52 protein-coding genes and 1 pseudogene (2 of these 53 only partly in view) are annotated in these 57,671 nt (G+C 43.3%); 21 read left to right on the top strand and 32 right to left on the bottom strand.

Annotated elements, in window-relative coordinates:
- From BLQ60_RS08170 to BLQ60_RS08160, 3 genes are all read right to left on the bottom strand, one after another.
- Positions 1-407 carry the start of a diaminobutyrate--2-oxoglutarate transaminase gene (locus tag BLQ60_RS08170; RefSeq protein ID WP_092618591.1) on the bottom strand. 970 nt of this gene lie to the left of the window's left edge, so 407 of the gene's 1,377 nt are visible here — the first part of the coding sequence; it begins with the start codon at positions 405-407; its stop codon lies beyond the left edge, outside the window.
- A 359-nt stretch (positions 408-766) separates the two neighbouring features.
- Positions 767-967 (bottom strand): hypothetical protein, encoded by a 201-nt coding sequence (locus BLQ60_RS08165; protein ID WP_092618588.1) that lies wholly within the window; start codon positions 965-967, stop codon positions 767-769.
- Between the two features lie 148 nt (positions 968-1,115).
- Positions 1,116-2,138 (bottom strand): DUF4424 family protein, encoded by a 1,023-nt coding sequence (locus BLQ60_RS08160; RefSeq protein WP_378235207.1) that lies wholly within the window; start codon positions 2,136-2,138, stop codon positions 1,116-1,118.
- A gap of 334 nt (positions 2,139-2,472) precedes the next feature.
- Here BLQ60_RS08160 and ahcY point away from each other — a divergent pair, with 334 nt between their 5' ends.
- From ahcY to BLQ60_RS08130, 6 genes are all read left to right on the top strand, one after another.
- The gene (ahcY, locus tag BLQ60_RS08155; protein ID WP_092618585.1) at positions 2,473-3,855 is read left to right on the top strand and encodes an adenosylhomocysteinase; all 1,383 of its coding nucleotides are present in this window, start codon (positions 2,473-2,475) and stop codon (positions 3,853-3,855) included.
- 73 nt (positions 3,856-3,928) lie between these two features.
- The gene (gene metF, locus BLQ60_RS08150) at positions 3,929-4,765 is read left to right on the top strand and encodes a methylenetetrahydrofolate reductase [NAD(P)H] (protein ID WP_092618582.1); all 837 of its coding nucleotides are present in this window, start codon (positions 3,929-3,931) and stop codon (positions 4,763-4,765) included.
- A gap of 88 nt (positions 4,766-4,853) precedes the next feature.
- Complete coding sequence (locus BLQ60_RS08145) at positions 4,854-5,570, top strand: 16S rRNA (uracil(1498)-N(3))-methyltransferase (RefSeq protein WP_092618579.1); 717 nt, start codon at positions 4,854-4,856, stop codon at positions 5,568-5,570.
- Positions 5,571-5,764: 194 nt separating this feature from the next.
- Complete coding sequence (locus BLQ60_RS08140; protein ID WP_092618576.1) at positions 5,765-8,656, top strand: putative bifunctional diguanylate cyclase/phosphodiesterase; 2,892 nt, start codon at positions 5,765-5,767, stop codon at positions 8,654-8,656.
- Positions 8,657-8,918: 262 nt separating this feature from the next.
- Positions 8,919-11,198 (top strand): NADP-dependent malic enzyme, encoded by a 2,280-nt coding sequence (locus tag BLQ60_RS08135; RefSeq protein ID WP_092618573.1) that lies wholly within the window; start codon positions 8,919-8,921, stop codon positions 11,196-11,198.
- 186 nt (positions 11,199-11,384) lie between these two features.
- The gene (locus tag BLQ60_RS08130; protein WP_092618570.1) at positions 11,385-12,596 is read left to right on the top strand and encodes a multifunctional CCA addition/repair protein; all 1,212 of its coding nucleotides are present in this window, start codon (positions 11,385-11,387) and stop codon (positions 12,594-12,596) included.
- Positions 12,597-12,663: 67 nt separating this feature from the next.
- Here the strand turns inward: BLQ60_RS08130 and BLQ60_RS08125 are convergent, their stop codons facing one another.
- Together BLQ60_RS08125 and BLQ60_RS08120 are read right to left on the bottom strand one after the other, a co-directional pair.
- The gene (locus tag BLQ60_RS08125) at positions 12,664-13,479 is read right to left on the bottom strand and encodes an SDR family oxidoreductase (RefSeq protein ID WP_244515994.1); all 816 of its coding nucleotides are present in this window, start codon (positions 13,477-13,479) and stop codon (positions 12,664-12,666) included.
- Positions 13,480-13,608: 129 nt separating this feature from the next.
- Positions 13,609-14,319 (bottom strand): hypothetical protein, encoded by a 711-nt coding sequence (locus BLQ60_RS08120; RefSeq protein ID WP_092618567.1) that lies wholly within the window; start codon positions 14,317-14,319, stop codon positions 13,609-13,611.
- A gap of 362 nt (positions 14,320-14,681) precedes the next feature.
- Here BLQ60_RS08120 and BLQ60_RS08115 point away from each other — a divergent pair, with 362 nt between their 5' ends.
- On the top strand, positions 14,682-17,603 hold the full coding sequence (locus tag BLQ60_RS08115) for a valine--tRNA ligase (protein WP_092618564.1): 2,922 nt from the start codon (positions 14,682-14,684) through the stop codon (positions 17,601-17,603).
- A gap of 119 nt (positions 17,604-17,722) precedes the next feature.
- On the opposite strand, the gene BLQ60_RS08110 is transcribed toward BLQ60_RS08115, so the two are convergent.
- The 9 genes from BLQ60_RS08110 to madL all read right to left on the bottom strand — a co-directional run bounded on the left by BLQ60_RS08110 (position 17,723) and on the right by madL (position 25,032).
- A complete protein-coding gene (locus BLQ60_RS08110; protein WP_092618561.1) occupies positions 17,723-18,640 on the bottom strand; it encodes an acyltransferase domain-containing protein in 918 nt (305 codons plus the stop codon).
- Complete coding sequence (mdcB, locus tag BLQ60_RS08105; RefSeq protein WP_092618558.1) at positions 18,618-19,526, bottom strand: triphosphoribosyl-dephospho-CoA synthase MdcB; 909 nt, start codon at positions 19,524-19,526, stop codon at positions 18,618-18,620. Before mdcB ends, BLQ60_RS08110 begins: the two co-directional genes overlap by 23 nt.
- Positions 19,504-20,184, bottom strand: a complete 681-nt coding sequence (mdcG, locus tag BLQ60_RS08100; protein WP_092618555.1) for a malonate decarboxylase holo-[acyl-carrier-protein] synthase — start codon at positions 20,182-20,184, stop codon at positions 19,504-19,506. The genes mdcB and mdcG overlap by 23 nt, the downstream gene beginning before the upstream one ends.
- Positions 20,185-20,256: 72 nt before the next feature.
- Positions 20,257-20,973 carry a biotin-independent malonate decarboxylase subunit gamma gene (mdcE, locus tag BLQ60_RS08095; RefSeq protein ID WP_092618552.1) on the bottom strand — a complete coding sequence of 239 codons (717 nt, stop codon included), beginning with the start codon at positions 20,971-20,973 and terminating at the stop codon, positions 20,257-20,259.
- A gap of 4 nt (positions 20,974-20,977) precedes the next feature.
- On the bottom strand, positions 20,978-21,865 hold the full coding sequence (locus tag BLQ60_RS08090; protein WP_092618549.1) for a biotin-independent malonate decarboxylase subunit beta: 888 nt from the start codon (positions 21,863-21,865) through the stop codon (positions 20,978-20,980).
- Positions 21,866-21,868: 3 nt separating this feature from the next.
- The gene (gene mdcC / locus BLQ60_RS08085; RefSeq protein WP_092618546.1) at positions 21,869-22,177 is read right to left on the bottom strand and encodes a malonate decarboxylase acyl carrier protein; all 309 of its coding nucleotides are present in this window, start codon (positions 22,175-22,177) and stop codon (positions 21,869-21,871) included.
- A 5-nt stretch (positions 22,178-22,182) separates the two neighbouring features.
- Positions 22,183-23,838 carry a malonate decarboxylase subunit alpha gene (gene mdcA / locus BLQ60_RS08080; protein ID WP_092618543.1) on the bottom strand — a complete coding sequence of 552 codons (1,656 nt, stop codon included), beginning with the start codon at positions 23,836-23,838 and terminating at the stop codon, positions 22,183-22,185.
- Positions 23,839-23,859: 21 nt separating this feature from the next.
- On the bottom strand, positions 23,860-24,621 hold the full coding sequence (gene madM / locus BLQ60_RS08075; protein ID WP_092618540.1) for a malonate transporter subunit MadM: 762 nt from the start codon (positions 24,619-24,621) through the stop codon (positions 23,860-23,862).
- A 12-nt stretch (positions 24,622-24,633) separates the two neighbouring features.
- The gene (gene madL / locus BLQ60_RS08070) at positions 24,634-25,032 is read right to left on the bottom strand and encodes a malonate transporter subunit MadL (RefSeq protein ID WP_092618536.1); all 399 of its coding nucleotides are present in this window, start codon (positions 25,030-25,032) and stop codon (positions 24,634-24,636) included.
- Between the two features lie 138 nt (positions 25,033-25,170).
- On the opposite strand from madL, the gene BLQ60_RS08065 reads away from it, so the two are divergent.
- A complete protein-coding gene (locus BLQ60_RS08065) occupies positions 25,171-25,842 on the top strand; it encodes a GntR family transcriptional regulator (RefSeq protein ID WP_092618533.1) in 672 nt (223 codons plus the stop codon).
- Between the two features lie 128 nt (positions 25,843-25,970).
- Positions 25,971-26,138, top strand: a pseudogene (locus tag BLQ60_RS08060) (hypothetical protein); the annotation flags it as partial.
- Positions 26,139-26,216: 78 nt separating this feature from the next.
- On the opposite strand, the gene BLQ60_RS08055 reads toward BLQ60_RS08060, so the two are convergent.
- Together BLQ60_RS08055 and BLQ60_RS08050 are read right to left on the bottom strand one after the other, a co-directional pair.
- Positions 26,217-26,903 carry a hypothetical protein gene (locus BLQ60_RS08055; RefSeq protein ID WP_092618530.1) on the bottom strand — a complete coding sequence of 229 codons (687 nt, stop codon included), beginning with the start codon at positions 26,901-26,903 and terminating at the stop codon, positions 26,217-26,219.
- Positions 26,904-26,913: 10 nt separating this feature from the next.
- Complete coding sequence (locus BLQ60_RS08050) at positions 26,914-27,516, bottom strand: TetR/AcrR family transcriptional regulator (RefSeq protein WP_092618527.1); 603 nt, start codon at positions 27,514-27,516, stop codon at positions 26,914-26,916.
- A gap of 192 nt (positions 27,517-27,708) precedes the next feature.
- On the opposite strand from BLQ60_RS08050, the gene nfsB reads away from it, so the two are divergent.
- The 4 genes from nfsB (at position 27,709) to dapC (ending at position 34,099) form a co-directional block, all read left to right on the top strand.
- On the top strand, positions 27,709-28,359 hold the full coding sequence (nfsB, locus tag BLQ60_RS08045) for an oxygen-insensitive NAD(P)H nitroreductase (protein WP_092618524.1): 651 nt from the start codon (positions 27,709-27,711) through the stop codon (positions 28,357-28,359).
- 259 nt (positions 28,360-28,618) lie between these two features.
- Positions 28,619-29,827, top strand: coding sequence for a formate-dependent phosphoribosylglycinamide formyltransferase (gene purT, locus BLQ60_RS08040; protein WP_092618521.1), 1,209 nt, complete (start codon positions 28,619-28,621; stop codon positions 29,825-29,827).
- A gap of 390 nt (positions 29,828-30,217) precedes the next feature.
- The gene (gene glnD / locus BLQ60_RS08035; RefSeq protein WP_092618518.1) at positions 30,218-32,872 is read left to right on the top strand and encodes a [protein-PII] uridylyltransferase; all 2,655 of its coding nucleotides are present in this window, start codon (positions 30,218-30,220) and stop codon (positions 32,870-32,872) included.
- A 57-nt stretch (positions 32,873-32,929) separates the two neighbouring features.
- Positions 32,930-34,099, top strand: coding sequence for a succinyldiaminopimelate transaminase (gene dapC / locus BLQ60_RS08030; RefSeq protein WP_092618515.1), 1,170 nt, complete (start codon positions 32,930-32,932; stop codon positions 34,097-34,099).
- A 154-nt stretch (positions 34,100-34,253) separates the two neighbouring features.
- Here dapC and BLQ60_RS08025 read toward each other — a convergent pair whose 3' ends face one another.
- The gene (locus BLQ60_RS08025) at positions 34,254-34,448 is read right to left on the bottom strand and encodes a heavy-metal-associated domain-containing protein (RefSeq protein WP_092618512.1); all 195 of its coding nucleotides are present in this window, start codon (positions 34,446-34,448) and stop codon (positions 34,254-34,256) included.
- A gap of 186 nt (positions 34,449-34,634) precedes the next feature.
- Here BLQ60_RS08025 and BLQ60_RS08020 point away from each other — a divergent pair, with 186 nt between their 5' ends.
- The 3 genes from BLQ60_RS08020 to BLQ60_RS08010 all read left to right on the top strand — a co-directional run bounded on the left by BLQ60_RS08020 (position 34,635) and on the right by BLQ60_RS08010 (position 39,985).
- On the top strand, positions 34,635-37,220 hold the full coding sequence (locus BLQ60_RS08020) for a heavy metal translocating P-type ATPase (protein WP_092618509.1): 2,586 nt from the start codon (positions 34,635-34,637) through the stop codon (positions 37,218-37,220).
- Positions 37,221-37,374: 154 nt separating this feature from the next.
- Positions 37,375-37,764, top strand: a complete 390-nt coding sequence (cueR, locus tag BLQ60_RS08015; protein ID WP_092618505.1) for a Cu(I)-responsive transcriptional regulator — start codon at positions 37,375-37,377, stop codon at positions 37,762-37,764.
- Between the two features lie 523 nt (positions 37,765-38,287).
- Entirely contained in the window at positions 38,288-39,985 is a 1,698-nt protein-coding gene (locus BLQ60_RS08010) for a tannase/feruloyl esterase family alpha/beta hydrolase (protein ID WP_378235212.1), read from the top strand.
- Between the two features lie 122 nt (positions 39,986-40,107).
- Here the strand turns inward: BLQ60_RS08010 and BLQ60_RS08005 are convergent, their stop codons facing one another.
- The 12 genes from BLQ60_RS08005 to BLQ60_RS07950 form a co-directional block, all read right to left on the bottom strand.
- Positions 40,108-41,091 (bottom strand): ion transporter, encoded by a 984-nt coding sequence (locus BLQ60_RS08005; protein ID WP_092618499.1) that lies wholly within the window; start codon positions 41,089-41,091, stop codon positions 40,108-40,110.
- A gap of 176 nt (positions 41,092-41,267) precedes the next feature.
- A complete protein-coding gene (locus tag BLQ60_RS08000; RefSeq protein WP_092618496.1) occupies positions 41,268-41,855 on the bottom strand; it encodes a hypothetical protein in 588 nt (195 codons plus the stop codon).
- Positions 41,856-42,008: 153 nt separating this feature from the next.
- A complete protein-coding gene (locus BLQ60_RS07995) occupies positions 42,009-42,596 on the bottom strand; it encodes a HupE/UreJ family protein (RefSeq protein ID WP_092618493.1) in 588 nt (195 codons plus the stop codon).
- An 11-nt stretch (positions 42,597-42,607) separates the two neighbouring features.
- Positions 42,608-43,222 (bottom strand): urease accessory protein UreG, encoded by a 615-nt coding sequence (gene ureG, locus BLQ60_RS07990; protein ID WP_092618490.1) that lies wholly within the window; start codon positions 43,220-43,222, stop codon positions 42,608-42,610.
- Positions 43,223-43,318: 96 nt separating this feature from the next.
- Entirely contained in the window at positions 43,319-43,981 is a 663-nt protein-coding gene (locus tag BLQ60_RS07985; protein WP_092618487.1) for an urease accessory protein UreF, read from the bottom strand.
- A complete protein-coding gene (gene ureE / locus BLQ60_RS07980; protein ID WP_092618484.1) occupies positions 43,971-44,462 on the bottom strand; it encodes an urease accessory protein UreE in 492 nt (163 codons plus the stop codon). The genes BLQ60_RS07985 and ureE overlap by 11 nt, the downstream gene beginning before the upstream one ends.
- A 74-nt stretch (positions 44,463-44,536) precedes the next feature.
- Positions 44,537-44,938 (bottom strand): endonuclease domain-containing protein, encoded by a 402-nt coding sequence (locus BLQ60_RS07975; RefSeq protein WP_092618481.1) that lies wholly within the window; start codon positions 44,936-44,938, stop codon positions 44,537-44,539.
- Between the two features lie 178 nt (positions 44,939-45,116).
- Complete coding sequence (gene ureC, locus BLQ60_RS07970; protein ID WP_092618478.1) at positions 45,117-46,829, bottom strand: urease subunit alpha; 1,713 nt, start codon at positions 46,827-46,829, stop codon at positions 45,117-45,119.
- A 92-nt stretch (positions 46,830-46,921) separates the two neighbouring features.
- Positions 46,922-47,236, bottom strand: a complete 315-nt coding sequence (locus tag BLQ60_RS07965; RefSeq protein WP_092618475.1) for an urease subunit beta — start codon at positions 47,234-47,236, stop codon at positions 46,922-46,924.
- A gap of 13 nt (positions 47,237-47,249) precedes the next feature.
- On the bottom strand, positions 47,250-47,552 hold the full coding sequence (ureA, locus tag BLQ60_RS07960) for an urease subunit gamma (RefSeq protein WP_092618472.1): 303 nt from the start codon (positions 47,550-47,552) through the stop codon (positions 47,250-47,252).
- 20 nt (positions 47,553-47,572) lie between these two features.
- Positions 47,573-48,448 (bottom strand): urease accessory protein UreD, encoded by an 876-nt coding sequence (locus BLQ60_RS07955; RefSeq protein WP_092618470.1) that lies wholly within the window; start codon positions 48,446-48,448, stop codon positions 47,573-47,575.
- Between the two features lie 143 nt (positions 48,449-48,591).
- Positions 48,592-49,161: a DUF3465 domain-containing protein gene (locus tag BLQ60_RS07950; RefSeq protein WP_092618467.1), complete on the bottom strand. Its 570-nt coding sequence runs from the start codon at positions 49,159-49,161 to the stop codon at positions 48,592-48,594.
- A gap of 194 nt (positions 49,162-49,355) precedes the next feature.
- Between BLQ60_RS07950 and BLQ60_RS07945 the strand changes: the two genes are divergently transcribed.
- Positions 49,356-49,853, top strand: a complete 498-nt coding sequence (locus BLQ60_RS07945; protein ID WP_092618464.1) for a copper resistance protein NlpE — start codon at positions 49,356-49,358, stop codon at positions 49,851-49,853.
- 110 nt (positions 49,854-49,963) lie between these two features.
- The gene (locus BLQ60_RS07940; protein WP_092618461.1) at positions 49,964-50,761 is read left to right on the top strand and encodes a DUF2071 domain-containing protein; all 798 of its coding nucleotides are present in this window, start codon (positions 49,964-49,966) and stop codon (positions 50,759-50,761) included.
- Between the two features lie 219 nt (positions 50,762-50,980).
- Here BLQ60_RS07940 and BLQ60_RS07935 read toward each other — a convergent pair whose 3' ends face one another.
- Positions 50,981-52,579, bottom strand: a complete 1,599-nt coding sequence (locus BLQ60_RS07935) for an isocitrate lyase (protein ID WP_092618458.1) — start codon at positions 52,577-52,579, stop codon at positions 50,981-50,983.
- Positions 52,580-53,043: 464 nt separating this feature from the next.
- Between BLQ60_RS07935 and BLQ60_RS07930 the strand changes: the two genes are divergently transcribed.
- The 3 genes from BLQ60_RS07930 (at position 53,044) to puuE (ending at position 56,716) form a co-directional block, all read left to right on the top strand.
- Positions 53,044-54,045, top strand: a complete 1,002-nt coding sequence (locus BLQ60_RS07930) for a LysR family transcriptional regulator (RefSeq protein ID WP_092618455.1) — start codon at positions 53,044-53,046, stop codon at positions 54,043-54,045.
- 228 nt (positions 54,046-54,273) lie between these two features.
- Entirely contained in the window at positions 54,274-55,587 is a 1,314-nt protein-coding gene (gene paeA / locus BLQ60_RS07925; protein WP_092618452.1) for a polyamine export protein PaeA, read from the top strand.
- A gap of 232 nt (positions 55,588-55,819) precedes the next feature.
- Positions 55,820-56,716, top strand: a complete 897-nt coding sequence (gene puuE / locus BLQ60_RS07920; RefSeq protein ID WP_244516005.1) for an allantoinase PuuE — start codon at positions 55,820-55,822, stop codon at positions 56,714-56,716.
- Between the two features lie 82 nt (positions 56,717-56,798).
- On the opposite strand, the gene BLQ60_RS07915 is transcribed toward puuE, so the two are convergent.
- Together BLQ60_RS07915 and alc are read right to left on the bottom strand one after the other, a co-directional pair.
- Positions 56,799-57,344, bottom strand: coding sequence for an ureidoglycolate lyase (locus BLQ60_RS07915; RefSeq protein WP_244515993.1), 546 nt, complete (start codon positions 57,342-57,344; stop codon positions 56,799-56,801).
- 117 nt (positions 57,345-57,461) lie between these two features.
- Positions 57,462-57,671 carry the 3' portion of an allantoicase gene (alc, locus tag BLQ60_RS07910; protein WP_092618446.1) on the bottom strand. The gene runs 792 nt beyond the window's last position, so 210 of the gene's 1,002 nt are visible here — the last part of the coding sequence; its start codon lies beyond the right edge, outside the window; the stop codon is at positions 57,462-57,464.

Here is a 57,671-nt window from a genome sequence, read left to right as displayed (position 1 = left end):
AGTTTAATTGCTGCTTCAGTCGCATCAGCCCCTGTAGGACCACAGAACTGTAGGCAATATTCTTCCTGACCACCTGGCATATGCGCAAGCAATGCTTCGGTAAAAGCATCTTTTAGTGGGGTAGTTAAATCAAGCGTGTGCAACGGCAAACCGCTTGCAACGGTGTCTTGAATACTTTGGATGACCGCAGGATGGTTATGACCTAAGGCCAAAGTCCCTGCACCAGCTAGACAGTCGAGGTACTCATTGCCCTCAACATCAGTGACCCAACAGCCTTTTGCTTTCGCAATTGCCAAAGGTAATTTTCTCGGATAACTACGAACATTGGATTCCATCTGACTTTGGCGAGTCAAATAATATTCATTAGTTTTGGCAGGTGTTTGTGGATCGTTTGCAGATACGCTCATATCGGATTACCATCTCAGATAAGGGTGTAAGAAATATAAGTTATTATTCAACAACTTATTCCAAGTAGCTAGTTTAGGATTCGTCAACAGTGACGTGCTGTCCTAGGTCGCCGATCATACCGATTTTTTTTGGAAAAAAAACAGTTTTTTGATCATGTCTGCATAAAAAATGAAGTCTTAACATTTTCTGCATGGCGATTGCACAGTCTAACAATGATTAGCTAAAAATAAATGACAATATGAAAAAATAAACAAAAAAGTGCGACACGGCGCTAGACTAAAATTTCTCAAGCAACTAAACACGTTAAATCATTTACGCATTGCGTGCTCATGAAAAAATCAGCTCAAATTTATTGCGACTACATATACGCCCAAAGCACATCCTCATCATCAGTTTTTAATAAGAATGTGTGCGCATTATCGCTTTTGACCACGACACGATCATTGATGACGAGCAACACTTTGAGCAAAGTCCCCTGATCATAATGTATATCTTGTGCACCGTCCTTTGACATGGTCAAATCATCCTTAAGTACAATTAATTCACACGCATGTTGCATGATCGAACTCCTTAAGCTGACTGAAGAAAATTGATGTTTCATGTTAAAATTCAATCTGCTGAAAAACGACTTCACTGCGTGCGCAATTTGAGGGAGTTTCGTGAAGAAAAACGAAAATGAACGCAAAAAGATCACCAAGAGTCACAAATCATTGCGCAACTTTACGTTGAATAAAAATCAGATCGAGATCTTGTTTGGGTTTAAAGTTTTTCTCAGTGATTTTAAATTGTGTCGCAGAGATTTTTTTGACCTCAGCACCCGACCAGCATAAAGACAGCATTTCATCAGGATCACGTTCAATGGTGACGTTAAAAGTATCAATCGATTTTGCCCAGTTTGCGCCCGTTTTCAAGATATAAGAAAGCCCCGAATAGACGCCGTAACTATCACCACGATCGATGACTTTTTGAATATTCTTGTCGACACAATGCGCTTTGGCAATCTCCTCACCTAAGCCGAGCGATCCACCAACCAATGGCTGATATTGATGGGAAATTTTCGTAATCGTATTCGCCTTGAAGGTCTGCTGCCAACTATAAATAATCTGCGACTGCCAACGCACCGTATCTTCATCTTGAATCGCCAACAATTGTTTGACTTTGGGATGGGTACAGTTGGCAATTTTTTGATTGACTAGAACCTCATCATTGATATTTTCAGTCTGCCACGGCTGCATCAACTCCTTATCGGTCAGTCCGCAACTTTTAAGTTCAGCCGTAACGTCACCTTGAAAATCACCATCGTTGACATATTGCGCTGTGGTACTCGGCAAAAAAGCACGCACATGGATGTGTGGTTGGATCTTTTTCCCGTCAGCCACTACAGTAAAACTATTCACCATCCCTACAACATCGGCATAATCCGTTTCGATATAGTTTTGCACTTTGGGCAGTGGAAATAAGATATTTTCAGTGAGATTGCGCTTGCTCAAATTTTTAAATTGATAATCAACTTTGATTTTCTTTTTGCTCAAATACAGATCTTCTCGTTGCATTTGAATGTTATTGTTTTGAATATATTGAATCCCACCTGTTCCGATATAGCCCACGCTGTCATTGGCATAAACAGGCATGGTGAACAGTGGCACAGTGAAAAATGGTATGCTAAAAAGTGTACCAACAAATGCCACAGCCAACGGCTGTTTTACTAAGCGACGATTCTTCCTGATCATTTTTCCCTTCCTATTTATATTCCTAGTTTTAATCTGCATCAGATGATGTTGCAATCGAATGCATCACAATTTGAGTTTAACCAATCCACTGGTCACAGTTTGCAATTTCTTGTGAAATTTAACGATTTCCATTGGCTTTAAAAACGATTCTCAGTACAATATTGCCTAGTCGAGGGATGCTGCGACTTTCTTAGAGTTGAATACAATGATTCGCTTTAAGATCGCTAGGCTCGACCTTCACATGCTCGCTTTTTCTCAATCTCGCGCATCTGAAAATAATCAATAACGGCATCCGCGAACAGAATGATCATCACCAAAATATTAGGAGATCCTGATGAACGCGGTTAATCCTGCATTTACAGATTATAAAGTTGCCGACATTTCACTTGCTGATTACGGTCGTAAAGAAATCAAACTTGCTGAAGCAGAAATGCCTGCCCTGATGGGGTTGCGTAAACGCTACTCAGCGGCGAAACCACTTGCTGGTGCAAAAATCCTTGGTTGTATTCATATGACCATTCAAACTGCGGTTTTGATCGAAACTTTGGTCGAGCTCGGCGCAGAAGTACGTTGGACGTCATGTAACATTTTCTCTACCCAAGATCATGCAGCAGCGGCAATTGCAGCATCTGGCGTACCTGTATTTGCGTGGAAAGGCGAAACCGAAGAAGAATATGTTTGGTGCTTAGAACAACAAATCAATGCCAATGGTACGCCTTGGGATGCCAACATGATTTTGGATGATGGCGGTGACTTAACGGCGCTTGTTCATGAAAAATATCCAGCTGTCTTGGCAAAAATTCACGGTATTACCGAAGAAACCACCACAGGTGTGCAACGTCTTTTAGAAATGTGGAAAGATGGTTCACTGAAAGTACCTGCAATCAACGTCAATGATTCAGTCACTAAATCTAAAAATGACAACAAATACGGTTGTCGTCACTCGCTGAACGATGCGATTAAACGTGGTACAGATATGTTGTTATCTGGTCGTCGTGCATTGGTGATCGGTTACGGTGACGTAGGCAAAGGCTCTGCCCAATCACTTCGTCAAGAAGGTATGATTGTCCGTGTCACTGAGGTTGACCCAATCTGTGCAATGCAGGCATGCATGGATGGTTATGAAGTGGTTGCACCATACAAAAACGGCGTGCAAACAGGTAAAAAAGAAGACATCAACATTGACCTTCTTCAAAATACTGACCTTATCGTGACTACAACAGGTAACTACCACGTATGCGACGCTGCAATGTTAGATACATTAAAAGCGGGTGCAGTGGTGTGTAACATTGGTCATTTTGATACTGAAATCGACACCAACTACTTACGTGGTTATAAATGGATTGAAGTGAAGCCACAAGTGCACCAAGTCTATCGCTCTGAAAACGAAAATGATTACCTCGTGCTCCTTTCTGAAGGTCGTCTGGTGAACTTGGGTAATGCAACTGGTCACCCATCACGTGTGATGGACGGTTCGTTTGCCAACCAAGTTTTGGGTCAAATGCACTTGTTCGCTGAAAAATTTGCTGATCTTGCGGAAGATCAAAAGCAAGCGTCGATTCGTGTCGAACTTCTACCGAAAAAATTAGATGAAGAAGTGGCTGCAGCAATGGTTGCAGGTTTTGGTGGCGTCTTGACGACTTTAACGCAGGAACAAGCAGACTACTTAGGTGTGGCTGTTGAAGGTCCATTCAAATCGGATGCATATAAATACTAATCGGATTTCCCTCACCCCATCCCTCTCTCTGAGGGAGAGGGTGAGTTCAGTATTTATAAATTAGGATATCAACATGTCAAAACGTACACCGATTTCTTTTGAATTCTTCCCAACCAAAACCGATGCGGGCGCTGAAAAACTCAGAATCGTGCATCAAGAGTTACAACTATTAAACCCAGAATTCTTTTCCATTACCTATGGGGCTGGTGGCTCGACCCGCGAACGCACGTTAGCAGCAATTGCTGATTTCAATGGCAAAGGCACACCCGTTGCCCCGCACTTATCATGTATCGGCGATGACAAAGCACGTATTGCCGAGCTACTTGAGATTTATAAATCGCAAGGCATTGATCGTATTGTGGCACTGCGTGGCGACTTACCTTCTGGTCAAGTTGGATTGGGTGAGCTACCGTATGCGCAAGATTTGGTGCGTTTTATTCGGGAGCATTCTGGTGACCATTTCCATATCGAAGTGGCAGCCTATCCTGAGATGCACCCGCAAGCGGATAACTTTGACAATGATGTGAAACGCTTCGTGGAAAAAGTCAATGCTGGCGCAGATGCGGCAATTACCCAATTATTTTTTAACCCTGATGCGTATTTCTATTTTCGTGATAGCGTTGAGAAAGCAGGTGTCAATATTCCGATTGCACCAGGGATCATGCCGATTACCAATGCCAGCAGTCTGATTCGTTTCGCAGACAGTACGGGTGCGGATATTCCACGCTGGATTCGCAAACAGTTGGCGGCTTATGGTGATGATAGCAAGAGCATTCAAGCCTTTGGTCATGAGGTGGTATTCAAGCTCTGTGAGCGCCTGATCTCAGGTGGTGCACCTAGTCTGCATTTTTACAGCATGAACCACACCGAGCCTACCCGCCAATTGGTGGTCGATCTGGGTCTAAACTAAGACCGAACTCGTGAAAAATGAATGATTGAATCATGCCACAGCGCTGATTGAATCATTCAAACAATACATCGCATCGTTGAGAGTGAATATGAACCGTTTCTATATGGATCACCCGCTTGCAGTTGGTGAACAAGTGCAATTATCCGAAACGGTTTTTCACCACTGGGTGCGTGTGCTACGTGCGAAGGTGACGGATCAAGCAATACTTTTTAACGGTTTGGGCGGTGAGTATTTAGTTGAACTTACCCAAATTGAGAAAAAATCAGCAAGCATCCAAGTGCTTGAGTTCAATCCTGAAAATCGCAATCTCTCAGTCAAAGTCACGCTCGGACAAGTGATGAGCAAAGGCGATCGCATGGATTATGCCATTCAAAAAGCCACAGAGCTTGGTGTCTCGGAAATCCAACTGCTCACCAGTGAACGCTGTGAAATGCGCCTTAAATATGAACGTGACCAAAAGAAAATCGAGCACTGGCAAGGTGTTGCCATCGCCGCCTGCGAACAATGTGGCTTAAATATCGTGCCAAAAACTCTTGCACCGTTAGCGCTAACTGAGTGGATTGAAAGCATTGACAGCGAGCTTAAACTCATCATGACCCTTGCCGATGAGCCATTGCAGTTTAGCACCCAAGCACCTGAGTCTATAGCCCTTTTAGTCGGCCCTGAAGGTGGTTTGAGTCAAACTGAGATTGATTTTGCACAACAACAGCAGTTTCAGCCATGGACGATCGGAAAACGTGTTTTGCGCACAGAAACAGCACCAATCGTGGCATTAAGTGTCATAAACCAACTTTATTGTAAATAATGTACAAAATTTCAAAAAAAACTTGCTTTTAGCACACTGAGATTGTAAGTTTATGGGGTAAATTTTAATGACTCTGCAACGCCATTTTTTAGCGTTAGTTACTGAAAAACCACTATTTTTTAATATGTCTAAATATTTAATGATTGCTGCCTTACTCGCATGAGTATTCGCCATTTCAGGAATGTAATGTAAAAATGGACAGAAGGCAAAGACGTCGAAATTTTGAGCTTCCACAAAATGCCGAACAATTAAAAGGCTATCGGGCATTATATTATTATCGTGCTTTTCAATATCTGTTCCTTGCGTTTACCCTGCTGATTTTTACCATCAATTTAATTATTAATTTTGATAGCTTTTCTGTCACCACGACGCTGTGGGGATTTTTAACTACGATTACCATTTTAGTGTCCTTATTAATTAACCAATCACTATTATTAGAGCCACCATCCAAACCTCGTACCGTACCGACTTATCTATCGATCAGTGCATTATTAAATGGAATTTTATTTGCGATTTGTGTGACTTTCATCAGTAATCATTTAGAATTTAATGCAGATCATACGCATATTGAGATGTTGACTTTAGTTTTGTCAACCGTATTAATTCTACATGTGGCATCACTGGTATTGCTTACTCATTATTATTATGTATTTTTAGCGTTTTTTGTCCCAAGTTTGATTTCTCTGCTCAGCCTGAACGAAATTACCATTACACAGCAGTTTACCGTCATTGATTTCGCCAGCTTTGCACTATACGGTATCTGTTTAGTTATTCTTGGCTTGATGGTTTATCGTCGTCGCTCGGACTATTATGTACTGGTGGTCAATAATCAGCGCTTGGATACCGACAACACTTTAAAAACCACTGAAATTGATCTGCTCAATACTGAGCTCAGCGCCGAAAAGCAGATGGCGATCAACATTCGTGAGGAACTCGAAACCAATAATGTGTTACTCGAACAAAAAGTAAAACAACGGACTTCCGATATTGAAAGTATCCACGCCAAACTTGAGCGTTCCCATCAGAATTTAGAGATGGCGCATGAAACTGCTGGGATTGCCTCTTGGGATTGGGATATTGCCCATCGTCAAATCGAAACCAGTAATTTCCCGCAGATTTTTGGTTATAATATCAAGAATATGACTCATTATCTAACGCATCTCAATGACTTCATTCATGGTGAGGATATTGATCATGTCAAAACGCAAATGCGCCGTCATTTGCGTGGCTTAGATGAGCGTTATGAAGCGACTTTCCGTGTCTACCATCCGACTGAACGCTGGATTTGGGTACATGATTTGGGGAGCGTCACACAGCGTGATCCTGTGACCAAAAAACCACTACGCATGGTCGGTATCCGCCGTAATATTAATAATGAAAAGAAAGCTGAAGAGAGTTTAAAACTTTCCGCCAGTGTATTTAAAAAAGCAGCACAAGGTATTTTTGTATTAGATGACAAGTTAAACTATGTCGATGTCAATCCTTATTATTTAAATCTCATTGAATCGACCGAGGATCAGATTATTGGGCGCCACGTCTTCGATATTTTAAAAAGCTCAAATATTGATTCCCAGCGTTTAAATTTAACGATTTTAAGACAACTTATGAGCACTGGGGAGTTTGAAGGTGAAATCGTCGAGGAACTTCAATCAGGTCGAGAAATTCCACTGTGGATGCATATTAATGGCATTCGCGATAATCACGATAAAATCACACAATATATTGGAATCGTCACCGATTTAACGGAACGTAAGGCCTCAGAAAAACGATTATCCTATCTAGAAACCTATGATACTTTGACGGATTTACCAAACCGTACTTATTTTAACAATCTAATTCATAGCTATTTAACAGAGTCTCCAAAGTTACTCAATCGCTTTGCGGTGATTCGTATTAATCTCGATCGTTTCCGTTATCATAATGAATATCTCAGCCATCATGGTGGCGACGAATTATTGAAGAAAGTTGCCAATCGTTTGCGTCGAAATAACCCTGATGCCGTGGTGATTGCTCGCTTAAATGCTGATGATTTTGCGATGATTTTGGAAATTAAGGAAGATATTGAAGAAATCAAAGACAGTTGTAAAAAAGTATTAGAGTCATTTGAAGCACCTTTTCATATTCAAAACAAAGAGTTGATGCTGAATGTCTCGATCGGTGTTGCGCTCTATCCTGAGCACGGTCGGCAGATGGATAGTTTAAACAACTATGCCGAACAAGCCTTACTCGAGGCGAAACGTATCGGTGGTAATACACTGCGCATTTATCATAATGAAAATCGCCTTTCGACTGCTGCCCGTATCAATCTCGAAGCTGAGATTCGCCGAGCGATCACGCATCAAGAATTATCCGTTTATTACCAACCAAAAATTAATGCACATTCGCAAACCGTTCACGGCTTTGAAGCCTTGGTGCGCTGGAATCATCCAGAGCGTGGCGTGATTCCGCCAGCGCAATTTATCCCACTGGCTGAAGAAACCAGCTTGATCACCGACATTGGGCGCATCGTGCTCGAGCAAACCTGCTCGCAAATCAAGGCTTGGGAAAATATGGGCTTTGCCGATATTTGTGTCTCAGTCAATATCGTTGTGCAGCAAATCCAACGTGGACATCTGGTGACGGAGGTTGATGAAATCATTAAAAAAAGTGGAATTCAATCGCATCAATTAGAGCTTGAAATTACCGAAACATCGCTGATGGAAAATATCTCCGAAGTGCGTGAAGTGCTTTCAGATTTCCACAAACGCAATATTAAAATTGCCTTGGATGATTTTGGTACGGGTTATTCATCGCTTGCTTATCTTGGTATGTATAGCTTTGATATTATTAAGATTGATCGGAGCTTTGTCAGTAAGATTGGTCAAGCCAATCAAGATGCTATCGTGCGGGCGATTATTGCGATGGCAAAAGCCATGGACAAACAAGTGGTGGCTGAAGGGGTACAAACCCAAGCACAATATGACTTTTTAACCGCCGAAGGTTGTGACTTTTTGCAAGGCTTTTTGATTGCCAAACCGATGCCGTCAGACTTAGCGACCGAGTTTTTAGAAATTAAACGACTCGATCAAAACGCACACCGAATATAAATTAAGCGCACGTTCTAGCGCTGTCTGATAGCGATCAATCCTTAGCAAAGGGATCGTGGTCAACGAGATAAAATACTGTGTTACAGCACGATGTTACATGAATGTTAGACAAGTGTATCCATAAAAATATTGAGCGCTTATGTCTATTGTCTGTCATGAGATAATGCTATAGTAATGACCGTAAATTATTCAGCACACTGAAATCGAGAAAGATGGGAAGATGCGGTATTTTCCCAAATAGGTAAACTGTACAGAGAGTAAAATGGACGAACAAGCATTAAAGCAAGCTGCCTTGTATTATCACGAATTTCCACGCCCAGGTAAAATTAGCGTCACGCCAAGCAAACAACTGGTCAATCAACGTGACCTTGCTCTCGCCTACTCCCCAGGTGTTGCCGCACCTTGTTTAGAGATCGAACGTGATCCATCGACAGCGGCGCTGTACACCGCACGTGGTAACTTGGTCGCTGTGGTCAGTAATGGTACTGCGGTACTTGGACTGGGTAATATCGGACCACTCGCCTCAAAACCTGTGATGGAAGGTAAAGGCGTCCTCTTTAAAAAATTCGCTGGTGTTGATGTTTTTGATATTGAAATTGCTGAAAATGATCCTGACAAAATTGTTGATATTGTTGCCGCATTAGAACCGACTTTTGGCGGGATTAACCTCGAAGATATTAAAGCACCAGAATGCTTCTATATTGAGCAAAAACTTCGTGAACGCATGAACATTCCTGTATTCCACGATGACCAACACGGTACCAGTATTATCGTCGGTTCAGCGCTTTTAAATGCACTCCAATTGGTCGATAAGAAAATCGAAGAGATTAAAATCGTTGCCTCAGGTGCAGGCGCTGCTGCACTGTCTTGCTTAGATTTACTCTGCGCTTTGGGTGCACGCAAAGAAAACATTATCGTTGCCGACTCTCGTGGTTTGCTAACTACATCTCGTCAAGGTTTGGACGAGTCGAAAATGCGTTATGTCCAAGACATTCCTGAAACAAAACTGCATGAAGTGATTGCTGGTGCGGATATGTTCTTAGGACTTTCTGCTGCGGGGATTTTGACCAAAGAAATGGTCAAAGAGATGGCAAAAGATCCGATCATCTTTGCCCTTGCCAATCCTGATCCAGAGATTCTACCTGAACATGCGCATGAAGTTCGTCCTGATGCGATCATGGCGACGGGCCGTTCGGATTATCCAAACCAAGTCAATAATGCGCTGTGCTTCCCGTACATTTTCCGTGGTGCCTTGGACGTTGGTGCCACAACTATTAATGAAGAAATGAAGATTGCTTGTGTACATGCAATTGCTCGCATGGCGCACGTGGAAGCAGATGCAGCGTCTTATGGCGAAAAATCTGGCAGTTTTGGTCGTGATTATTTGATTCCACGTCCACTTGATCAACGCTTGATTCTTGAGATTGCACCTGCTGTTGCACGGGCAGCAATGGAATCTGGTGTGGCAACTCGCCCGATTGAAGACTTTGCGGTCTATCATCAACGCCTATCTGAGTTTGTCTATAACTCTGCATTCATCATGAAGCCGATTTTTGCCAAAGCGAAATCTGCACCAAAACGCATTGCCTATGCCGAAGGTGAAGATTTACGTGTGCTTCGTGGTGCGCAGATTGCCATTGATGAAGGTTTGGCGTTCCCTGTTCTTGTTGGTCGCACCAAGGTCATTGAAGAAAATATTCGTAAGCTGGGCCTGCGACTCGCACATGGCGAAAATATTGAAATTGTCGATCAAGAACAAAATCCGTATTACGACGAATTTTGGAAAGACTATTACAATTCAATGAAGCGCAGTGGTACAACGGTTGAGTTTGCACAGCGTGAAGCACGTCGTCGCTCAACCTTGATTGCGGCGATGTTAGTGAAGTTTGGCAAAGCCGATGGCATGCTCTGCGGTACTTATTCTGGCTATGATGTGCATTTGGAATTTGTCAAAAATGTTATCGGCATCAAAAAAGGTCAGGAGACGTTCTTTACCTTGAATGCGCTGATGCTTGAAGATCGCAATTTATTTATTGCTGATACTTATGTCAATACTGATCCAACCGCTGAACAACTTGCCGAAATGACCATTTTAGCGGCGGCTGAAGTACGTCGTTTTGGGATTACGCCACGTATTGCGTTACTTTCACATTCGAGCTTTGGAAGCGACGCACTCGATCCAAGCGCACAAAAAATGCGTGAAGTCTATCGTATCTTGAGTGAGACTGCGCCTGAGCTTGAAGTCGAAGGTGAAATGCATGGTGATGCAGCAATGGATGAAACCATTCGTGAATGGGCATTCCCAAATTCACGTTTCAAGGGTTCAGCCAACTTGTTGATTATGCCGAATCTCGATGCAGCAAACATTTCATTTAACTTGCTCAAATCTACTGTTGGTAACAATGTCACCATTGGACCAATCCTGCTCGGTGCCGCAAAGCCTGTCCATATCTTGACACCAACGACGACGACCCGTCGTGTGGTGAATATGACAGCGCTAACTGTTGCTGAAATTCAAGAGCATGAAAAAGTACAGTCTTAATTAATTTTCACATCGTTTTAAATGCATATTTAGAACGATGTCGGAAACAGCAAAAAGCCTTTAATAATGATTGTTAGAGGCTTTTTCTTTTTTAAACTTTGTATGTGTTCTTATTTTGCTTCGATTTTAAATTCAAGGTATTTCGTATTATCATTGTCCATTGAACAATTTTATTGAATCCGTGTTATGAAAATCTACTTGGTGGGCGGCGCAGTGCGAGATCAACTGCTTGGTCGTGAAGTGCTCGAGCGTGATTATGTCGTGGTCGGCGCAACACCCGTACAATTGATTGCACTGGGCTATCAACAAGTGGGTAAAGACTTTCCCGTATTTTTGCACCCCGAAACCAAAGAAGAATATGCCCTCGCCCGTACTGAGCGAAAAAATGGACATGGCTACCAAGGCTTTGATTTTTATACCTCACCTGAAGTGACTCTTGAACAAGATTTATCTCGTCGTGACTTAACCATCAATGCGATGGCGATGGATGAAGCAGGCAATATTACTGATCCATTTGGTGGGCAAGCGGATTTAGAACATCGAGTGCTACGCCATGTATCCGATGCCTTTATCGAAGATCCACTGCGGGTTTTACGTGTGGCACGTTTTTGCGCACGTTATCATAGTTATGGCTTTCAAATTGCCCCTGAAACCATGCAACTGATGCAAGCGATTAGTCAATCGGGTGAGTTGGCACACCTTTCGGCAGAGCGGATCTGGAAAGAAACCGTTCGTGCGCTTGCCGATGATCATGCTGACGTGTATTTTTCTGTACTTCGTGAATGTACAGCGTTAAAACAATGTTTCCCTGAAGTCGATGCACTATTTGGTGTACCGCAACGTGCTGAATATCATCCAGAAATCGACTGTGGTGTGCATACGCTAATGTCATTACAACAAGCCTGTAAACACAATTTCCCAACCATCGTTCGCTATGCGGTACTGTGCCATGACTTAGGCAAAGCTCTGACACCTGCCGATGTCTTGCCAAGACATATTCAACATGAACAACGAGGTATTGAACCTGTCAAAACCCTCTGTCAACGCTTAAAAGTCCCGAGTGATTTTCAGCAATTGGCACTGAAAGTGTGTGAATATCATTTGCTCTGTCATCAACTGTTTCAGCTCAAAGCATCAACCATTTTAAAACTCTTAAAAAGCCTCGATGCCTTCCGCAAACCCGAGCAAGTGGTCTACTTTGCACAGGCGTGTTTGTGTGATGCACGAGGTCGCTTACATTTTGAGGATAAACCGTATCCGCAAGCTGAGGTGCTGATGGACTTAGCAAAGCATATTGTGAGTATTAAAATTGAGATTCCTCAAGGCTTACAAGGCAAAGCCATTGCAGAACATTTAGATCGTGAACGGACGAAAATAATCGCCGATTTTATGAAATAAGTACCGCAAAACGCCGAATAGATTTTCAAAAATCTCTGCCAGCCTCGCCTTAAAAAGAAGGAGGCTTTTATTTAACTTTGCTTTTTCGGATCATTTTATACATGAGCTTTGGTGAGATTCGTGAAATTGCCACGCCGAGCTTTTCTTTAAGCCCACCGACAACGATGTATTCTTGATTACCCAGCAAGGCTTTGACCACTTTTTGCGCAAAATCATCCGCTTCCAAACCGTTTTCAATGGCGTCATCTTGATGTGCTTGCGCTTGCCCTGCACCGTTGAGTGCATTAAACGACACATTAGTTTTGACAAAACCTGGGAATACCACCGATACACTCAGCCCTTTTTCAGCATATTCAGCACGTAAGCTATTCGCCCACATATGAATGGCGCCTTTTGCCGCTGAATAACTGGCACGATATTGTGTGCCAAGCAAACCTGCCACGCTGGAAATAAATACCACATGACCAGCGCCCTGTTGCACAAAATAAGGCAATGCCAATTTGGTCAGATGAATCTGCGCAAAATAGTCGATGTCCATGATGCGTCGTTCGGTATCCATCAAGGTGTCTGCAATCAATGCACGTTGACTCAGTCCTGCATTATTAATCAAGAAATCAATACGTTGGCATTTGGCAATCACTTCTTCTAGCGCCTGCTGGGCTTGATCGGCTTGCGTCACATCAAAGGCAATACATACATGACGCTCAGGTTGATTGAGCTGTGAACGGACACGCTCTAACTCATCTTTTCGGCGAGCAGAGAGCACTACTTTGGCACCCAGATTGGCAAAAACCGTCGCCAATGCCTCACCAATCCCTGAACTTGCGCCTGTAATCCACACGACTTGATGTTCCAGTGTGTTTTGCATTGATTCCTGCGTCATGCTTTTTCCTTTTTTGAAGCTATACTTTTAAAGCTGTACATTTGAAACGATATATTTACAGCCATATATTTGAAGCTAGATTTTCGATAACGTGGTTTTTATATCACGTTGCTTTTCGATGACGTTGTTTTACATCTCTTGCCATGATGACTCATTTTTGTCTGCATCGGCATAAATAAACTGTTGAAAATGTGTCGCATAACGTATTGCCAACTGCGGAGATGCATATTGCGCCATATGCGCTATGCGTTTATAGCCCAAGCTCGTCACTAGATGAATCACACCATTTAAGGTCTTATCCACCACAAAATTAAATTTCAACATGGTTTTGGGCTTACGAATAAATTCTGTCACACCAAGATCAATGACTTCAATAAGATGTTTAAGCATTACATCGACGGCAAGCTGATCGCCTTGTTGTATGCGCTCGACCGACGTGAATAAATCTTGCACCAGATGCGTAGGCACAGCGTAGCATAATAAGCTGTGATGTGAATGGCTCAGGTCGAAGTGTGTCAGCATATGATTCGAGACAGGTACCAGTCGGTCGTTGCTGAGCATGCCTACCGCCCACGGCATATATTTTTGTAATTGCGCTCGAATGTGGTCTAGCGCCTTTTCTGCCTCAAAAGCATGTTCGGCGAGTTCAGGCTGTAGTTTATTGGATTGAATCAGCGCCAAAAACACTTGATCAAGCACTTGATGGGTAATCTCGGTAAAGACTTGCCCCAAATCGGTCGATAAATCTTTGCCATAGCCATGAGTGATGCGTGTGTTCAGCTCCTCAAGCGTGCGAAATGTCTGATCTTGAATGTGTAAGTGTACCCGTTGTGTGCTCATTGTTTTACCCTGCATTTTTATTTTTTACCATGCGCAGATTGTGTTTCGACGCTTTATCAATCAGTCATCAAAACACCCTGCATCTGCACATCGTGTGTCATCCTTTAACACCTTTACATCATCACTTTAGCGCAGCATATCAACATGCATTATGTCTAAGCAGATCGAGTGTAACAATTCATTTGTACTCGCTCAATGGCTAGGGTCTGTTGTTTTAGCTGATAACGCAATGCATGGCTGAGATGTCAACAGACCCTAATTTAAGCTGATATTTTCTCCGCAATCAAGCCGTTAAAACTCAACAGTTGCTGTTATTTTTGCTACACTATTGCCAATTTTTTGCGATTCTATCCCCATATCTAATGACTGATCAAAATCAAAACAGCGCTGCCAATAGTGCTCAAAATATTGCAACCACCTATGACCCATCAACCATTGAAAACAAATGGTATGACCTCTGGGAAGATCGTGGTTATTTCAAACCCGCACAAAATGGCAATCAACCTTTTACCATCATGCTACCGCCGCCAAACGTGACAGGTAGCTTGCATATGGGGCACGGTTTTAACAATGCCATCATGGATGCGTTGACACGTTACCACCGTATGCAAGGTCACAATACCTTATGGCAACCGGGTACAGACCATGCAGGCATTGCCACGCAAACCGTTGTAGAACGTCAGCTTGGTGAGCAAGGCATTACCCGTCATGATCTTGGTCGTGAAAAATTATTAGAAAAAATCTGGGAATGGAAAGAAAAATCAGGTGGCACCATCACCCGACAAATTCGCCGTCTCGGTTCATCAGTAGATTGGTCACGTGAACGCTTTACCATGGACGAAGGTCTATCCAAAGCAGTGATCGAAGTCTTTGTACGTCTACATGATGAAGGCTTGATCTATCGTGGTAAACGTCTGGTCAACTGGGATCCAAAATTACAAACTGCCCTATCTGACCTAGAAGTCGATAGCAGTAAAGAAGAACAAGGTTCATTGTGGCACTTTAAATATTATTTTGCTGATGAAAGCCTAAAAACCTCTGAAGGCAATAATTATTTGGTGGTGGCGACTACTCGTCCTGAAACACTACTTGGTGATACCGCCGTTGCTGTACATCCTGAAGATGAACGCTACCAGCATTTGATTGGTCAGAATATTCGTTTACCGATCACCGACCGTATCGTACCGATTGTCGCCGATGATTATGTCGAAAAAGACTTTGGTACAGGCTGTGTCAAAATCACCCCTGCGCACGACTTCAATGACTATGAATTGGGTAAACGCCACAATTTACCAGTGATCAACATCTTAAGCAAAGACGCTGAAATACTCGGTGAATTTGACTGGATGGAAAAAGCTGGCACGCCAGTCAGCAAAACGGTGGTTGCACCAGAAGATTATGTCGGACTGGAGCGTTATGCTGCACGTAAAAAATTGGTTGCTGAGGCAGAAGCCGAAGGCTGGCTAGAAAAAATCGAAGCATATACCCTCAAAGCACCACGTAGTGAACGCTCTGGTGTGGTGGTTGAACCATTATTATCAGATCAATGGTATGTGAAAATTCAACCGCTTGCAGAACCTGCAATCGAAGCGGTAAAAAATGGCGAGATTAAATTCGTTCCTGAGCAATACACCAATATGTATATGGCATGGATGAACAATATCCAAGATTGGGCGATCAGCCGTCAGCTGTGGTGGGGACACCGTATCCCTGCATGGTATGACGAAAATGGCGCAATCTATGTCGGACGCAACGAAGCCGAAGTCCGTGAAAAATACAATCTTGCTGCCGATTATTATATATATCAAGAAGAAGATGTGCTCGATACATGGTTCTCTTCTGCGCTGTGGACCTTCTCAACGCTAGATTGGACGGGCGATGCACAAAAAGATGCGGAAAATTACTTCCTCAAAACCTTCCATTCGACTGATGTGCTAGTCACTGGTTTTGACATCATTTTCTTCTGGGTTGCCCGTATGATCATGATGACGTTGCACTTCGTCAAAGATGAAAATGGCAAACCACAAGTCCCGTTCAAAACTGTATATGTACATGGTTTGGTGCGTGATGGCGAAGGTCAAAAAATGTCGAAGTCGAAAGGCAACGTACTCGATCCTTTAGATTTGGTTGATGGTATTGACCTTGAAACATTGGTACAAAAACGTACCACTGGCTTGATGAATCCAAAAGATGCGCCAAAAATCGAAAAAGCCACACGTAAAGAATTCCCAGACGGCATCAACGCTTATGGCACAGATGCGCTACGCTTTACTTTCTGTGCGCTTGCTAATACAGGTCGTGACATCAAATTCGATATGAAACGTGTCGAAGGCTATCGCAACTTCTGTAATAAGATTTGGAATGCGACTCGCTTCGTGATGATGAATGTCGAAGGCAAAGAGGTTGCACAAACAGCGCAACCTGAGCTTTGGGAATTGCCTGAACAATGGATCATCAGCCGTCTACAAAAGGCAGAACAAGCGGTCAAATTCGGCTTTGAAACCTATCGTTTAGACCTCGTGGCACAAACCATTTATGACTTTATTTGGAATGAATATTGCGACTGGTATGTCGAACTGACCAAGCCAGTACTGAATGATGAAAATGTTTCAGAAGCTCGTAAAGCTGAAGTTCGTCGTGTCTTGCTTTCGGTAATGGAATCTGCCCTGCGTCTTGCACATCCATTGATGCCATTCTTAACTGAAGAAATCTGGCAGACACTTGCACCGATGATCGGACGTGGTGGCGACACCATTATGCTTGCGCCATATCCAGTTGCCGAAGAAGCGAAAATCAATAATCAAGCCGAAGCCGATATGGATTGGTTACAAGCCTTGATCGGTGCGGTGCGTAATATCCGTGGCGAAATGGGCTTGGGTAATGCGCGTCTGTTGCCTGTATTACTGCAAAATATCAGTGATGCAGAACGTACTCGTATTGAGCGCATTGAGCCTTTATTTAAAGCCTTGGCAAAAGTGGAAAGCATCGAGTTCTTGAATCTTGATCAAGAGCCACCACTATCATCGTCAAGTGTGGTTGGTCAGGCTTCGGTATTTGTGCCAATGAAAGGTTTGATTGATCCAAAAGCTGAACTTGCTCGTCTGCAAAAAGATTTGGATAAAGTGCAAAAGCAACATGACCAAATCGCTGGAAAACTTGCCAATGAAGGCTTTGTTGCCAAAGCACCGCCTGCTGTGGTCGAAGGTGAAAAAGTAAAATTGGCGGAGTTCGCTGATCAACTGGCTAAGATCAAAGCGAATATGGAGCAGATTGCGAATTTGTAATTTTTTGCAAAAGCCTGAACTCAAAAAAAACCTAGCGCATTCATGTTCTAGGTTTTTTTCATTTTTTTGATGTAGAGCATGTTGGAGTATCACTTCGATTAATGTTATCTAGACCCAAATTAAATGTTTAGTTTTCCTTTCAACCATGTTTCGAAGCCCGCTCGACTTTTAAAATCATCCACAGCTCGCACGATCATATTCGGCTCACGTTCTAACAGCATTTTACTTAAGCTACTTCCTGGCCCTATCTCCAGCACGATATCAGGTAGGCTTTCTTGCACCACACGCATACACGAATCCCAATCAATCGCATGGCTCATTTGTTGAATCAAAGCATTGACCGCATCTTGGCGTTCAAAATACTTATGCCCGCCTGAGCCACTGATAATCGGTATGCTTAAATCAGAAAATGTATGTTGCTGTAATTCCTGATGAAATGGCAAAACAGCTGTTTGCATAAACGACGTATGTGATGGAATAGAAACGTTCAACCGCTTGATGGTACGCGTACCAACCTTGCTCAACATATTTGACAATTGTTGTAAATTATCATTCAAACCACCAATGATAAAACTGCTATCACTGAGCTTAATTGACAACTCATTTCCACTTGCTTGTAAGTATGGATTTAATACATTGAGATTGATCCCTTGTACCGCAATCAATCCACTTGGTTGCTGTGCTGCGTGCGACATCAACATCGCTCTTTTGTGTGCAAGCCTCAAACCTTGCTCGAAACTGGTGTTGGTTGAACAACACAAAGCCGATAACTCCCCCAGAGAGTAGCCAGAAAATGCCATCACATCATCAAGTAAGGTACGAATCCATTGCCAGCGGCACCATTGCAATGCAAAAATAAAGGGCTGAGCGAATTCATTCTGATACAAATCAATTTCTGATATATCTTCGGCATAGAGCGAAGGTAAATCACGTTGTAACGTATCTACTATCTTGAATTCTTCAGCCCAAGCTCGCAACTCCTCGATATGTTGAAGATTTTGCAGCCCCTGTCCACTAAAGCATATGATGAAATTCATGCTCCACCTGATCTAAAAATAATGTTACACCCAACAAATCTGCACTGCCACCAGGGCTTAAATGATGCTGGATAAAATAGGTTTCCATTTTCTCGACCTCTTGCATCCAGTTTTTTTGGAGCACACCGCCCTGTTTTAGAAATTGCCTCGTCATATCTTGCACGAGATACAACGCCGATAAGCCACCACGCCAAACAATATTGGTATCTTTCAATTCAGAGATCAATGCAAATAAGGCTTGTAGCGATGCGCTCTTTTTATCTGCAGTCTTTCTATAAATATCTTGATATTGCGGGAGTGCAAGCGTTAAAACCGTTTGAAATCCAGATGCAACTTCTTCAATGGCACCGGTAATGCCATATTGATTTCGCATGCATTGTCCGTGACTATGGGGATTCCGTTGTAAATGATGTTGCAGTTCATATTGCCATGTGTCAGTGATGCACTGACTGATGTCTTGCGCAGTGATTGTTCTCTTTCCAGATAGACGCTTTTCAGATAAACATTTCCCAACTGCTGCGCTGGCAAAACCTAAATTAAAAATTGCGCCTTTATGCGTGTTGATCTGCGCAGTTGCGGTCAGCATCTTCTGCTCAGCAGTCACACCACACTGTCGGATTTTTTCAAAATCAACATGGTTATAGCCATTTATACATTGCGCTTGAAAATAGCCTTGTAACGCATCGATACTGCGCTGGAATAAAGCGTAATTCATGTCGGCATGGCTTCCCTGCGTACTTGGACAGACCAAACCTGGTTTATGTTCTAAGCTCGCTTCATCTAATAAGGCGAGACATGCCAAATGATCGACTGTTTTGGCAAAATCAATATGATTTGAACGGATATGATTTGAATTAAAACCACTAGGCAACTGTACGATTTGCATATTCAAGATTCCCTGCAAATAAATGTTCTAATCTCAGCATATCCACACGCTGCAATCCTTTGACAATAATCTGCTGTGTCTGATCTAATGCAACAGAAATCAGCTCGTTAAATGACACATGCCAATCAGAATGTACCTTGATTTCTCCATCAAAACGGATTTGACTCTTTGCTTGAACCTGTTCAATGCGTTGTAAAATCTCTGCAAGCCGAGACAGCTGTTGCGGATACAAAACCAAATCTAAATCCGATGTAGAACGGACATAAGTCTCTTTGGTCAGGTATTGGTATGCATATGATCCATAGACATAAACTTCACAGTCCATCGCAAGTAAAGCCCGAGATAAATCATGCAATGCTGTATCATTTAAAGACGCATGTTGCTCCTGTAACAACTGATCCAAAGAAACTGAACGTGTAATACTGCAAATTTGATCCGCATCAACAAGACATGCAACGCGATACTTACAGCCATCGACCAAACAATTGATCGCCAACTTCACCTGACCATGTTCGACATGGTCTTGCCGACAAACAGTCATGGGGATATTCTGTTTCAGCAATTGATGTACTTTTTGTCTGGCACATTCAGGTAAAGTGCGATCCAAAAAATATATCGTCGCTGAATCACATAAATACGCAAAGTCATGACGATCCATGCTGGACTCCTTATTTCGTACTTCGTTCATCGTTGCACTTCGTTCGGTGCAGTCCCTAGCTCACGGCGAAACTTAACTCAGTGCAATTTTCTCAACAATTGCATTGCATAGCATGCGACCTTGACGCTGTTGTCCCACCACCCGACGTTGATCCGTCAAATAACGTTGCAAATCCTGTTGCTGATGCAATAGAGCTTGACCAACCCAATCTTGATCAAGGTTTTCCCATACCGCATCAATAGCGCCCATTTTGTAAAAGTTTTCTACACCAGGCGCAAAAATAGCTGAGCTCTGTGATAAATCTTTTAGCTTGTCTACAGGAATTTTGGTCACACGTGCCATTGCATTCAAATCCATGACTTTGACCTGTGAATCGTCTAGCGCATAGACTTCATTTGCCATCAAGCCATAAGATAAGAACCCGCCACTGACTGCCTGTCCAAAAATGATCGCTAGATTGGCATGTCCGCTACGGCGCAATAAATCAACACACGAAGCCAAGTGCGCAAAAGTACGATTTAAACACAATAATTCGTCGGCACGAGAGAGCGCTTGCCCTTGGGTATCGACAATAAAAACCACTGGCGTTTGCTCACCCTGTTGCACCAATTTCAAAATTTCAGATGACAGCTGTATGGCAATATCTTGATCAATCGGTGCTGCATTCACTGTACCTAAAATACGCACCGTACCCGCTGCGGTCTGTGCATCTCCTTTAATCACATAGCCTTCAATCTGATAATTGAGCTGATGCGGAAAAAGTTGCTGTAAAACTGATTCTGTATTCATCGCTTCATCCTTGCGTTAACATCACGACATCATGTGCAGAAAGCATTGGAATTTTCTCGGGATGAGTAATTCCCATTTCTTGCCAAATCTGCAAACCATCATTTTTTCCAAACCAGCGCTGTTGCTGCTGTTCGAGTTGCTGTTGCTGTTGCTGTAACTGTGCCAAATCAAGACGTACTAATTCTTGATTGAGTTGATTGACAATCGCCGCACGAATCTCTGCAATATCATCTTCAACTAACGCTTGAACATGATTTAACAAATAACGATGTTTTCCGCCCGTGACACGCCACACCAGCGCACGATCTTTGGAATCAAATTCTTCGACGCCTTTGACTGTTTCAATCACTTCTGGACCAGAAAGTGCCAACCGTCCTTCTTCGGTCATAATAATTGCGCTACTGAGACAAGCGCTGATCCCCATGCCACCAAATGCACCACACGTTCCGCCAATCACAGTAATAATTGGGATGCCTGCATCACGTACTTGCAACATCGCACGCATAATTTCAGATATTGCGATTAAACCTGCATTGGCTTCATGTAAACGTACACCGCCCGAGTCGACAAAAAATACAACACCTGATGACTGATCCTGAATGGCTTTTTGTAATATGCCAACGATTTTGGCGCCATGAATTTCACCTACAGCACCACCCATGAATTGCCCTTCTTGTGCCATGATGTGAATTGGGCTTTGGTTAATCGTAGCCGTCCCAATAATCACACCATCATCAAAACTACCAGGGATGTCTAATGCTGCCAGATGTGGACTGACTTCGACTTGTAAGGGTTTTAAGATTTCATTAAAACTATCCGGATCAACGACCGCTTGAATTCGCGCTCGTGCAGTTTTTTCATAAAAACTATTTTTGAGCATGACTTGATCCATGTGCTACTCTCCCTTAAACATAGATAGTGCTTGGCTTAAGCGTAGATTGACAACGGCTGGCGTTGCGCCCATATCATTCAGTTGCAACTTTAACCCTGCAACAGCATGTCGCTGTGCAAACTCATTCAATACCGACTGCCAAACATGTTCAAAACCCACCGCAGAGGTAGTGATCTCAACCTGACAAATATTGGCTTGATCATGCGGTGATACCAAAACCTCGAGATTTCCCGAACCGACCACGCCGCAAATGACTGGTGCATTTGCAGTAGCTAATGCCGTAGATTGCAATTCAAATATTAATTTTTCCATATTTATCACCAATTTCTAAAACGGCTTGGCGGGTTGTATAAGCCACCTGACCATTTCACTAAGTCTTTAACTGATTTGGCAGCCAGTAGATCACGGCTCACCTGTGTCGGATCAATTCCCAAATCTTCTGGGCGCTGAATAATCCCACGCTGACGTAACGCTTGCACTTTGGCGATATCACGTTTCATCCCAACAGGGGTATAACCTGCCACGCCACGAATCGCTTGTTCACGTTCTTCAGGGGTACGGCACAACAAGAGGTTGGCAATCCCTTCTTCGGTCACGATATGGGTGACATCTTCACCATAGATCATGATTGGTGGCAATTCACTGTGCATTTTGTCTTGAAGTTGCCATGCATCAAGCTCATCCACAAAAACGGGGTGCATATGTTCACGATAAGTTTCGACAGTTTGTACCACCAATTTACGACCTTTGATCAACTTGCCATCCACCGCTTCACGACCAGCTTTGGTATAAGCATAACTAGCATGGCGACGCCCATGCGGATCAGAACCCATATTGGGCGCACCACCAAAACCAGAAATACGGTCTACAGTTGCAGTCGAGCTATTGCCCTGTAAATCGATTTGTAAAGTCGATCCAATGAACAAGTCACATGCATACAAACCAGCAGTTTGGCTAAAAGCTCGGTTGGAGCGCATACTGCCATCACTGCCGGTAAAGAATATGTCTGGGCGTTCTTTAATATAATCCTCCATACCCACTTCTGAACCGAAACTATGCACAGAATCGACAAAGCCACTTTCAATCGCAGGAATTAAGGTTGGATGCGGATTCAAAGCCCAATTGGTACAAATCTGTCCTTTCAATCCCAAAGATGCCGCATAGGTCGGCAGTAGCAGTTCAATTGCAGCCGTATCAAAGCCAATGCCATGATTGAGGCGCTTAATTTGATAAGGTGCATAAATGCCTTTAATCACCATCATCGCCATCAAAATCTGTACTTCGGTAATTTGTGCGGGATCACGGGTAAAGAGCGGTTCTATATAATTGGGCTTCGGGCTTTTAATGTAAAAATCGACCCAATCGGCTGGCACATCGACCCGCGGCAATTTATCGACAATCTCATTGACCTGCACGATCACAATCCCACTTTTAAACGCTGTTGCTTCAATAATTGCAGGCGTATCTTCTGTGTTTGCACCTGTATAGAGATTGCCTTCTTGGTCTGCAGCATGTGCTGTGATTAAGCAAACATTTGGCGTCAGATCGATAAAGTAACGTCCATACAACTCCAAATAAGTATGAATCGAACCTATCGTAATTTTTTGTTGCTGAACCAATTGCGCCAATCGCAAACTTTGTGGCCCTGCAAATGAAAAATCCACTTTTGAGGCAATACCCTTTTCGAACACATCAATATGACTTGGTAAAGCCAAGACAGATTGAACAATGTGCAAGTCATTGATCACCTCTGGATGACATTGACTTAAACTTTTCGACAGGAAATCTGCTTGCTTTTGATTATTACCTTCTAAACAAACACGATCACCACATGCAATAACCGTTTCGAGCAGCTCAACGACCCGAGCATGTTCAACTTTCTTTTCAAAGCCTTTTTGCTTGGCAAGATCGAGTTTATCTTGTCTACGTGTACGCTGCTTATCCCATAAATGCGTCTTAACCATATGGTCCATGAAATCACCTTTATGTTTGAGTTAGCCAAAAATGGCATTGAGAGTAAGGAAAAATACAGACGGTGCAAGCAAGCAACCTAGACCTGTATAAAATGTTGCAACCAATGCACCGTAAGGTACTAATCGAACATCCGTACCCGCCAGTCCTGCCGCAACACCACTGGTTGTACCTGCCAATCCGCCAAACACCATTGCTGAGCGAGGGCTTTTTAAGTACATGAATTTTGCGAGTAACGGTGTACCCACCATAAAGAACACTGCTTTGATTAAGCCAATCGCAATCGATAGCGCAATCACCTCTGAGCTTGCGCCAACTGCTGAACCCGTCACAGGACCGACAATATAGGTCATCGCACCTGCACCAATGGTCGTCATCGAGATCGCATCTCTAAAGCCCATAATCCAAGCCGCCGCCGCGCCAATCAAAAATGGAATAATACAGCCGAGCAATAAGGCGATCATGCCGACCTTACCCGCTTTTTTCACTTCTTTGACATCTACCTCAAATGCGGTAGAGGCAATTGCCAAATCACGAATCATGGCGCCACCGAGTAGGGCAAATCCGCTAAAGATTTCAATATCAGAAATGCCTTTTTCACCCTGAGTATAGATGCCAGCAAAATATGCCAAGACCAAGCCCAAAGTGATCGCAAAAGCCGAGCTTTGCAACTTCCCTCGCGTGAGATATTTTGACAGTAGATGAGAAACATACATAATCAAGCCAGTCGCTGCAAAAGCGGTGACCAATGCATTTTTGGTTAATACTGTGATAATTTCTTCCATGACATTTCTTCCTTAAAGTGTCTTTTCTGTCTCTACAGCCCATTCATAACTGTCGTAATCGCCACTTGACTTATTCAACCAGCGAATGACCAATACAGTACCCACTAAAGAAGCCACCGAAACAATCAAACCCAACATACCGCCCGACATCGCTGCAACGACATTTTGACCAGCGGACATCGCAACCACGATGGGAATATACATCCCAGACCAATACAACACGCCAAACTGAGTGGTTTGAGGCAAATGTCCATTTTTTGCTAAAAGCTCTTTGGCAATAATTAAAAAAATCATGGCAATCGCCACGCCACCGACATTCGCTTTCACACCAAGCGCCATGCCCAAAATATTCCCTAAATAGACGCCAAGTAGATGGCAGACTGCCAATATCGCTGTTCCATAAATAATCATCGCTGAATCCTCCCTGGATCATGCTGTGCCTCTAATAATCTGAAGCAGAATTTGCTATAGTTATAGCTTATCTGTATTCAGTATACAATTACTTGTACTCAAATAAACATAAATTGTATACAATTTTTTAGGTGATGTATGACTTCAATCGCAGAACTTCCACTTTCCATTCAAATTAGTAAAAAGTTGGAAGACGATATTATTTACGGTGTATATTCACCTGGCGCCAAATTGGATGAGCAAGAACTGTGTGAGCGCTACGGTGCATCACGCACGCCCATTCGAGAAGCATTAAAGCTCTTGGCGGCGGAAGGTTTAGTGGAAATCCGCCCACGTCGTGGGGCTATTATTCCCACAATTAATCCATTGACTTTATGTGAAATGTTTGAGGTCATGGCAGAGCTAGAAGCGATGTGTGGTCGCTTGGCTGCGCGCCGCATTTTGCCTGAAGAAAAGCAAGAGCTGATGCGTTTGCATGATTTATGCCGAGACTATTTGAATCAAAATGATTCTGAAAATTATTATGAAGCCAATCGCCTATTTCACTTTGCCATATACCAAGCCAGTCATAATGCATTTTTAATTGAACAGGCATGTAACTTACACAAACGACTACATCCATACCGTCGTTTGCAATTGCGGGTCAATAATCGAATGAACCATTCATTTTCAGAGCACAATGACATTGTAGAAGCAATATGTGCTGGAGATGAACAGCGTACCGAAGACTTACTTAAAGCACATGTGGTGATTCAAGGTCAAAAGTTCACAGATTTTATGTCGACCATCGAAAGTCACCCACTTCAATAACCCTGTCGAAGATATAACTGTTCTAATCAAATATGGGAAAATAGTTCGGCATCGTATGAGATGCTGAACATTTGAATTTTATTATTTGCATTAAGTTTATTGCTCAGGCATCGATAGCATACGTTGCCGATACACTAGAACAACAACATGACCAAATCGCTGGAAAACTTTCCAATGAAGGTTTTGTTTCCAAAGCACCGCCTGCTGTGGTCGAAGGTGAAAAAGTGAAATTGGCGGAGTTCGCCGATCAACTTGCTAAGATCAAGGCGAATATGGAGCAGATTGCGAATTTGTAATTTGTTGCAAAAGCCTTAACTCAAAAAAAGCCTAGCGGATTCCTTCGCTAGGCTTTTTTAATTTGTAAGTTAATTACATCATTGAGTTATCACGTGTTTGACTTTTCGTTCTTCACGATTGATCAGCCATGTCGCAACTAATCCTGGGACAAGGAAACCTAAAAATACGAGAATTCCGTGTACTAATGATGCTGTAGGCTCTTGGAGCACCGCAGCGTGTTTCATTGGTGACATCCACGGTGAAAGCTGGATAAAACTACCCACCAATAACACGGTCGGCCAAATAATGGAGATCTTTTGCTTTTTAAAATTCATCCATGCAAAAACAATTAACGCTAAGCTAAACAGTCCCTCAAATACCCACGAACCTGTACCCCATTTGCCCCATAAACCATATCCCATATGTTCTACAGAATATGGATAAAGTGCCAAATCCATATTGTGCATTGGCCAATCTGCAATCCAGTGTGAAAAACAAGCAAGCCCTGCGATTAACGCCACACGTTTATCTTTAATAAAAAACAGTGCCCAAACGATGGATAAAATTACCGCCATTAATAAAGAGTGATCCCAATCAATAAAAGTCAGATCGAAAAATAAATACGGTCCTGCATTTAAATTGGGCGTGACATGATTAATGCCAAAAATGATCAACAATCCATCAATAATATCTAGAAATCCCACACCGAGCATGATCGGTAATGCAGGAATATTTGGGAATTTTGATTTAATCGCCAAACCAATGGCTAAATGTCCGACATACATAAGAATTCACCTATTTTGACTGAATAAGGGTCATGCTGTGATTCAAAATCGACTCGATATAAGCGTCATCGACCTGTTGATTTTGAATAAAAATTTGGAAATAAATACTACCTAAAGTCATTTTGACGATTGCATCAATGTCATGATGCGCTTTACCCGTTGGCAGTAAACGCACAAAGGCTTGCCTGATTTGTTGATAACGAACTTGCCATAAGGCTTCTCGTTTACGCTCAGTCACCTCATCTTTGATCGCTAAAGCTGCCTGTAAAAACGCACGACCAAGTGGCGACTGAAGAAATTCTGCCAACTGTTGCAACATCACTTTTAATGATTCAACGGGTTCAAGATCAGTCGGAATCGCAATCTCATCTTGGATTTTGTCCGCAATCGCATCAACGATCAGCGCATCTATCGAAGACCACCTGCGATACAGCGTGGTTCGACTAATTCCTGTGAGTTTAGACAATTGTTGCAGATTGATATTGCCATAGCCGTTACTCAGTAATTGCGCAAAAAGTGCCTCATAAATCAGCTGTGAATTAGAACGTTCTTGTTCACTGATCAAGGATTTTTGACTTTTTTTACGATATTCATCTAAGGGTAAATCACGCATAAATTTTGCCTCATTTAGATTATGTAACACATGTTACATTGATAATTAAATCTTGTCTAGTTGTTTTTTTGATCAATATAAAATTTACAAAATAACTTCAGATCACATCGACCTTACACTTAGGTCAAATTGCCATTTCCCCAATTTCAGCGCACAATCTTTCCCATCTTTTTACACGCCTGAAAATAGACAATGAACCCACTTCACCTCGCTCAAACTCGCCACGCAAGCAAAGCCTACGACAACAGCAAGAAAATCCCGAGTGATACGCTTGATCGTTTGCTCGAAGTACTTCGTCTTACACCGTCTTCGATTAATATCCAACCGTGGACGTTTTTAGTTGCACAAAGCGATGAAGCCAAACAAAATATTGCCAAAGCGATGCCTGAGCCATTTGCCTACAACGTACCAAAAATCCTAAATGCCTCTGAAGTGATCGTCTTTACCGCAAAAACTGAGATTGATGAGCAACATCTCGATCAAATCCTCAATCATGAAGAATTGGCTGGGCGCTTTCGTACACCAGAGTCCAAACAAGCACAAAAGAATACCCGCTTAAACTATGTCGAACTGTACAAATCACAGCAGATCATTGAACCGTGGGTGGATAATCAGATTCATATTGCACTTGGCAGTGCACTGATTTCAGCCAGCGCCGAAGGTGTCGATGCCACGCCAATCGGTGGTTTTGACAATGTATTGCTAGATGAGGTACTCGGATTATCTGCACTCGGTTTGCGTAGTGTGGTGATTATGGCGCTTGGCTATCGAAGCACTGAAGACTTCAATGCGGACTTGCCAAAAGCACGTTTAAGCAAAGATGCAGTAATTCGTTTTTTATAAAGACTTGCTTTTCATAAAGAGCTTGCTTTTATCATTGGTTTTGACTTTATTGCCAGTCCATCATTACTGATAAATCAATAGATATTGACTTGAGATGAAGCGAACAGAAGACTGTTCGCTTTTTTCGCAAAATCAGCACGACTCAGCCTCTATTTATTTCAACAATAGTGCCTATTTCTTGTGCGGATTAGGCTGTAAGTTCACTGATCTGTCTGCTATGCTAAAGCCCACGATAAAATTATTATTTTAGGTTCAAGGCATGACAGTACGCATCGGGACTCCTTTACAATCTTCCGCAACTCGGGTGTTATTTTTAGGTTCAGGTGAGCTTGGCAAAGAGGTAGTGATTTCCTTGCAACGGCTTGGTGTTGAAGTGATCGCCGCCGATCGTTATGACAATGCCCCTGCCATGCAAGTCGCACATCGCAGTTATACCCTAAATATGAATGATGCGACTGCGTTAAAGGCTTTGATTGAAGAAGTAAAACCTCATCTGATCGTGCCTGAGATCGAAGCGATTGCCACCGAAGTCTTATTAGACATTGAAGCACAAAATATTGCGACGGTGATTCCCTCTGCCAAAGCGGTCAACCTGACCATGAATCGTGAAGGCATTCGTCGCCTCGCTGCTGAAGAATTAGGCTTGCCGACGTCGATTTATCGTTTTGCCGATAGTTTAGAGAGCTTCCGTGCTGCCTGTGATGACATTGGTTATCCAAACTTTGTCAAACCAGTGATGTCATCTTCGGGCAAAGGTCAATCTCGCGTCACCAACTTTAAAGAAGTCGATGCCGCTTGGGATTATGCGATGCAAGGCGGTCGAGTCAATCAAGGTAAAGTGATTATCGAATCGCAAATCAACTTTGATTATGAAATTACCCTACTCACTGTACGTGCCAAAAATCCTGAAACAGGTGCCATCGAAACCCATTTCTGCGACCCGATCGGACACCGCCAAGAAGCAGGCGACTATGTGGAAAGCTGGCAACCTCAGCCAATGAGCGAAACTGCGCTCATTGAAGCCAAACGTATTGCTGATAAAGTCACGACGGCACTGGGTGGCTGTGGGATTTTTGGTGTGGAATTATTTATCAAAGCTGATCAAGTGTGGTTTAGTGAAGTATCCCCTCGTCCGCATGATACAGGTCTAGTGACATTAGCGAGTCAATTCCAAAGTGAATTTGAGCTTCATGCTCGGGCGATTCTCGGCTTGCCTGTGAATACAGCTCGTCACAGTACCGCAGCCAGTGCGGTGATTTATGCAGGTCAAGATGGTACGAATTTAAGCTTTAGTAATTTGCAACACGCTTTGGCGCACCCTGATACGGATTTACGCCTATTTGGTAAGCCTGAAGGTTTTGTCAAACGTCGTATGGGTGTGGCAACAGCACGGGCAGAATCAGTTGAAAGCGCACGTCAACTTGCTAAAGCAACTGCGGATGCAGTACAAGTAAACCCATCGGAATAATTGCATCTAAATGATAAATTGACCACAAATGATGAGTAAGCAAATATTTGATACGTGAAAGCGTCTGTTGCATTGTTTGAGGTCAGCATGCAATATGCAAAGTAGTGTTTGCTAATCAATTGAATAGATACTTAAAGTATGACCGAGTTTGCAACAGACAAAATGGTTTTCTTGCGAAACTGCGTTTCTCATTTTCCCGAAATGAGAAATATATTTCGTAAGGTAGGTCGAACCTGAACAAGATTGAAATATATTTCAATCGAAGTGCAAGACTATGTGATTAATCCAGACATTTGAGTAAATACTGTAAGACTTCCCTAAAACAGTCATACTGCATAATACTCTGTGTTATATGTTTTTCGATTTCCGCAATTTTTAAGAGCACATCGCATGTTAGATTTTCCTCCCATTTCTGAATATGTTCGCTTAGGTCAAGATTTACAGGGCTTGACCACGTGGCGTGAGCAAGTTGAAGATAAACTCGATCAATATTTTGCCGATGGGGTGAACATTCGAGATGTGGTTACGGCTCGATCGGATCAGATTGATTTGGCATTAGATTTTCTTTGGCAAAATGCAGGATTGGATCAAACCGATTTAGCACTGTTTGCAGTCGGTGGTTACGGTCGTCGTGAGATGTTGCCCTATTCGGATGTCGATGTGCTGATTCTGTCCGAAGAAGAATTGGATGAAGCCACAGAGGATAAAGTCAAAACTTTTGTATCATCGCTGTGGGATGTGGGTAATTTTAAACCCGGGATTAGTGTGCGTACGATCAAAGCCTGTTTTGATCAAGCCACTGCGGATGTCACCATTGCCACCTCATTGATCGAGGCGCGCTTATTAACAGGCAATGAACAACTGAAAAAATGGCCTCGTCGTATCGTCGCCGAAAGCTGGACGGATAAAACCTTTTTCGATGCAAAAGTGCTTGAGCAAAAGAAACGCTACGAACAACATAACAATACTGAAAGCAACCTCGAACCCGATATTAAAAATGCCCCCGGCGGTCTGCGAGATATGAACCAGATTGGCTGGATCGCCAAGCGTCACTTTCGTGTCAATCGGATTTATGACTTTGTGCATCTGGGCTTTATCAGTGAATTTGAATTGGCGATCTTAGAAAAAGCGGAAAACTTTTTATGGGAAATTCGCCATCATTTGCATCGCCTGACCAAACGGGATGAAAATCGCTTACTGTTTGATTATCAACGTGAGGTCGCTGGATTACTTGGTTACACCCGAGAAGAGGGTCAACACCCGAATCACGCCATTGAACAATTCATGAAACGTTATTACCAAATTGCGCAAAGTGTTTCGACTTTAAGTGAATTGTTGGTGAATTATTTTAATGAATCGGTGATTATCCCTCGTCTAGCGGATTATGAACGCCAGATTGAACCCGTTAACAAAAACTTTAAACTGGTCGATGGCAAGTTGGCGGTCAATCATCATAAAGTCTTTTCGGAAACACCAAGTGCGATCTTAGAAGTATTTTATTTGATGGCGAATAATCCTGATATTCAAGGGATTCGCTCTCGCACCTTGCGCTTGCTACTACTTGCTGCCAAGAAAATCGATCAAAATTTCCGTGATAATCCTGCGCACAAAGCCCTATTTTTAGCAATTATCCGTTCGCCATTTCGTCTGTATGACACGCTGGTGGCGATGCGTCGTTATGGTGTGCTGGGCAATTATATTCCTGCATTTGGGCAGATCATGGGCTTGATGCAGTATGACCTGTTCCACATTTATACCGTTGATGCACATACTTTGCTGTTGATTCGCAATCTCAATCGCTTTGCAGAACCCGAGTTTGGTAAGCAATATCCTGTGGTCTGCAACGTGTTCCAACGCCTTGCCCGTAAAGACATTATCTTCATTGCAGCACTGTTCCATGACATCGCCAAAGGTCGTGGCGGTGATCATAGCGAACTGGGCGCTGAGGATGCGATTGAGTTTTGCCGTGCACACGGACTCAGTGAACGTGATGGCAAAATGGTCGCTTGGCTGACTCGCAATCACTTGATGATGTCACTCACTGCGCAGAAAAAAGATATTTCTGATCCTGATGTGGTGCAAAGCTACGCCGAAGCGATGGGCGATATGGAGCATTTGGACTATCTGTACTGTCTGACTGTGGCGGATATTAATGCCACCAACCCGACACTCTGGACCAATTGGAAAGCGTCCTTGATGCGCCAGCTCTACTCGCAATCTCGTGAAATTATCCGAGGTGGATTAGACCGCCCTGTCGATCATCAGATGTTGATTGAAGACACCAAATTTTCAGCCATTGAAAAGCTCTCTGATGAATTTCCACCGTTTGAAATCGAAGAAGTTTGGAAAGAGCTTGGTGATGATTATTTCTTAAAAGAAACTGTCGATGAAGTGGTTTGGCATACCAGTGCGATTCTGCGTCATGGTGAAAATAGCGATCCACTGGTCTTGATTCGTGAACATCGTAAAGCAATTCAGCTGTTTATTTATACTCGAGATACACCGAACCTGTTTGCCACTACGGTTGCGATTTTGGATCGCTTAAATCTCGATGTCCAAGATGCACGCATTATCACCGCTGCGACCAATTTTTCACTCGACACCTATGTGATCCATGACCGTCTTGGCAGTATCATGAGCGATGCCAGTCGCAAACAGCAAGTGATTGATACTTTGGTGAAAGGCTTGAATCAAGTCGACCAATATCCAGGTTGGATGCAGCGCCGTATCCCTCGTCGATTGCGTCATTTTGAAGTGGAAAATAGTGTTGATATTCGTCTAAACCGTGCCTTAAATCAGAACATGGTGGAAATTTCCACACTCGATCAACCTGGTCTTTTGGCGAGAATCGGCGGTCTATTTATGATGCAAGGCATTGATATCCATTCTGCACGGATTGCCACGCTAGGGGAAAAGGCGGAGGATATTTTCTTTGTCACTAAGCCTGATGGTACGCCATTGACTGAAAAAGAGTCTGCAATTTTTGCCGAGCAACTGAAAGGCGCTTTGGATGAGGCATCGAATCAAGTGACGATACAGCATTGATTTATCGTCAAACTACTTGAAAAATATTTACATAGATGAAATTTGGAACTTGCGGTTATGAACCCTGATTTGGCTTTACTTCACCCTTACCCTTTTGAAAAATTAAATGCGCTTTTTGCAGATATTCAACCTGCCAAAGTGCCTTTAATTCCGCTGTCGATCGGTGAGCCAAAACACGCTGCGCCTGCTTTTGTACAACAAGCGATCGAAGCCAACTTTGCCCATCTTTCCACTTATCCGAATAGCAAAGGTTTGCCTGAGCTTCGTCAAAGTATTGGCAATTGGCTCACCAATCGTTTCCAACTGCAAAGTATTGATGCGGAAACGCAAATCTTACCCGTCAGTGGCACACGTGAAGCAATTTTCTCCTTTGTGCAATCAGCGGTTGATCGCAGTAAATCACCTTATGTAGTGATGCCAAATCCGTTCTACCAAATCTATGAAGGTGCTGCACTGCTTGCAGGCGCAACACCTTATTTTGTCAACTGTACTGCGGACAATGATTACAAAGGTGATTTTCGCCAAGTGCCTAGCGAGGTCTGGGAAAAGACCGATATTTTATTCGTCTGCACACCAGGCAACCCGACAGGTGCGGTACTCAGTAGTGAAGATTTTCAACAGCTGATTGCGCTGTCTGACGAGTACGATTTTATTATTGCTTCGGATGAGTGCTATTCGGAATTGTGGTTTGAGCAAGCACCTGTTGGCTTACTACAAGTCTGTGCTGAAATCGGTCGTCATGACTATAAAAATTGCGTGGTGTTTCACTCACTTTCTAAGCGTTCCAATCTTCCAGGCATGCGCTCAGGTTTTGTTGCTGGCGATGCCAAACTCCTTGCGCCCTATTTGAAATATCGTACTTATCATGGTGCTGCCATGCCTGTGCAACATCAGCTGGCATCGATCGCTGCATGGAATGATGAACAGCACGTCGAAGATAACCGCATTGCCTATCGCCAGAAATTTGCATTATTCCAATCAGAGTTGGGCGATCGCCTACCATTTAAAAAGCCTGATGCAGGATTTTATTATTGGCTCCAAGTCGATAATGATGAAGCCTTTGCCAAAAAGTTGCTTAGCGAGGCAAATATCAAAGTCCTGCCAGGTCGTTACTTGTCACGTGAAACTGCTCAAGGCAATCCGGGTGAGAATCATGTACGGATGGCATTGGTCGCAAGTATTGCGCAGTGTGAAGAAGTGGTAGAACGATTGAAGAAAATCATCTAACAATACCCCCATTTAATTCCCCCTTCTCAGGGGGAAACCACCCAATAAAATCAAATGATCAAAATTCCTCCCCTTTTTTAGGGGGAGGTTAGGTGGGGTTGAATATTGAATATTGAAAAACTTCATCCCTAATACATTTAACTACAGAAAAAATTTAAATCGCAGTCGCTGTATAACCCTCTTCTTTTAACACGCTTTGTACTTGCTCAAGACTCAGCGCAGTTTCCACATCGACTTGCTTGGTGGTCAAATCCACTACGACTTGTGCATTATGATCTGCACTTGAAATCGCCTGTTTAATGGCTTTTTCACAGTGTCCGCAAGTCATATTCTCTACATGTAATTTCATTTTTTGCTCCAAAGATATTCTGAATATTTATAATGCTAAGGCTTCCCACAATGGTAAGGTCAAGCAGATAAATCCATCACACATACTAAAAACTCATTATTCAAGCCATAAAACTGTATCACTTGACTTTACCATCATGGTAAGGTTGAAAATAGTATTAAATCATTTCAAGAATGGTGCTCAACCATGAATCAACAAGCCATAAATAAGCAACAAAAAACGCTTAACTTTGATGTAGAAGGCATGAGCTGTGCCTCATGTGTGGGTCGTGTCGAACGAGCGATTGCCAAAGTTGATGGTGTTGAAAGTGTTAGTGTCAATCTTGCAACCGAACGTGCCTCAATACAAATTAACGATGCGACTGCTGATGCTGAATTAAGCACTTCGATCACCCAAGCCATCGAAAAAGCAGGCTATCAGGCGAAATTGCATCAAGATTCACAGCAAGTCAAAGCATTTGTAAAAGATGATGTGCATACAGTATTGCGTATCGACGGGATGAGCTGTGCCTCTTGTGTCGGTCGAGTCGAACGTGCATTAAAAAAGATAGATGATGTCACTGATGCCAATGTCAACCTTGCGACGGAAATGGCAAACATTCATCACACTTCAATGGTTGATACAGATCAACTGATCGCGCAGGTCGAACAAGTTGGCTATCACGCAAGTGTTATACAACAACAAAACGAGTCGTTAAATATTAATACAACGCAAGCACCTCAAAAAAGTTATAGCGAACGCCGTCAGCTCGAAGCCGATGAATTATTTAAAAAATTAATTGTGGCAATCGTCTTGGCGTTACCTGTATTTGTATTGGAGATGGGAAGCCATTTTATTCCTGCTTTGCATCACTGGATTGCTTCCAGTATCGGCATGCAAAATAGCTGGTATTTGCAATTTATCCTTGCCACGTTGGTGTTGATTTTTTCGGGACGGCAGTTTTATACGCACGGTATTCCTGCATTGTTTCGTGGTGCACCCGATATGAATACTTTGGTCGCTGTTGGTTCTTTGGCGGCATATAGTTATTCGATCGTAGCAACTTTCCTGCCACAGTTTCTGCCTGAAGCCAATCTTGCGGTGTACTATGAATCCGTGGTGGTGATTATTGTCTTGATTCTTTTAGGTCGTTATCTGGAAGCCAAAGCCAAAGGTCAAACCTCGCAAGCCATTGAAAAACTGATGCAATTACAACCGAAAGTGGCGCACGTCAAACGTGATGGGCAATTTATTGATGTCGATATTAATAGCATACAAAGTAATGACGTTGTGATGATTAAACCCTCAGAAAGCGTGCCTTTTGATGGTATCGTGCTTGAGGGTCAAAGCTATGTGGATGAGTCGATGATTACGGGCGAATCAATGGCTGTGCAAAAAACTGTTGATGATCAAGTGATTGGTGGTACGCTCAATCAGCAAGGTCAGCTCATTGTTCAAGTCCTTGCTGTGGGCGGTGACACGACTTTAGCCAAAATAATTCAATTGGTGGAAAATGCGCAGTCCAGTAAATTACCGATTCAGAATCTGGTCGATAAGATCACCATGTGGTTTGTCCCGACCATTCTAGTGATCGCTGTACTGACCTTTCTCGCTTGGATGCTATTTTCTGAGCAAGGATTGAGTTTTGCCTTGATTAATTCGGTATCAGTGCTCATCATCGCCTGTCCGTGTGCGATGGGTTTGGCGACACCGATGTCGATCATGGTCGGTACAGGGCGTGCCGCCGAATTGGGGATTTTGTTCCGTGATGTGCAATCCTTACAGTCGGCAAAGGATATTCAGGCAGTTGCTTTTGATAAAACTGGGACTTTAACCAATGGTCATCCGATTTTAACGGATTTGTTGCTTGCGCCTGATGTGAAAGAAAATGATGTTAAAGAAAACCATGATGTGGATCTGATTCGACAATACGCTGCATCGCTTGAGTCCGCATCAGAGCATCCGATTGCCAAAGCCATTGTTGAGAACGCAAAAATCCGTGAATTACCGCTATTGCCAATCACTGATTTTCAAGCGCATGTTGGTTTAGGTGTACAAGCACAGATTGATGGCAAAACGATACGCATTGGCTCGGACTCATGGATGAAGCAATTGGGCTTTTCCACCACTGCATTACAGCCTTATTTTGAAGAATTGACCAGTGAAGCAAAAACCACATTTTACCTCAGTGTCGATGAGCAAATCTTTGCGGTGATTGCGGTTGCTGATGAAGCCAAAGCCGATGCACATTCCGCAATTAACGCTTTGCATCAAGAGAAATTTTATGTGGCGATGGTCAGCGGTGATCAACAAAAAACGGCGCAAGTCATCGGACAATCTCTCGGTGTTGATCAAGTCATTGCCAATGTCAAGCCTGAGCAAAAGGTTGAAGCCATCAACGCATTACAAGCCAGATATGGCAAAGTCGCCTTTGTCGGTGATGGCATCAATGATGCCCCTGCGCTTGCGCACGCCGATCTTGGTATTGCCATGGGTACAGGTACGGATATTGCGATTGAAACTGCTGATGTAGTATTGATGAATGGACATGTGAGCAGTGTAGTGGATTGCATTGCGCTCTCTCGTGCCACGATTCGCAACATTCAGCAGAATCTATTTTGGGCATTTGTTTACAATGTGGCGTTAATTCCAGTTGCAGCGGGTGTGCTCTACCCGTTGAATGGCATGCTACTTTCACCGATGTTTGCGGCTTTTGCGATGGCGCTGTCATCGGTGTTTGTCGTGAGCAATGCCTTACGCCTTAAACGCTTTCAATCTATAGGAAAAGTCTGAAAACATTTCCTTCGAAAAGTTAAGCTAAAATAGATTTTGTATTCATCAATAATATGCGACTGTCTTTTTTTGGAAACGTTTCATTGTGATATGTAGTGTAGATGCAGTGACTCCTTCTCCCTTTGGGAGAAGGTTGGGATGAGGGGTTTAAATCATGAATATCAGCCAAGCCGCCAAACAAACGGGTATCTCCGCAAAGATGATTCGTTACTACGAAGACATCGGCTTGATTCCACAGGTCTTGCGCACCGATGCAGGTTATCGGGTGTTTAATCCGCATGACATCGAACGGTTGCAGTTTATTCATCAGTCCCGAAATCTGGGCTTTAGTCTTGAACAAATCAAACTCTTGCTTGAATTGCAAAATAATCCAGATCGTAACAGTGCCGATGTCAAAGCATTGGCACAACATCATGTCGATGAATTAGAAGCTAAAATCACGCAAATGCAACAGTTAGTCACTCACCTGAATAGCATTATTCAAAAATGTCAGGGCAATGATCAACCAGAATGTGCCATCTTGGACGATTTGCAACAGCACTAATGACAAAAGTGCTTTGCAACACATACATGTTCTGTACAACATCAACAAAATATCAGCACAACGAACAACACAACTCAGGATAAATGTAAAACAAATTTAACTCTATCTTTCAAAAAAATAAAATTCAAATATAAACTTAAATAGTTTCATGCATTTAAAAAAATACGAAAGAATAATTAAAAATCTTACCAAAATACAAACTAGACAGTTTGATTAAAAAATAACACTTGTATATCAGCCTAGCTTGCATTATTTTAATCCTCGATAAGTTGCAGAACGAACAAAGAGACTATTGATCGCATAGCACATTGTAATCATTGTTCAAGCAAGACCTTTGCACATCAATACGCCAACACACTGCTCAGAAGCTCTGCTCTCATGCGCTGTACTTTTTTGTATTTCACCGCACTTATCGACTTGTATCAGGATAGATTATTTTTCAAACAGATAGGGATCGTCGACTATGATGACATCGATTTATCAAAATCACTGGTTAAAATCACTGAGCCTTGCTGCGCTGTGTATGAGTTTAATAGCATGTGGAGACAATGATCATGATGATCAATCCTCCACTGGATCAGATCACCAAATTCCGCAATTAAGCCCTGCTGTTGGCACGACATTGCAAGGTGATTGTTCGGATTTATTAGATTTTAGTTTTGATCAAACTACGATCAGTGCAGCCACTTTACAAGCGGCTGGTACATTGCAAGTTGCAGGACAAGATATTGCCGCACATTGTTTGATTACAGGATATATGCACCCTCGGGTCAGTCCTGTAGACGGACAAAGCTATCAAATTGGCTTTGAAATGCGCTTACCAGTGGATTGGAATGGACGCTTTTTGTATCAAGGCAATGGCGGTACAGATGGCAATATCGCAACAGCAACGGGTCAAGTCGGTAGCGGTGGACCATTGACCAATGCCCTCCACCAAGGTTTTGCAGTAATTTCATCGGATGCGGGTCATAATGCGACACAAAATCCACTCTTTGGACTCGACCCACAGGCACGTATTGATTATGGTTATGGTGCAATCAGTAAACTCACGCCGATGGCTAAACATCTGATTCAGCGTGCCTATGGTAAATTACCTGATCGCTCATATGCAGGTGGCACATCCAATGGTGGACGACATGCCATGATGGCAGCCACACGTTTGGGTGATGAATATGATGGTATTTTGGCAAGCACACCAGGATTTCATCTACCTAAAGCTGCTGCTGCGCAGCTCTATACTGCACAGCAACTGCGCCGCGTTGCGACCGATGAAAATGACTTGAGCACTGCGCTCACCATTCCCGAACGTCAAGTCCTTGCGCAAGCGATTTTGGACAAATGTGATGCCTTGGATGGTATTGTAGATGGATTAGTGCAAGATGTAGAAAGTTGTCGTAGTGCATTTAATATCAAAACAGATGTACCAGTTTGTAGCGCTGAACGTGATGGTAGCTGTCTATCCGCAGACCAGCTTGATGTGGTCGCCAATATTTATCGAGGCCCTGTCAATTCAGCGGGTGAAGCATTGTACGCAACCCAGCCTTTTGATCCTGGACTTGTCGGTAGTAATTGGGCAAGCTGGAAGTTTTCATCTTCAGTTGGTACAGCACGTGACCCTGTTGCGGTAGGGATCATCTTTCAAGTTCCGCCAGATGCCAGTGTGACTGAAAACTCTCGACAATTTGCATTTAATTATAATTTTGACACGGATTACCTCAAACTATCGGCGACCAACAATACCTATACCGAAAGTGCAATGTCATTCATGATTCCACCTGACGAATTAAATCTGGATAAATTGCACCAACATGGCGGGAAAATGATCGTTGTACAAGGTAATGCTGATGGCGTATTTTCTGTAGACGATACGCAAAATTGGTATGACAACGTTTTACAGCGCTACCAAGAGCAAGCGAATGTCGATGCACAAAGTTTTGTCCGATTCTTCCGTGTGCCCGGTATGAATCACTCTCGTGGTGGTATCGCAACAGATCAATTCGATGCACTGACTGCTTTGGTCAACTGGGTAGAGTATGGAAAAGCACCAGATCAAATCATTGCAACAGCTCGTGGCATTGGCAATGCCAGTGGTCAAGTCAATACCGAACTGCCAGGTGACTGGTCTGCAAATCGTACTCGCCCACTCTGCCCTTATCCTTTAGTGACTCGTTATAATGGTGATGGTGATAGTGAGCTCGCTGAAAACTTTAGCTGCCGCTAAAAAACATACAGCAAGAATGATTTCAAACTCATAATTTCAGATTCTTGCTGTATTTCATTTGAAATCTAAGCGCCAGTTTAACACGTGAAAACTTACGCCGTGCATTCACTCAATGGTTTGGACTATTCATCACGATCATCTTTTTGAATACTAATGCCCTTACCACAATGTGGACAGGTGATGCCTTGATGATCAGCATATTGGCGCTCTCGCATCAACTGGATAATCACATCATGCATCTGCTCTTTGGTGAGTCCCACACGTTGCCGTAATTTTTCCAACTCATCTTGATCATTAAAAATATCCAACCCTTGTTGTTGCAGCATTTCCAAAAATTCAAGCTCAAGGCGTTGATTGCGCTGATTCAACTCATTCGCCAAACCCGATGCCAAAATACCCGCTGGCAATGCCGCAATACCGACCCCCAAAATCGTGATCAATGCACCTAAGAATTTCCCCATTGGCGTGATCGGCGTGACATCACCATAGCCGACCGTGGTCAAGGTCACCACCGCCCACCACATTGCTTTTGGGATCGAGCTAAAAGCTTCTGGTTGTGCTTTATTTTCAACGATATAAATACCTGAAGCCGCCATCACAATCATGATTGAGAGAATAAACACGACCGCTTGAAATGCGCCACGTTCTCGCTGAATCACCCGCAATAACATTTGTAGTGAAACAAAATAACGGGTCAATTTTAATAATCGCAATAAACGGAATATCCGTAGCACCCGCAGATCAACGTGCACGAAGAAATTCAAGAACGCAGGTAATATCGCCAACAAATCAATAATTGCCCCGCCACTACGCACCCACTGCCAGCGCACTGCCCATTCTGAGCGACTTCGATCTTTCTCGACGACACTCCAAAACCGCAGTAAATATTCCAAGGTAAAGACCGTGATGGAAATATTTTCAAATAAGTTAAACCAGAACTGATGTTCTTTATACAGTGGTTGTACCGACTCTAAAATCACTGCGCCGACATTGGCAACGATCAGCGTGATCAAAAAATAATTGATACAGGTACTGAGAAAGCTACGATAATTATCATCGTGTAAATTGAGATACACCCAACGACGAACGGTAAAAAAGACTGACATATTTTTGGCGTAATATTGATCCGTGTGAACAGTGTAAACAAATTCGCCTAATTCGCCTAATTTGCAAAAATTGCCAATTATTGAAATGATGCAAAATCGCTTCATTCAATATGACTGGTTCTAAATCGCACCGTTTAAATCACATCGTTTAAATTACATCATTTAAACTGCATTGTTTAAAAAGCCACTTTCCAAAATACCCGCACCGCTTGCCCACGATCATGTGGAAACGATGAAGTATATTCATAGCCGACCGATTGATTTTGCTTCACGTCAAATTCCATCCCATAGCCCAGCGAAATCGATAAATCCGACATGGTCACTTGGCTGGTTTGTGCATTTTTATACGCTTCACTGAGATCATCCATGCTGTACCACGTATTGTTATAAATCCGAATACCATCATCCTGATAAAATGAATTATCCAAACGACTTTCTTCAATGATCGGCTGATCTTCACCTGCGTAGCGTTGATTTTTTTCCAGATACATTGAGTTTTCAAACTGGTCTGATGCGGTATCCATTTTGATGCTGTTTTTGCTATTGCTGTGAGATGATGTGGTTAATGGCGCAAAAAATTGTGGCACACTCTCCGCATATGCCGTAGCCAAACATGACAGCAACACGGTTAAAAACAACAAGGAATAACCAAGTGCTTTAGACCGCTGAGATTGCTTTCGCTTTTTCAAAACGCTAATGCTTGGCGTTGCCAAAATATCGAGATGAGTAAAATTAAAAGTCACATGATCCTTTGTGATATACATTCAATGATTTTCTTATTTAGCCTAAGCCATCACATCCAAAAAAGGTAGCCTTAGCTACCCTTTTATGCAAGATAAATTGTCACAAAATTAAACGTTTGCGCATTGCTATGCCGAGCAAATCTGATCCAATCTAATCCAAGCCGACCGATCAATTTAAGCCAAGCTGATCGCCGCAACCACCGCCGCACATGCTGCTACGATCTTGTCACCATGAGGCACATAACGGCGAATCACCTCACCCAAACCAAGACCGAATGCATAGATGAGCGCCATTGCCAGCACCATGCCTGTGATGACCAATGCCGCATGCCCTGCATGTGCCAGCTCCACACCATGCGCAGCACCGTGGAAAAAGGTCAAGGCAATCGATGCAACTGCCAATACACTGCCTTGACGAGCGAGCAATGCCACGGCAAGCACCGCAAGTGATGCAACGATGCCGTATTCTGCAATATTGGCAAAAATCCCTTGCATCCCCAAGACAAAACCAAAGATCAACGCCAAGGCAAAACTCAGCATCCCAGCCACTTTCCAGCGCTGTGCAAATTTGGCAAAGAGGACACCCAGCGCAATCGCCATCACCAAATGATCAAGCCCAGTAAAGGGATGCACAAAACCTGCAACAAAACCCGACGTGCCATGCTCATGTCCTGGATGCGCCATTGCCAACACAGGTGTACTCGCCAAAATCAAAGCGATCAGACGATTCGCGTAGATGTTTTTAGTGCGTTGAATTTTCATCGAGTATGCTCCTAAGCCTGAAATAAACCTTGTTTTTCGATAAACGAAATGATCTCTTGCAAGCCATCTTCTGTTTTCATGTTACTAAAAATAAATGGACGATCGCCACGCATGCGTTTGGCATCTTGATCCATCACCTCAAGATTGGCGCCCACCATCGGCGCAAGATCAGTTTTATTGATAATCAACAAATCCGACTTGGTAATCCCAGGTCCGCCCTTACGTGGAATCTTCTCACCACCTGCCACATCGATCACATACAACGTCAGATCGGATAATTCAGGGCTAAAAGTCGCTGCCAAATTATCTCCACCACTTTCGATGATAATCAGCTCTAACCCTTCAAACTTTTCACACAAATCATCAATCGCAGCAAGGTTAATCGAGGCATCTTCACGAATCGCAGTATGCGGACAACCGCCTGTTTCTACACCGACAATGCGCTCAGGCGACATCGCCTCATGTCGGGTCAAAAAATTGGAGTCTTCTTTGGTATAAATATCATTGGTGACCACTGCCATATTATACTTTTCACGCAAGGCACGGCACAGATTCAAGGTCAGTGCAGTTTTACCTGAGCCAACTGGACCACCAATACCAACACGCAATGGGCTACGTTCTGACATATTTATTTCCTTTTTCATTACAAAAATTCATTTTCAATTGCTAACATAGCACTTTTCGCACAGCAATTCATTACACATCAATCATTTACACGCCAATTAAGAACGGAATAAGCGTGAATACTGCGTTTCGTGGCGCATGCTGAGCATGGCATAGCACGGCAAAGCACTGCTCATTTCGTCATCTTCGATCTGCATCGCACGTTGCACCAGATCAGGCACCAACTGATGCAGATGCCACAAAATACGCTGTCCGCTCATCTGCCCAAGTGGTACGGTTTTCACCGCTGCCAAGACCTGATTTTCCAGTACGGTAAAGGTATAAGCAGTCAACACATCATTCACATCAAGCTGTAAACGACCACAAAGCTGTGCATAAACAGGCACAAAACCAAATTGCTTTTTTACCGTGACGGGCTGTTTTAACACATCTCGAATCCATGCATTCAAAGAAAATGCCAACTGCTGTGACTCTGCCAAAAGCTCTTTGCTTTCTCGACTGGCTTTATACAGATGCGCAAATTTTAAAAATTCATCCTCATCGTCATAAGCCTGCGTTAAGCGCCTTAAAATCGGCAACTCGAATCGAAGCAATAGCATTTCTAACACTTCTTCAAAATAAGCCATGCTCGATGCTTCATCATGGATCAGCCCAAGCTCAATCGCTGTTTCCACACCTTGCGAATAGCAATATGCACCGACAGGCAAAGCCGTCGAGGACAATGTCAACAGCTTGAGCAATTGCTGAGCGTTAGTGGACATGATGCAGTGACTTAATCGGACTCAGACGATTGTCATGACGATGTTCATGACCGTGCTGCGCATACGCCCCGCTTTCAGGTTCGAAAGGATGCTCGACTTCGTGCACCGTCAAGCCCAAACCAATCACCATTTCTGCGAGGACATGATCAGGCTCAAAGTACAGCGCATTAGGTGTAAGCATCAATGGCACATGACGATTGCCGAGATGATAAGCAGCTTTAAGGAGTTCAAAATCACTCAGTGCGGTGACTTGCATCAGTCGTTCTGGCTTGGCATCGATACGCAATACATCACCATCGATTGTGGCAATGTATGCGCCACTTCGCAAAATCCCTGTACGCGGTAAGTCTGCACCAATGTCCGTACCATTGGATAATGTTGCACGAAAGCGGGATTTCTGTCGTGTGTCGAAGGTCAGCTCGACCGTGTCAAAAATTTGCTCGGTGCTGATCTGTTCAAGACGTTGGGTATAGATTTTCATGGTTTAGCTCATTTTTACAATTTAACTTTTACAATTTGGCTTTCACGCTTTTAGATTCACAATTTAACGTTCATTCAGTCTTGCAAATCTTGCATCGAGCCACTCATTTTCGCAGAATTCATTTGCTGTATACTTTGCCACAAATGGGTTAATACAGCTTCGGATTCGTTCAACACATCATGATTCCAATATCGAATAACCCTTAATCCAAGCGTATTCAGACATGCTGAACGTTGTTCATCGTAGACTCGGTTTTCCTCATTTGCATGTTGTCCGCCATCTAACTCAATCACTAAACCCAACTCATGACAATAAAAATCAACAATATAATGCGCAATTGGATGTTGCCGACGAAATTTATAGCCTGAAAATCGTCTTGCCCTCAAAATCTGCCACAAAAATTGTTCGGCATCGGTCGTATTCTTCCGCAATTCTCTCGCAAAGATAATGAGCTGTGGATCGATGGGTTTGATCATTAGTTGGATTTTCCCTTTGCTCAACAGACTATTAGATCAGAAATAGCTTTTATCTCTATAAACCCTCATCCCAGCCTTCTCCCAAAGGGAGAAGGAGCAACAAAGCATTTTATGCTGAGCTGTTAAAGCCCTCTCCTTGAGGAGAGGGTTGGGTGAGGTGATCTCGTAATAGATAACCCTAAAACAAAAAATACCGCTGTGCCATCGGCAACACATCCGCTGGCTCACAGGTCAGATGCTCACCATCGGCACGCACTTCATAGATTTCAGGGTCAACTTCCATCACAGGACAATAATCATTGTGCTTCATGTCTGATTTGCTGATGTGACGGGTGTTTTTACATGGGCTGATCATTTTCTTGAGATCAAGTTGCTGTGCCACGCCATTGTCGATTGCCACTTGCGACAAGAACGTGATACAGGTGCGATGCACACCACGAGGGAACGCGCCAAACATTGGACGATAATGCACAGGCTGTGGCGTAGGAATCGAGGCATTAATATCACCCATCGGTGCAGCGGCGATCATGCCACCTTTGATAATCATCGACGGTTTCACCCCAAAAAATGCAGGCTTCCACAACACCAAATCAGCAAGTTTACCTTCTTCAACCGAGCCGACTTCATGACTCAGACCATGTGTAATCGCAGGATTAATGGTGTATTTGGCGATATAGCGTTTGATACGCTGATTGTCATGTGGGTTATCATTTGAATCATTGCCACCCGCCAAAGCTCCACGTTGCACTTTCATCTTGTGCGCCGTCTGCCAAGTACGAATGATCACTTCACCAACACGCCCCATCGCTTGCGAATCTGACGACATCATGGCGATTGCGCCCATGTCTTGCAAAATGTCTTCGGCGGCAATAGTTTCTCGGCGGATACGACTTTCCGCAAATGCCACATCTTCGGCAATCGCAGGATCGAGATGATGACACACCATCAGCATATCGAGATGTTCGTCAATAGTGTTGATGGTATATGGTCGGGTCGGATTGGTCGATGACGGCAATACATTTGGCTGACCAATCGCCTTGAGAATATCAGGCGCATGACCGCCACCTGCACCTTCGGTATGGTAGGTGTGAATGGTACGATTTTTAAATGCCGCCAAAGTTTCTTCTAAAAATCCACCTTCATTTAAGGTATCAGTATGAATCGCCACTTGCACATCATATTGATCTGCCACGCTCAAGCAATTATCAATCGCCGCAGGGGTTGAACCCCAATCTTCATGCAGTTTTAAGCCCACAACACCCGCTTTAATCTGCTCAGCGATTGGCTCAGGTAAACTCAGATTACCTTTACCAAGTAATCCAATATTCATCGGTAAATCATCAATGGCTTGCAACATCGTGCCAATATGCCACGGCCCTGGAGTCACCGTGGTTGCGGAAGTCCCCGCTGCAGGCCCTGTGCCACCGCCGATCATGGTGGTCACACCACTCATCAATGCGGTTTCAACCTGTTGCGGACAAATCCAGTGAATATGCGTATCAATTCCACCTGCGGTGAGAATCTGCCCTTCTCCTGCAATCACTTCTGTCGCTGCACCGAGTGGAATGCTAATATTAGGCTGAATATCTGGATTGCCTGCTTTACCAATTTTCCAGATTCGACCATTTTTCAATCCCACATCGGCTTTGACGATACCCCACCAATCGACGATCAAAGCATTGGTAATCACCGTATCAGCGACTTCATCGGCAAGTAATTGCGATTGTCCCATGCCATCACGAATGACTTTCCCCCCACCGAATTTCACCTCTTCACCATAGGTGGTCAAGTCTTGCTCGACTTGGAGAAACAGCTCGGTATCTGCCAAACGAACTCGGTCGCCCACTGTGGCACCAAACATTTCCGCATAGGCTTGTCGTGACATTTTCATGAGGTTGATCCTTAAAGCATATTTTTAAACAATTGATCTGTGATCAGCGTGCATTACATTATTTTGCTTGGGAAATTCAAAATTTTCCTATACTAGAATTCATCCAGTTTGCCCATCACTCGCCCTGCAAACCCATACACCTCACGCTTCCCAGCCAGTGCAACCAGCTCCACATCACGGCTCTGACCCGGTTCAAAACGTACTGCTGTGCCTGCGGCGATATTCAGTCGAAAGCCTCGTGCCAATTGACGATCAAAATCTAAGGCATCGTTGGCTTCGGCAAAGTGGAAGTGCGAACCCACTTGGATCGGACGATCGCCTGTATTTGCCACTCGAATCTTGAGCGTTTCACGTCCGACATTCAGTTCAATATCTGCGCCTGAGGTCAATACTTCTCCAGGAATCATCGTTTCTCTCCTGTTAAACAATCGGTTGATGGACAGTGACCAACTTGGAGCCATCTGGAAATGTCGCTTCCACTTGCACTTCGGCGATCATTTCAGGCACACCGTCCATCACATCGTCACGCTTGAGCAAGGTGGTGCCAAAGTGCATCAAATCAGCAACACTCATGCCATCACGGGCACCTTCCAATAACGCCGCAGAGATATATGCCATTGCTTCAGGATAATTGAGCTTGAGCCCTCGAGCTTTACGCCGTTCAGCTACCAGCCCTGCGGTGAAAATCAATAATTTGTCTTTTTCAGTGGGATTGAGTTCCATACTTTATTCCTCTTGTATTTCTATGTTCGCCAAATTCGTGGAAATGCTTCATCCAGATTCAACCAATAATGACGCAACCTGGCTCGAATCGCCGCAAAAGCATCGTGACATTGCCGTACATCATCACCGAGATAACGTGCACAAATCACTCCATTGACCAAGGTTAAGGTGACATTAAAGTCCATACGCATGATGAGCTCCCGAATCAAATCAATCTGGGATTCCAGCACTGTGGTCGAGCGATTCTGCGATGGCGCTACTGCCCAAAAACTCCCCATCACCGCATGTCCCGCCATGCCCAGACACGATGTTAAAAATCGATCTTTGCCATGAAAAGACAAGGTATCTGCGATCAGCAACGCGCCATTTTGATGGAGTCGAAATTGATTATGATAATGTCCCGTCTGAAATGTTTCCGCACGAGCTTGGCGTCCAATCACCAGCATATCCCAGCCGATAAAACAGGAAACGTCATCCAACTGAATGTGGGTTTCCGATTGTGCATTCGCCCCATCAAAGAGCATGGTTTCTTGCGGTAACCACTCCAAGATGCCATCATCTTTGACCGTAAGATGTATATGCTGATGTGCCTGTTTCTGATTGGTTTTGTACCATTTCCCTGCGCCAGGCGTAGTGATCAAAGCATGTGCTTTTGCTTCGACCTCTACATCAAAACTTAGGTGATCGCCACCTGCAATCCCTGCTGGCGGATGCACCAAAATGGTATGGCAAACACCTGTTTTTTCGGGCCACAACATTTTTTGCACCCGAATAGGACCAAAATGCTTTCGATGCACCAAAATCGTTCGATTTTGATCAACACCATATTTCAGCTCAAGTTTGGCAAACCATTTTTGTGCGATTGGATGCGCATTGAGTTGGATAGATTGGTTCATTCGGGGTAAAAAACAGCATCTTAAAAGTCATGTCCCGATAACAGTGCAAAAACCACGCCGACTTTCCGATGTGACCGTTTAACTGCTGGATAATACGGCACTGACCTTTCACATATGATTCACCCTAAGCCAAATGCGAAGCGTTATTGATAGGTTTTACCCTGATGTTTTAGCCAACCGTCAATGTGGCGTCCTTGTGGATCATGGTGCGTCCAATGTATCACGCCACCTTGCTGGTTATACTCATATTCACCATAAAATTCAACCGTATCGCCTTTTTCCAAATTTCGAATTTTCTCTGAAATATCAATATTATGCGCCACCAACACAGTTAAGCCATTGCCCAAATCCAAAATAAAGCGTTGATGTCGAGAGCCATTATTGTCATCTGGCAAAATCGCTTTGACCGTGCCTGACGCTTGGATTTGCACATCATGTTGCTGTTGGTCGTAGGCTTGACGAATCACGTCTACCCCATGCAATGTGTCGACATGATCAGGTTGGCTTTGATGCTGATTGTTTGGGTTGTTTACATGACTACTTTGTGATGCAGATGCATTATCTTCAGCAATCGCCGACTTTAAATTGCCATGCTTGGATGATTTTTCATCTTGATTAAACCATTGATTGGCAGCAAATATTGCAATAATAATGGCAACCAGCACACCCGCATTCAGCTTATTTTTGGCAGATTTCACAACAACATACCCCATCGATCAACACATCAGATTGTCTCATCTTAACATTATGTACCTACAAATATGTGAATTTTGCAAGGACTGATGCTATGCAAACGCTTTATTTCATGATGATTTTTTTACAGAATTTTGATCCATGACATATTTTTACTTTTCATTATTGGGCGCTTCACATACATTAGGCAGATTGATTTTTCGGTAGCAAAATGATGAAAAAAGTATTACTCAGCTTGACCTTCGCCAGCCTGTTGCTCAGTGCATGTAGCAAACCTGACAGCGCCGATCAAAATACAGAAGCGCAAAGCACGGCTCAACAAACCGCACAACAAAGCACACCATCGGGCACTAATCATCCTGACCCAGCGCATAGTGCAGAAAATTCGCTCGACTGGAATGGCACCTACGAGGGCACCTTACCCTGTGCAGACTGCAATGGGATCCGCACCGAACTCACGCTGAACAGCAACAAAACCTATCGTATCGCAGAGACCTATCTTGGACGAGGCAAAGGCGAAGGAGCCAGCTATGTTACCAACGGCACGTTTAACTTTGATAATCGCAACACCTCCATCATCGTCTTAGACAAAAAAGCAGATGCACGCCAATATTTTATCGCTGAAAACAAAGTCTATGCCTTGGATAGCTTTGGTGAAAAAATCACGGGCGATTTTGAATCGATGTATATTTTAAGCAAAACCGTCAAATAAACACGCTGATCAACGCCCTAAGTGATATAAAAATCCTTTGGGCTTTTTTTCGCTTTGAGGAAAAATTGCGTTAGACTCAATCCAATCCAAGCTAAAAATAACATCACAACATGCATAATTCTGAGCAGAGCGTACGACGCTTTCACGATGTATTACAACCTAGACCAAAAGCTACTGGGATTGATGTGCAATGTGCTTTGCAACATTTTGCCCTGATCACCTATGCGATTGCACCTGAGAAATTTCAACAGATTATTCCCGAACGATTTCAGCTTGATACGATTTTATACAACGGCAAAGCACATGTCTTGATGTCTGTGGTACCCTTTATCGATGTGGATTTCACTTCTGCGGTTTACCCTTTCCCAAAATTCACCATGGGGCAAACCAATTATCGGGTGTATGTGATTGACCGTGAAACTGGCGAGCGCTGTGTCTGGTTTATCGGCACCACTTTAGACTCGTGGACGATCGTCGTACCTCGTCATCTATGGATGTTGCCATGGCATCGTGCCAAGATCGATTTTGATTGTGAATTTGATGCGCAGCAAAACTGTTATCGTCATTACCATATGCGCACTCAATCTGACTGGGCTAATGCTGAACTTCGGCTGACGCAGTCTACTGAGGATACATGGCAGTTTGAAGGTTTTCCCGATTTAGAATCGTTCCAAGTCTATCTCACCCATCCTTTGGCAGGATTTTATCATCGTCGTGATGGCAAACTTGGCAGCTATCGTGTTTGGCACGATCGCTTAAACCCACAACCAGCGCAATTGAACTATGCCAAATTTGATTTGCTCGAACGCATGGGGCTGGTCAGTTTTGAAGATCAACAACACCCGTATAGTGTGCTGATTGAACCAATCAATCACTTTACTATCTATTTACCGCCCACAGTTTATTGATAACGATTTGTAGATAGCAATTTAACGTTCACGATTTATCGATAGGGTTTGCCTTAACCACTTTAGACTTACTATTTTTTTACCTTGATGCTTGCGTGAATTTGTTTTTTTCTGCATTTATCGCTGTCATATTTTTTAATCTCTACCTTCCATAAAAAAACTCGCCCAATTGAGCGAGTTCTTTTTGAAATCAATTTAATGATTACGCATCAATGCGTATTAACCACCGAATTGACCCATCGTGTTTGCAGTACCGCCAGCTTTAAGCGCGTTGTCACCAGAGAAGATTTCTTTGTGATCATCACCGATGTCTGAACCAGCCATTGCTTGGTGTTTCACACATGCGATACCACCACGGATTTCTTTACGTTGTACGCCAGCAACATAAGCCAACATGCCTTCTTCACCGAAGTAACCTTTAGCAAGCTCATGCGTAGACAATGCAGCTGTGTGGTAAGTCGGCAGTGTGATCAAGTGGTGGAATACACCCGCTTCACGAGCAGCATCAGCTTGGAATGTACGGATTTTCTCATCAGCATCTTTAGACAATTCAGAGTCATCGTATTCAGCACTCATCAACTTCGCACGGTCGTAACCAGAGACGTCTTTACCTTCTGAAGCCCAACGGTCATAAGTTTGTTGACGGAAGTTCAAAGTCCAGTTGAATGATGGAGAGTTGTTATAAACAAGTTTCGCATCTGGAACTTGAGCTTTTACGCCATCAACGAATGCTTTAATTGCAGCAACGTCTGGAGTTGGCGTTTCGATCCAGATCATGTCTGCACCGTTTTGCAAGCTAGTTACACAGTCAAGTACAACACGGTCGTGTTGCGTGCCTTCACGGAACTGATACAAGCCAGAAGCAAGACGTGTAGGACGGTGAAGTTTACCATCACGTTTGATCAAGATTTCGTCATCAGCAGCTTCTGAGATGTCGATTTCTTTGGTATCCAAGTAGCTGATATATTGAGAAGCCAAGTCGCCTTTCTCTTTAGATACTGGGATTTTTTGTGTCAAGTCAGCGCCTTCAGAGTCAGTACGTGCAACGATTACACCGTCATCAACGCCAAGCTCTAAGAATGCATAACGTACAGCATTGATTTTCGCTAAGAAGTCTTCGTGTGGCACAGTCACTTTACCAGCTTGGTGACCACATTGTTTCGCATCAGATACTTGGTTTTCGATTTGGATTGCAGCAGCACCCGCTTCGATCATTTGTTTAGTCAACAAATAAGTCGCTTCTTCGTTACCGAAACCAGCGTCGATGTCAGCAATGATTGGTACAACATGAGTTTCGAAGTTGTCGATTTGCGCTTCGATTTCTTTTGCTTTTGCAGCATCGCCAGCAGCTTCAGCTTTTTGCAATGCACGGAACAAATCGTTCAGTTCTTTGGCATCAGCTTGACGCAAGAAGGTGTAGATTTCTTCGATCAATTTTGGTACAGAAGTTTTTTCGTGCATAGATTGGTCAGGAAGTGGACCGAATTCTGAACGAAGTGCAGCAACCATCCAACCAGAAAGGTAGATATAACGCTTGCTAGTCGTACCGAAGTATTTTTTGTTCGCAATCATTTTTTGTTGCGCAATAAAACCGTGCCAGCAACCCAAAGATTGAGTGTACTTGCTGTTATCAGCATCGTATTCAGCCATATCTTTACGCATAAGTGCTGCTGTATACTTCGCAATGTCCAAACCAGTTTTGAAACGGTTTTGAACAGCCATACGAGCCGCATCTTCTGCACGGATAGCACCCCAAGTGCCACCTAGTTTGTTTTTAACGCCACGTACGTGCTCTAAAGCTGATTGATAAGTCATGATCTATTCCTGCATTTCATATTAGGAGTATCAATTGAAGTGCTCGACATTTTCACATTCAGATTGAACGTCTAAAACTCGAGCGACTTTATGAATGAATCACAGCATAGTCGCAGTATTTCGATTAATCCAATAGCCTGCCTTGATTTTCACTATTTAGTTTGGAAATGGAAGGTAATTATCATCATGATACATTGCATGCCATTTCAACTCATTGTTTTCAATCGCCTTATTTTCATCACCAAAAGCACTTTGAAAAATTCCAGCAATCATCCACGCCAAAAATACTTGTTACCACTTATGTCTACAGGGCAAATCCTGAGTCATCACAGCAGATGATTTGCCTCAAACTTAACGGCGTTGGATTTGTTTTATTTTGGCTAAACAGTCCTGCTTTAGACATACAAAGCCGATTTTTTATGGCATAATCTCTAAAATTTTGAAAAGTTATTGTCGGTATTTATTAAATGAATCTTGAGCGTGTCGATCTCAATTTATTGATCTATTTAGACGTATTGCTACGAGAGAAAAATGTCACCCGTGCCGCCGAGCAACTTGGCGTAACCCAGCCCGCAATGAGTAATATTTTGCGTCGCTTACGGACATTATTTAACGATCCCCTATTAATTCGCTCTTCTGAAGGCATGACCCCCACCGAACGTGCTTTAGAACTGCAACCCCGTATTCGTGATGCGCTGTCTGATCTGTCGATGATTTTGGAGCCTCGTACCGAGTTTCGTCCATATACCTCGAATCGTGTTTTTCGCATCATGACTTCGGATTATGCCGAAGCCACGCTGGTGCCTCGCCTCATTAAAGCATTACGATCAGAAGCACCGAACGTGGTGCTCGATTTCCTCACGCCAAGTGATGTGTCCTACCGAGATATGGAACAAGGCAAAGTCGATTTGGCGATTAACCGCTTTAATGAAATTCCGCAAAGTTTCCATCAGGTCTTGGTTTGGCGAGATAGTTTTAGCTGTCTACTCAATGACAAACACCCTGCGACCACACACCTCAACCTCAAAACCTATTTGGATGCACAGCACATTTGGGTGTCTAAAACGGGTATGGGCGTTGGTTTTGGTGTCAATCCTGAGAAACAAGCTGGACTAGGTTGGATTGATCAGGCGCTGGAGCGTATTGGACAAAAGCGTAAAATTTCTGTCTTTACCCGTCATTATCAGATGCCAGCGCTACTTGCACAAAATGTCGATTTGATTGCCACTTTGCCGACCCGTATTGCACGTTTACAAGCCAATAATTCTCGCTTGATGATTAAAGATCCGCCGTTTTATATTCCAGAGTTTGAGCTAAAAATGGCGTGGTGTCCGTTACTGCATCACCACCCTGCACATCGTTGGTTACGCCAATTGATCTTGTTTGTGGCACGGCAGATGGTCGAGGAAGAACATCGTGAATTTATTGCCAATAGCAATAATCCAGCGCAACCGCTTTCCAGTTACTAATCAATGCGTCACTGGTGCTAATTGCTTTTAACTTTTAAAATCAAATTCCTAAAAAATCGTCAGTCAATCTGGCGATTTTTTTATAAAAACTGGGTGTAACCGTGCCAATTGAGCGCTGAAAATTTCAACATACCGCTTTCTGCAAAATTGCAGTATAATGCTGAAAATTAATACGATTCTATTTTTTCGAATTTTAAGAAGCGCAAACTCGCTTCGAACAGGTGCCCTGTGAGTTTATTTCAAAATGTCGTTGTCATTCTCCTCTTGATTACTGCGGCAGGCTTTCTCTCCCTTTCAGAAATTGCCTTGGCAGGCGCACGTAAAATTAAACTAAAACTACTTGCCGAAGCTGGCGAAGAACGTGCCTTAAAGGTGCTCAAACTGCAAGAAAACTCTGCTGATTTCTTTGCTGCCTCGCAGATTGGACTCAATGCCATCGCCATCCTTGGCGGTATCTTGGGTGAAGCTGCCTTTCGCCCGTATTTTGTTGAGTTTGTCAGTCGATTCTATCAAGGTGAATGGGCAGAAACGCTTGGTTTCGCCTTGTCTTTCACTATGGTGACCTCACTCTTTATTCTGTTCGCTGACTTGATGCCCAAGCGAATGGCGATGATCGCTCCTGAAAAGATCGCCATTACGGTGATCAATCCGATCAGCATTTTTATCAAAATCTGCCGACCGTTGGCGTGGTTAATTAATGCTATTGCAAACTTACTATTCCGTCTGTTCAAAATCAATACCACACGAGATGACAATATCACCTTTGATGACATTTCTGCGGTAATGGATGCAGGTGCGCAAGCGGGTGTACTACTACAACAAGAGCATCATTTTATTGAAAATGTATTTGAGCTCGAAGAACGCACCGTGCCATCGAGCATGACCACCCGTGAAGATGTGGTATTTTTCACCTTAAAAGAGTCTGAGCAAAGCATTCGCCAGAAGATTGCAGAGTTTCCATACTCAAAATTCTTGGTCTGTAATGAGCATATAGATCAAGTAATTGGCTATGTCGATACCAAAGATATTTTGGTCAAAATCATGAATAATCAATCCTTTATTCAGCTCAATGAATCGACGATTCGTAATGTCTTGATCATTCCAGATACCTTGACCTTATCCGAACTCTTAGACCGTTTCCGCTCCACCAAAGAAAAATTTGCCGTGGTGATCAATGAATATGCCCGTGTGGTCGGCGTGATTACTTTATCCGACATTATGATCACGGTGATGGGTGACTGGGTTGCGCCACTGGAAGAAGAACAACAAATCATTAAGCGGGATGAAAATTCGTGGCTGATCGATGGCACCACGCCAATCGAAGACGTCAAACATGCGCTCTCCATCGAAGACTTTCCAGAATGGGATAACTACGAAACCATCGCTGGCTTTATCATGTATAAACTGCGCAAGATTCCACGCCCTGCCGATGCGGTCGAGCACGAAGGTTTTAAATTTGAAGTGGTCGACATTGACCATTATAAAATCGACCAACTGCTAGTCACTCGCCTCAAACCTGAAGAAATCAGCCAACCAGAATAATGGCGAGCAGTATTTTGCATCGACCAAAATTCTGAAAATTGGTATTTATCTTGCTTAGTTTTATCAACATGAATTGTTGCTGATTGCTGTAATTGCACTTCAGCACCGCTCCCTTTTTAATCATCATTGATACAGACTAAAGCAAATGAGTAACACGTCGCTACAATCCAAAACTCACCCGAATCCTGAAACTGCTACTCTCACCAAAACCACCCCAGCCTATCCACGAGATATGGTCGGCTATGCTGATCAGCCACCGCATGCGAAGTGGCCGAATAACGCTCGCATTGCCCTACAATTTGTATTGAATTACGAAGAAGGTGGCGAAAAAAATATCTTGCATGGGGATGCAGGTTCTGAGCAATTTTTGTCGGATATTTTTGGTGCAGAAAGCTATGCAGCACGCCATCTTTCGATGGATTCACTCTATGAATATGGCTCTAGAACGGGCTTTTGGCGCATTCACCAAGAATTTCAACGTCGTGGTTTACCGATGACGATTTTTGCAGTGGCGATGGCATTACAACGCAACCCTGCAGTGGTCAAAGCCATTAAAGATGCCGACTATGATGTGGTCAGTCATGGTTTTCGTTGGTTGCATTATCAGCACACCGACATTGAAACTGAGCGTGCACATACCGCAGAAGCCATGCAAATTTTAACGAATATGTTTGGTAAAGCGCCGACAGGATGGTACACAGGTCGTGATAGCCCGAATACCCGTCAGATTTTGGCTGAGTTTCCATCCATTCAATACGATAGTGATTATTATGGCGATGACCTGCCGTTTTGGACCAAGATCGATACAGAAAATGGATTTCAGCGTCCGCATCTGATCATCCCCTATACTTTGGACTGTAATGACATGAAATTTGCTTCGCCGATCGGTTTTAGTACCAGCGATGAATTTTTTCATTATTTAAAAGACAACTTTGATGTGCTCTATGCCGAAGGTGAACATCAGCCAAAAATGATGTCAGTGGGTATGCATTGTCGGATTTTGGGCAAACCTGCACGCTTTAAGGCTTTGCAACGCTTTTTAGATTATGTCGCAACGCATGATCAGGTGTGGATTTGTACTCGTCAGCAAATTGCAGAACATTGGTATCAGCATCACCCTGCGCCATAACTGTTTATCCATTTTACCCACATAAAAATAAGGGCTGAATCGCCCTTATTTTATTTACCCTTAGACTCTCAAATGAAGTGCGTCAGGCTTCGATCAAACAAGGCGTGGCTAATTGTTGCACATCACAATTGGCACAGCCCCCAATCCGATCAACCACCAGAAAATCACTCGGCGCTTCTAGGCTAATTAGCGGATGATGCCACACGCCCTGATGATAAGTCACACCTTGCGTACCATTGCTAATAAAGGCTTTGATCTGCGATTCATCAGCATGCTGTTCATCTTTCGGCAACGCCACGATGATGATAAATACTTGATTTGACAGCGGCATAAAGGACTGCGAGCCATGTGGATGTCGCTCCAACATCTCAATCGAAAATGGCAACTGATGCGCCCGCACATTACGAAAAATACTGATGCCAATCTGCGCACCTTCACCCTCACAGCTCAGCAAAGATAATGCATGGTAGCGCTCGGTGTGCCCTTGGTTGATCGGAAAAAATTCAGCGCCATCACAACTGATCACATCACCAAATGGTGCAAAGGCTTGTACCGTTAAAGGCTGTAAGCGCACACCATCAGGAACCGCTAAGATCGGATCAATCTCCATAATTTCAGACTGTTGCATAATGATTACTCCGATCAATATTTGCTAATCATACTTTTGTTGAATCAATCAATCTGCATCTAGTGCAGATTGATCATGTCGTCCATTTTTACTTTAATTCATTCTTTCATTCATACTTTATACGGTTGCCCACACTCGAATTCGACTAATACCACCATCAGGAATCATATTTAGACGAATATAATTCACTTTTGCTGTCTTTTGAATGTCTGCAACAAACTCATGAATATGATCCATCGTCAAAGGTTGATCGTTGAGTAGGTACGGCCAAAACATGCTTTGTGGAATGAGCTGTGCATCGGTGGCATCTTCTGCATAGATGGCTTG

The sequence above is a fragment of the Acinetobacter marinus genome, assembly GCF_900096915.1.
In the GTDB taxonomy this organism is placed as follows: Bacteria; Pseudomonadota; Gammaproteobacteria; order Pseudomonadales; family Moraxellaceae; genus Acinetobacter; species Acinetobacter marinus.
Note: the sequence above shows the minus strand (reverse complement) of the source record. Positions and strands in the feature narration are given on the sequence as shown.

Coding starts and splice junctions, on each gene's coding strand:
- BLQ60_RS08165 (WP_092618588.1), bottom strand. CDS start 967: ATGCAACATGCGTGTGAATTAATTGTACTTAAGGATGATTTGACCATG.
- BLQ60_RS08160 (WP_378235207.1), bottom strand. CDS start 2,138: ATGATCAGGAAGAATCGTCGCTTAGTAAAACAGCCGTTGGCTGTGGCA.
- ahcY (WP_092618585.1), top strand. CDS start 2,473: ATGAACGCGGTTAATCCTGCATTTACAGATTATAAAGTTGCCGACATT.
- metF (WP_092618582.1), top strand. CDS start 3,929: ATGTCAAAACGTACACCGATTTCTTTTGAATTCTTCCCAACCAAAACC.
- BLQ60_RS08145 (WP_092618579.1), top strand. CDS start 4,854: ATGAACCGTTTCTATATGGATCACCCGCTTGCAGTTGGTGAACAAGTG.
- BLQ60_RS08140 (WP_092618576.1), top strand. CDS start 5,765: ATGGACAGAAGGCAAAGACGTCGAAATTTTGAGCTTCCACAAAATGCC.
- BLQ60_RS08135 (WP_092618573.1), top strand. CDS start 8,919: ATGGACGAACAAGCATTAAAGCAAGCTGCCTTGTATTATCACGAATTT.
- BLQ60_RS08130 (WP_092618570.1), top strand. CDS start 11,385: ATGAAAATCTACTTGGTGGGCGGCGCAGTGCGAGATCAACTGCTTGGT.
- BLQ60_RS08125 (WP_244515994.1), bottom strand. CDS start 13,479: ATGACGCAGGAATCAATGCAAAACACACTGGAACATCAAGTCGTGTGG.
- BLQ60_RS08120 (WP_092618567.1), bottom strand. CDS start 14,319: ATGAGCACACAACGGGTACACTTACACATTCAAGATCAGACATTTCGC.
- BLQ60_RS08115 (WP_092618564.1), top strand. CDS start 14,682: ATGACTGATCAAAATCAAAACAGCGCTGCCAATAGTGCTCAAAATATT.
- BLQ60_RS08110 (WP_092618561.1), bottom strand. CDS start 18,640: ATGAATTTCATCATATGCTTTAGTGGACAGGGGCTGCAAAATCTTCAA.
- mdcB (WP_092618558.1), bottom strand. CDS start 19,526: ATGCAAATCGTACAGTTGCCTAGTGGTTTTAATTCAAATCATATCCGT.
- mdcG (WP_092618555.1), bottom strand. CDS start 20,184: ATGGATCGTCATGACTTTGCGTATTTATGTGATTCAGCGACGATATAT.
- mdcE (WP_092618552.1), bottom strand. CDS start 20,973: ATGAATACAGAATCAGTTTTACAGCAACTTTTTCCGCATCAGCTCAAT.
- BLQ60_RS08090 (WP_092618549.1), bottom strand. CDS start 21,865: ATGGATCAAGTCATGCTCAAAAATAGTTTTTATGAAAAAACTGCACGA.
- mdcC (WP_092618546.1), bottom strand. CDS start 22,177: ATGGAAAAATTAATATTTGAATTGCAATCTACGGCATTAGCTACTGCA.
- mdcA (WP_092618543.1), bottom strand. CDS start 23,838: ATGGACCATATGGTTAAGACGCATTTATGGGATAAGCAGCGTACACGT.
- madM (WP_092618540.1), bottom strand. CDS start 24,621: ATGGAAGAAATTATCACAGTATTAACCAAAAATGCATTGGTCACCGCT.
- madL (WP_092618536.1), bottom strand. CDS start 25,032: ATGATTATTTATGGAACAGCGATATTGGCAGTCTGCCATCTACTTGGC.
- BLQ60_RS08065 (WP_092618533.1), top strand. CDS start 25,171: ATGACTTCAATCGCAGAACTTCCACTTTCCATTCAAATTAGTAAAAAG.
- BLQ60_RS08055 (WP_092618530.1), bottom strand. CDS start 26,903: ATGTATGTCGGACATTTAGCCATTGGTTTGGCGATTAAATCAAAATTC.
- BLQ60_RS08050 (WP_092618527.1), bottom strand. CDS start 27,516: ATGCGTGATTTACCCTTAGATGAATATCGTAAAAAAAGTCAAAAATCC.
- nfsB (WP_092618524.1), top strand. CDS start 27,709: ATGAACCCACTTCACCTCGCTCAAACTCGCCACGCAAGCAAAGCCTAC.
- purT (WP_092618521.1), top strand. CDS start 28,619: ATGACAGTACGCATCGGGACTCCTTTACAATCTTCCGCAACTCGGGTG.
- glnD (WP_092618518.1), top strand. CDS start 30,218: ATGTTAGATTTTCCTCCCATTTCTGAATATGTTCGCTTAGGTCAAGAT.
- dapC (WP_092618515.1), top strand. CDS start 32,930: ATGAACCCTGATTTGGCTTTACTTCACCCTTACCCTTTTGAAAAATTA.
- BLQ60_RS08025 (WP_092618512.1), bottom strand. CDS start 34,448: ATGAAATTACATGTAGAGAATATGACTTGCGGACACTGTGAAAAAGCC.
- BLQ60_RS08020 (WP_092618509.1), top strand. CDS start 34,635: ATGAATCAACAAGCCATAAATAAGCAACAAAAAACGCTTAACTTTGAT.
- cueR (WP_092618505.1), top strand. CDS start 37,375: ATGAATATCAGCCAAGCCGCCAAACAAACGGGTATCTCCGCAAAGATG.
- BLQ60_RS08010 (WP_378235212.1), top strand. CDS start 38,288: ATGAGTTTAATAGCATGTGGAGACAATGATCATGATGATCAATCCTCC.
- BLQ60_RS08005 (WP_092618499.1), bottom strand. CDS start 41,091: ATGTCAGTCTTTTTTACCGTTCGTCGTTGGGTGTATCTCAATTTACAC.
- BLQ60_RS08000 (WP_092618496.1), bottom strand. CDS start 41,855: ATGTATATCACAAAGGATCATGTGACTTTTAATTTTACTCATCTCGAT.
- BLQ60_RS07995 (WP_092618493.1), bottom strand. CDS start 42,596: ATGAAAATTCAACGCACTAAAAACATCTACGCGAATCGTCTGATCGCT.
- ureG (WP_092618490.1), bottom strand. CDS start 43,222: ATGTCAGAACGTAGCCCATTGCGTGTTGGTATTGGTGGTCCAGTTGGC.
- BLQ60_RS07985 (WP_092618487.1), bottom strand. CDS start 43,981: ATGTCCACTAACGCTCAGCAATTGCTCAAGCTGTTGACATTGTCCTCG.
- ureE (WP_092618484.1), bottom strand. CDS start 44,462: ATGAAAATCTATACCCAACGTCTTGAACAGATCAGCACCGAGCAAATT.
- BLQ60_RS07975 (WP_092618481.1), bottom strand. CDS start 44,938: ATGATCAAACCCATCGATCCACAGCTCATTATCTTTGCGAGAGAATTG.
- ureC (WP_092618478.1), bottom strand. CDS start 46,829: ATGAAAATGTCACGACAAGCCTATGCGGAAATGTTTGGTGCCACAGTG.
- BLQ60_RS07965 (WP_092618475.1), bottom strand. CDS start 47,236: ATGATTCCTGGAGAAGTATTGACCTCAGGCGCAGATATTGAACTGAAT.
- ureA (WP_092618472.1), bottom strand. CDS start 47,552: ATGGAACTCAATCCCACTGAAAAAGACAAATTATTGATTTTCACCGCA.
- BLQ60_RS07955 (WP_092618470.1), bottom strand. CDS start 48,448: ATGAACCAATCTATCCAACTCAATGCGCATCCAATCGCACAAAAATGG.
- BLQ60_RS07950 (WP_092618467.1), bottom strand. CDS start 49,161: ATGGGGTATGTTGTTGTGAAATCTGCCAAAAATAAGCTGAATGCGGGT.
- BLQ60_RS07945 (WP_092618464.1), top strand. CDS start 49,356: ATGAAAAAAGTATTACTCAGCTTGACCTTCGCCAGCCTGTTGCTCAGT.
- BLQ60_RS07940 (WP_092618461.1), top strand. CDS start 49,964: ATGCATAATTCTGAGCAGAGCGTACGACGCTTTCACGATGTATTACAA.
- BLQ60_RS07930 (WP_092618455.1), top strand. CDS start 53,044: ATGAATCTTGAGCGTGTCGATCTCAATTTATTGATCTATTTAGACGTA.
- puuE (WP_244516005.1), top strand. CDS start 55,820: ATGGTCGGCTATGCTGATCAGCCACCGCATGCGAAGTGGCCGAATAAC.
- BLQ60_RS07915 (WP_244515993.1), bottom strand. CDS start 57,344: ATGCAACAGTCTGAAATTATGGAGATTGATCCGATCTTAGCGGTTCCT.